The following is a 56,704-nucleotide window of genomic DNA, read 5'->3' on the forward strand; positions in this document are numbered from 1 at the left end:
GCCCAGTGCGGCTAACCCGGCGTCCTGCCGGGTTACCCACGGATTCAAGCCTGCGTTCGGCCAGCGTGGTTTAACGGGGCGCCTAAGATCAAGAGCGACTCGCTGCGCATCGTGGTTAGCGTTGGCCGCTGCGGCGTTGTGTCGATACTCATGGCTATCGGGAGCAAGCCCCCGCCGCCCTCTGTAGGAGCGAGCTTGCTCGCGAAAAACTCACAGGCACCGCGTTCATTCAGAAAGCACGCGTTATTGTTGACGTTTTTCGCGAGCAAGCTCGCTCCTACAAAATTAGGGCAAGCCCGTCTCACATTAGATCCGCTTCGCAGCGTGGAATTAAGGCGCGTCGGCCTTGATTTCCTGATAACGCCTTTCCAGTTCCTGGCGAATCTGCCGACGCTGCTGGGCCTGCACGAAGCGGCGTTTGTCTTCGCTGTTCTGCGGCTGCAAGGGGGGGACGGCGGCCGGTTTGCGCTGGTCGTCCACCGCCACCATGGTGAAGAAGCAACTGTTGGTATGACGCACCGAGCGCTCGCGAATGTTCTCGGTCACCACCTTGATGCCCACTTCCATCGAGGTGTTGCCGGTGTAGTTGACCGACGCGAGAAAGGTCACCAGTTCGCCGACATGGATCGGCTCGCGGAAAATCACCTGGTCCACCGACAGCGTGACCACATAACGACCGGCATAACGGCTGGCGCATGCGTACGCCACTTCGTCGAGGTACTTGAGCAGGGTGCCGCCGTGGACATTGCCTGAGAAGTTGGCCATGTCAGGGGTCATCAATACCGTCATCGACAGCTGGGCGTTTCCGGGTTCCATAGCACACTCACGGGTTTAGGCATTGGTTGGGTTGGGCACCTCTGCGGGTGCTGGGAGCTTTGCAGCCATCCCTAACGGGACGCCGGTGGGCGGCTTGCCGTCACGCCCGGGCCGATCTGTTTCCATATATTGCACCGGCTTTCCGGCGGAAGTCGCGGTGTTAACCTTCAAACGCGCCTGCACGGGCATTTCTTACGGTCACGGCAGACTTTTCTTTCAGCGGCTGCGCGCGCGGGAAGTGAGAAACCGCCAGCAATTCCAGGGAGCCCCACGCCATGCATGCCATCAGCTTTATCCAGGACTTGGCCGTGATCATGCTGGTGGCGGGGGTCGTCACCATCCTGTTTCATCGCCTCAAGCAGCCGGTGGTGCTGGGCTACATCGTCGCAGGCTTCATCATCGGCCCCCACACGCCGCCGTTCGGCCTGATTCACGATGAAGACACGATCAAGACGCTGGCCGAACTCGGGGTGATCTTCCTGATGTTCTGCCTGGGCCTGGAGTTCAGCCTGCGCAAGCTGTTCAAGGTGGGTGCCACGGCGTTTATCGCGGCGTTCCTGGAAATCATCCTGATGATCTGGATCGGCTACGAAATCGGTCAATGGTTCGACTGGAACACCATGGACTCGTTGTTTCTCGGCGCGATCCTGGCGATTTCCTCCACCACCATCATCGTCAAGGCGCTCAATGACCTGAAGATGAAGAACCAGCGTTTTGCCCAGCTGATATTCGGCGTGCTGATCGTCGAGGACATCCTGGGGATCGGCATCATTGCCTTGCTGTCGAGCATCGCCGTCAGCGGCACGGTCAGCTCCGGCGAGGTGTTTTCCACCGTGGGCAAGCTCTCGCTGTTCATGATTGTCGCGCTGGTGATCGGTATTCTGCTGGTGCCGCGCCTGCTGGCCTACGTCGCCAGGTTCGAAAGCAACGAGATGCTGCTGATCACGGTACTGGGTCTGTGTTTCGGCTTCTGCCTGCTGGTGGTCAAGCTTGAATACAGCATGGTGCTGGGGGCCTTCCTGATCGGCGCGATCATGGCCGAGTCACGCCAACTGATTAAAATCGAGCGCCTGATCGAACCGGTTCGCGACATGTTCAGTGCGATTTTCTTTGTCGCCATCGGCTTGATGATCGACCCGCAAATCCTGCTGCAGTACGCGTGGCCGATTGCGGTCATTACCGTGGCCGTGGTGCTGGGCAAGATGCTGTCGTGCGGGCTGGGCGCGTTTATCGCCGGCAACGATGGCCGCACCTCGCTGCGGGTGGGCATGGGCCTGTCACAGATTGGCGAATTTTCTTTCATCATCGCGGCGCTGGGGATGACCCTGCAGGTCACCAGCGACTTTCTGTACCCGGTGGCGGTGGCGGTTTCGGCGATAACGACGTTGCTCACCCCGTACCTGATCCGCGGCGCCGACCCGCTGTCACTGAAAATTGCCGCCGTGATGCCCCAGCGCATGAGCCGGGTATTCGGCATGTATGGCGAATGGCTGCGCAGTATTCAGCCGCAAGGCGAGGGCGCCATGCTGGCGTCGATGATCCGCAAGATCGTGCTGCAAGTGGGGGTGAACCTGGCGCTGGTGATCGCGATCTTCTTCGCCGGCAGCTTTTTCGCGGCGCGCATCGGCGGGTATCTGGAAGGCTGGGTCAGCGATCAAAGCTGGCAGAAGGCGTTGATCTGGGGTGGCGCATTGCTGTTGTCGCTGCCGTTTCTGATCGCGGCGTACCGCAAGCTCAAGGCATTGTCGATGTTGCTGGCGGAGATGAGCGTGAAGCCGGAAATGGCCGGGCGGCATACCCAACGTGTGCGACGGGTGATCGCGGAGCTGATCCCCATTCTGTCGCTGCTGGTGATCTTCCTGCTCCTGGCAGCCTTGTCGGCCAGTATCCTGCCGACCAACAAGTTGCTGGTACTGATTGCGGTGGTCACGGCGGCGGTGGCGGCCGTGCTCTGGCGCTGGTTCATCCGCGTGCATACGCGGATGCAGGTGGCCTTGCTGGAGACGCTGGATAACCACAAGGATACGCCGGAACACTAGAAGGCCAGGTGTGGGCCTCAGCTTTCCAGCCAGACATCCCGTGCCCAGTGCCACACCGATTCCCAGGTTTCTTCCTGGACCAGTTCTTCCTCGGCGGACCACAGCACCACGGTGCCGTCTTCTTCGACGCAGTAGTAGTCGTCGCCGTCCTGGCAAATCGGGATCAGGCTGCGGTCAACACCGGCGTCCCAGGCGTTGGCGGCAACGTCCGGCAGATAGGTGTGGGACTGCGGGTCGGTGACGGTCACCGGCTCGAGGCTGCCGTAGACCACGTCGCTGACGGTCAGCAGGAATTCGCGGAATACAAAGGGGATGTCGATGAACAGTTGTTCTTCGATTTCCACCAGTTGGTCTTCGTCAGGCAGCTCCAAGGGAACCGGGACCGGTTCGTTGGCTTCACGCAGTTGTTCGATGATTTCTTCCACGGCCGGGATCCTCTTGCTGATGGCGCGTTTTATAGGGGCGTTTTATACAGTAGCTCGCTATAAGTGCAACCGTGAAATAGAAAACCCCGGAACAGGTCCGGGGTTTTTGTTACCAGTTGCTCACGCGTGCGGGTATCAGCCGTTCTGGCGGATACCGGCGACCAGCCATGGCTGGTTTTCGCCCTGCGGACGTTCCATGTTCCAGCTTTCGCTGAACACTTCGCCCTGGTCGAAACGCGAGGTCTTCGACACGCCGCTGAAGGTCAGGGTGGCGATGGTCTTGTCGGCACGATCATCCACACCGTCCAGCTGTACGCGCAGGTCGTCGATATAGGTCGACTGGAAGCCGTCACCCAGGTCGGCGCGTTCGCGCTTGAGGAACTCCAGCAGTTGCGGGGTCACGAACTCGGCGATCTTGTCCATTTCGTTGGCGTCCCAGTGCTGCTGCATGGACTGGAAGTGGCTGCGGGCCGCTTCAATGAAACGCTCTTCGTTGAACCAGGCCGGCGCGTTGATCACCGGACGGGCGGCCGCAGGGGCTGCCGAACCGCCGAAGATCGAACCCATGGCGGGTTTTTGCTCGAACACTTCACGCTGCATCGGCGCGCCGGCCGGGGCCAGGTGCTCCTGCTGCTTGCGGCGACGGGCGGCGATAAAGCGGAAGATCACGAAGGCAATGACCGCCAGGATCAGGATGTCGAAGATCTGCATGCCCTGGAAGCCGCCGCCCATGAACATGGACGCGAGCAGGCCACCGGCGGCGATGCCGGCCAATGGGCCCAACCAGCGCGACGCACCGCCGGCCTTGGCCGCGGCGCCAGCGGCACCGGCTGCGCCTGCGGTAGCTGCAGCACCGCCGGCACCGGCGGCACCGGCGGATGGAGCCATCTGGCTGGTCTGGTGGGTCGGCGCCGAGCCCATGCTCTTGCCGCCACCGAAGCGTTTGGCGTTGGCGTCGAGGCTCATCGTCAAGCCGATGCACAACGCCATGGCGATGCTAAGAAAACGTTTCATAAAGGGAATTCCCATTTGTGGATTGCACGCGCGCCATGTTGCACAGGTGTAGTGACAGTGGCTAGCGACATAATGTTTCGGGCTTTTGCGTAGGACTGATTCGGAATGGTCTGTAGGACTTATTACAGATATTGGCCCGCCCTTATTAAAAACAAGGGTGGGCCAAAAACCTTCATGTTGAACGGTTCTCTGTAGGAGCGAGCTCGCTCGCGAAAATCGTCAACGATAACGCGGGCATTCTGGATGAACGCGTTATCTGGACGTTCTTCGCGAGCAAGCTCGCTCCTACAGGAGGGAAGACTTCAGACAGCCTCAAGTTTGGCGTAGCCCATCATCAGCCACTTGCTGCCCTCGGCGAAATTCACCTGCACCCGTGCCTGGGCGCCGGCGCCTTCGAAGTTGAGGATCACGCCTTCGCCGAAGATCGCGTGCCTGACCTGCTGGCCCAGGCTGAACGGTGTTTCCGGAATCTCGGAACCGGCAAACATGGTGCTGGAGTTCTGCTGCTGGCCGCCGCCGAACGGGCGGCTGACGCTGTTGGACAGGCGCACTTCCTGGATCAGTCCCTTCGGCACTTCACGTACGAAGCGCGACACCTTGTTGTAGGTCTCGCTGCCGTACAGGCGTCGGGTTTCGGCGTAGGTCATCACCAGGTTCTGCATGGCCCGGGTAATGCCCACATAAGCCAGGCGACGTTCTTCTTCAAGACGGCCCGGCTCTTCCAGGCTCATCTTGTGCGGGAACAGGCCTTCTTCCATGCCCACCAGGAACACATACGGGAATTCCAGGCCCTTGGCACTGTGCAGGGTCATCAGCTGGATGCTGTCTTCATGTTCGTCAGCCTGGGCGTCCCCCGCCTCCAGCGAAGCATGGCCAAGGAAGGCGGCGAGCGGCGTAAGGTCTTCTTCGTTCTCGGCGTTTTCGAATGCGCGGGCGGCGCTGACCAGTTCCTCAAGGTTTTCTACCCGGGCCTGGCCTTTTTCGCCCTTTTCCGCCTCGTGGTAGGCGATCAGCCCGGACTGTTCGATCACGGTCTGGGTCATCAGATGCAGGGGCATTTCCGCGCATTTGGCCGCAAGGTTCTCGATCAGCTCGACAAACACACCCAAGGCGCCGGCTGCGCGGCCCGTCAGGCCTTTATTGGCGATGAGCAGGCGCATGGCCTCCCACATCGACACATCGGCATGGCGGGCGTGCTCGCGAATGGCCTCGACGGTTTTTTCGCCGATGCCACGGGCCGGGATATTGATTACCCGCTCCAGCGCCGCGTCGTTGCCCCGACCTTCCAGCAAGCGCAGGTAGGCCATGGCGTTCTTGATTTCCGCACGCTCGAAGAAGCGCTGGCCACCGTAGATGCGATACGGGATGCGCTCGCGCAGCAAGGCTTCTTCCAATACCCGCGATTGGGCGTTGGAGCGGTAAAGAATGGCGATATCGCTGCGCGAAAGGCCGGTTTTCAACGCACCTTCGATGGTTTCCACCACGTAGCGCGCTTCATCGTGTTCGTTGAAGGCGGCGTACAGGTTGATCGCTTCGCCTTCGCCGCCGTCGGTCCACAGCTCTTTGCCCAGGCGCCCGGTGTTGTTGGCGATCAAGGCGTTGGCGGCCTTGAGAATCCCGGCGGTGGAGCGGTAGTTCTGCTCAAGGCGGATGGTCACCGCGTCCGGGAAGTCCTCGGAGTACTGATAGATGTTCTCGATTTTCGCGCCGCGCCAGCCGTAGATCGACTGGTCGTCGTCACCCACCACCATCAGGCTGTCGCCACCCTTGGCCAGCAGGCGCAACCAGGCGTACTGCACGGCGTTGGTGTCCTGGAACTCGTCCACCAGAACGTGCCGGAAACGCTTCTGGTAATGGGCCAGCAAGCCGGGGTTGTCGCGCCACAGGTCCAGGGCCCGCAACAGCAGTTCGGAGAAGTCGATCACGCCGGCGCGTGCGCAGGCTGCCTCGTAGGCTTCATAGATGCTGCGCATGGTGGCCAGGAACAGATCGCCGCTGGCCTGGATATGCTGCGGACGCAGGCCTTCGTCTTTCTGGCCGTTGATAAACCACTGGGCCTGGCGTGCCGGCCAGCGTTGCTCGTCGAGGCCCAATTCGCGGATCACCCGCTTGACCAGGCGTTGCTGATCGTCGCTGTCGAGGATCTGGAACGTCTGGGCCAGCCCCGCTTCCTGCCAATGCGCCCGCAACAGGCGGTGTGCCAGGCCGTGGAAGGTACCCACCCACATGCCGGCCGGGCTGATGCCCATCAGTTGCTCGATGCGATGGCGCATCTCGGCGGCAGCCTTGTTGGTGAACGTCACCGACAGGATGGAATGGGGCGACGCGTTCTCGACCTGGATCAACCAGGCGATACGGTGCACCAGCACTCGGGTTTTACCGGAGCCAGCACCGGCCAGGACCAACTGACGGCCAACGGGGGCTGCTACGGCCTGGCGTTGGGCATCGTTGAGGGAGTTCAGCAGAAGGGAGAGATCATCGCGCATCGGCGCATTCTAGGGTGCCGGGGGAAGACGGGCAAACCCCAATGCCAGGCGCCCGACGGAAAACCGCCTGCGGGCCAACATTCTGCGGAGCGCGGATGACCGGTCGGTCATGCGCCACAGCCCGCGTGGCGTCTCGTTCAAGCTGTCTGGAACGACGCTTTGCGCCCAACAGCCGGGCGCTTTTTATGATCTGGAGCAGTTTGGCCCGAGCGTTTGCTTGTGTATGCTCCGTCGACGTTCAGGCTCACCATTATAAGAACACTGCCTATGACCTTTGACACTGACCTGTTCGGCCCTTCGGCGGCGCCTGCGCAGGTTATCCGCAAACATTACGCCACCCAGATGGCGGTGGAGCGGACACGCCTGTTGTATCAGGGCTCGTTGGTGCCAACCCTGCTGATGCTGGTCAATGGTTTGGTCTGCGCCTGGCTGTTGTGGAACCCCGCGCAATACCTGCTCGACAGCGCCTGGCTGGTCTGGTTGCTGGCGCTGGTGGCGATGCGGGTCATCCAGGTGGCGGCCTTTGAGTCGGCCATGCCCAGCCGCCAGGCCCAACCTGTCTGGCGCCGGATGTTCCTGCTCGGCTCGGCGGTCAGCGGCCTGACCCTGTCGATCGCCGCCATCGCCCTGGTGCCCACCGACAGCTTCATGCAACAGGCCTGGGTGTTCGGCCTGATCGGCGCGGCGATGCTGTCGGCCAGCGTGGCGTATGCCGTCAGCCTCTGGGCCTTTTTGTCCTTCGCCTTGCCGTGCCTGTTGCCGGTCATCGCGTACCTGTTCTGCAACGGCACCTCGCAGCAACAGGGCTGGGGCGTGCTCGGTGTGATCCTGCTGGCGTCGTTGAGCGTGGTGGCGTGGCAGGTCAACCGCCTGATCCAGCGCGGGCTGTTGCGACGTTTCCAGAACCAGGCCTTGATCGAACATTTGCAGCAGGCCCGGCGCCGCAGCGAGCAGTTGAACCAGGCGCTGATGCGCGAAGTCGAGCAGCGTCGCCAGGTCGAACAGGACTTGCGTGACGCCCAGGCCGGCCTGCAAGACCGTATGGCCCTGCGCGGCCAGGAGCTGGACGCCGCCAGCCTCGCCCTGAACAAAAGCGAGGCGCGCCTGGCCATGGCGCTGCAAGCCAGTGAACTGGGCCTGTGGGACTGGAATCTGCAAACCGATGAGGTGCACCACACCCACCTCAAGGAACTGTTCGGCCTGGAACCCGAGTACGTCACCGCGATGCTCAGTCATCTCAAGCCGCGCCTGCACCCCGACGACCTGCCGCTGCTCAAGCACGCGCTGGTGGAGCACCTCAAGGGCCGCAGCGAGGATTATCAGGTGGAATACCGGATACGCCATGGCGACGGGCACTGGGTGTGGATCGAGGACCGTGGGCGTGCGGTAGAGCGTTCGCCCGGTGGGCGAGTGATCCGCATGCTCGGCACGCGGCGCGACATCAGTGCCGGCAAGGCCCTGGAAGAACAGCAACGGCTTGCCTCGACGGTGTTCGAGGCGGCCAGCGAAGGCATCGTGATTCTCGACCCCAACTACGTGCTGATCGCGGTCAACCAGGCGTTCAGCCGCGTCACCGGTTTTGACATCGACGACATGCTCGGGCGCAATGTCGTGGAGTTACCCTGCAGTCGCGATGCCCGGCGGCACTTCCCGGTGATTCGCCAGGCACTGCTCAGCCACGGCACCTGGCAGGGCGAGCTGGTGGAGACGCGCAAGAACGGCGAGCTGTACCCGCAGTGGCTGCACCTGAGCGTGGTGCGCGATGCTCGCGGCAATGTCAGTCATATCGTCGGCTTTTTCGCCGATCTGTCCGCGCGGCGCGAGTCCGAGGAGCGCATGCGCTACCTCACCCATTACGATGAGTTGACGGGCCTGGCCAATCGTTCGCTGTTTCGCGAACGGCTGCGCGAAGCGCATCAGCGCGTGCGTCAGGGTGGGCGCAGCCTGGCGCTGCTGCACATCAACCTCGACCGTTTCAAGCTGCTCAATGACAGCCTGGGCCATGAAGTGGCCGACCAGCTATTGCAGAAGATGGCACGGCGGCTGATCAACGCACTGCCGGAAGCCGACACCATTGCCCGCCTGTCCGGTGACGAATTCGCGGTGCTGTTCGATGCCTATGGCAACTTGTCGAGCCTGGCGCGCGTGGCGACCCGGCTCTTGGCAAAGCTGCGCGTGCCGGTGACGGTGGAGGGCCATGAGCTGGTGGTCAGCGCCTCCATGGGCGTCAGCCTGCTGCCGGATAATGCGCGGGAAATTTCTGCGCTGGTCAGCCAATCGAATATGGCGATGCAGCACGCCAAGCACCTGGGCGGGAATAATTTCCAGTTCTACACCGACAGCCTGCAAGCCAGCACCCTGGAGCGCCTGCAGCTGGAAAACCATCTGCGCAAGGCCATCGACGAAGGCCAGCTCACGGTGTTCTACCAACCCAAACTGTGCCTGGCCACCGGCAAGCTCAATGCGGTGGAGGCCCTGGTGCGCTGGGAACATCCGCAATGGGGCCTGGTGCCGCCGGGGGACTTTATCGGTCTGGCCGAAGAAACCGGCCTGATCGTGCCGTTGGGCGAGTCAGTGTTGCGCAAGGCCTGTTGGCAGGCCTGTGAGTGGCAGCGTCAGGGGCTGGCGCCGATTCGCGTGTCGGTGAACCTGTCGGTGCATCAGTTGCGCCAGGGCAAGCTGGTCAGCCTGGTGCGCCAGGTGCTGGAAGAGACCGGGCTGGACCCGCAATACCTCGAGTTGGAACTGACCGAAAGTCAGCTGCTCGACAGTGTCGAGCACATCATCACGACCTTCCGGCAGTTGCGCGAGCTGGGTGTGAAGCTGGCTATCGACGATTTCGGTACCGGCTATTCCTCCCTCAGCTACCTCAAGCGTATTCCGGTGGACTACGTGAAGATCGACCAGACCTTTATCCGCGGGCTCGGCCAGGGGCGCGAGGACGCCGCCATTACCCGGGCGATCATCGCCATGGCCCACGGGTTGGCGCTCAAAGTGGTGGCCGAAGGCGTGGAAGATCAGCAGCAACTGGATTTCCTGCGGAGCGAGGGGTGCGACGAGGTGCAGGGCTATCTGATCAGCCGACCGATGCACCCCGAGGGGCTGGCAGATTTGTTACGGCAAAATCCGGAATTTCCTTAATGACTCGGGGGCAGCCCCTGTGGCTACAAAGCCTCTGCCCTTAATTTCAGTGGGGGGCAGGGCGATTTAGTGCTGCATCAGGCGGGCAAAACGGCAATTCTTGTAGTATAACTACAAGCTTGCTACATCCCTGGCGTCTGCCAATAACAAGAGTCCTGCCCTTTGAACCTGTTGCAACATATCGCCCAGTCGCGCCACCTGTTACGCAAATCGGAACTCAAGGTTGCCGATCACGTGCTGCTTGACCCTGCGGCTGTGATGCACAGTTCCATGGCTGATCTGGCCCACAGCGTGGGCATCAGCGAGCCGACCATCGTGCGTTTCTGCCGCGCCATCGGTTGCTCCGGGTTTCAGGATTTGAAACTCAAGTTGGCGCAAAGCCTGGCCGCCGGGGCGAGCTTCGGCCAGTTTGCGATCCATGAAGACGACTCCGTCGCCGACTACAGCCTGAAAATCTTCGACACCACGTTGCATACGCTGATGGAAGTGCGCGAGAAGCTCGACCCGGTGGAGCTGCAAAAGGCCGTGACCGCGATGTCCCAGGCCCAGCGCGTGGAGTTCTACGGCTTTGGTGCTTCCGGTGCGGTGGCGGCCGACGCCCAGCATAAGTTTTTCCGCCTGCTGCTCACGGCGGCGGCCTACAGCGACCCGCACATGCAGGCGATGTCGGCGGTGACCTTGAAGCCCACCGACGTGGCCATCTGTATTTCCCAGTCCGGTCGCTCCAAAGACCTGCTCATCACCGCCAACCTGGTGCGTGAAAGCGGCGCTTCGCTGATTACCCTGTGCCCGAGCCAGACGCCATTGGCGGAGCTGTCTACGGTGAACCTGGCGATCGACGTGCATGAAGACACCGAGATCTACACGCCGCTGACCTCGCGCATTGCTCACCTGGTGGTGATCGACGTTTTGGCGATGGGGGTTGCCATGGCTCGCGGGCCAAGCCTGGTCAACCACCTCAAGAGCGTGAAGCGCAGTTTGCGCAGCCTGCGGTTGTCGCCCAAGTCGGTCAAGGCCCTCGACGACTGAACTGTACACCGATCCAAAATGTGGGAGGGGGCTTGCCCTAATGCCGGTCTGTAGGAGCGAGCTTGCTCGCGAAAAACGTCAACGATAACGCGTGCTTTCTGAATGAACGCGGTGCCTGTGAATTTTTCGCGAGCAAGCTCGCTCCTACAGAGAGCACTCTTCCACATGTGCATCTTTTGTGTGTCCAGAATCTTCATCAGGTTGTCATCGCCCCGTCATCCCTCGCCCCCATCCTGTACTCCCCGCACTCGCATTGGGAGACTCCAAAATGGCCCGGACCTACGAAGACAGCAACAGCACCGTCAAGACCCGTCGTCAGCAGGAAGACCAGCGCCGCATGGCGTTCCGTCGCGCAATCGAAGACCGCTGTGACCAGCGCCAACTGCTCCAGAGCATCAGTGACTACCCGGAACTGCATTGGCAGGCGCCCTTGGCTGCCCAGCGAAGCGCTCAGCCAGGGCGCTGATCTGTACCCGTTCGCTGCGGATAAAGCCCAGGAACGCATGGGCCACCGGTGACAGCCGCTTGGCTTTGGCTTGCACCAGGCACCAACTGCGGTACAGCGGCAGTTCTTCCACCGCCAGTTCCTTGAGCCCGCCGGTGGCCAGTTCCAGGTTCAAGGCGTGGCGCGTCAGCAGGGCCACGCCCAAACCTGCGACCACGCACTCACGCTGCGCCTCGGCCGAGGCCACTTCCACGGTCTGGGTGAAGTGCACGCGTTTTTCCTTGAAGTACTCTTCGCACGCCAGGCGTGTGCCGGAACCCGGTTCACGGATGAGCAGGGTGTAGGGTTCCAGGTCCTGCAGGCGCAGCGGCCCTTTCAGGCTCAACGGATGATCCGGCAGCGCCACGGCAACGATCGGGTTATTCAGGAACGGCAGGAATTCCAGGCCCATGTCCTGGGGCACCATGGACATGATCACCAGGTCGTCGCGGTTGTCAGAGAGCCGGCGGATCACCTGGGCGCGATTGACCACGGTCAGGTGCAATTGCACCTCCGGGTGCTGGCGCTTGAAGGCGGCGAACAGGTGCGGCACGAAGTATTTGGCGCTGGACTCCACCGCCAGCTTCAATTGGCCCTGCAGTGAGCCCTGCATGTCCGAGAGCTGCATATCGAGGTTTTCCAGACGGCCGAAAATATCCCGGCTGGCCCGTTGCAGGGCTTCGGCGGCCTCGGTCATGTAGAGCTTTTTGCCGACATAGTCGAACAGCGGCTGGCCGATCAGCTCTTCGAGCTGGCGAATTTGCAGGCTGACGGCCGGTTGAGTCAGGGACATTTCCTCGGCTGCACGGCTGTAGGAACGCAAATCACACACTTCATTGAAAATCTGCAACTGACGCAATGTCATACGCATCAATGACTTACGCATTAAATAATTCCCCGCTCAGCAATCATCCCGGCAACTATAAGTCTTTACTTATATACAACCCAATAATTATTGATTTTTGTTAATCCCTCGGTGCGCATAGTGTGTGTCTCGCGACTGTCATGAAACATTTGGTCACGCGCTGACCTTGTTACTAAGGTCAAAGACGCAGCAATCGGCTCAAGGGAATTTCCAAGTGATAAAAAAGATCCTGATCGCCAACCGTGGTGAAATTGCCGTACGAATCGTGCGTGCCTGCGCCGAGATGGGCATTCGCTCGGTCGCGGTTTATTCGGACGCCGACCGCCACGCGTTGCACGTCAAGCGTGCCGACGAAGCCCACAGCATCGGGGCCGAGCCCCTGGCCGGTTACCTGAACCCGCGCAAGCTGGTGAACCTGGCCGTGGAAACCGGCTGCGATGCACTGCACCCCGGCTACGGTTTCCTGTCGGAAAACGCCGAGCTGGCGGACATCTGTGCCGAACGCGGGATCAAATTCATCGGCCCGTCCGCCGAAGTCATCCGCCGCATGGGCGACAAGACCGAAGCGCGGCGCAGCATGATCAAGGCCGGTGTGCCGGTCACGCCGGGCACCGAAGGCAACGTCGCCGACATCCATGAAGCCCTCACCGAAGGCGACCGTATCGGTTACCCGGTGATGCTCAAGGCCACTTCCGGTGGTGGCGGTCGCGGGATTCGTCGTTGCAACAGCCGCGAAGAACTCGAACAAGCCTTTCCCCGGGTGATTTCCGAAGCCACCAAGGCCTTTGGTTCGGCGGAAGTGTTCCTGGAAAAGTGCATCGTCAATCCCAAGCACATCGAGGCGCAGATCCTCGGTGACAGCTTTGGCAACGTGGTGCACCTGTTCGAGCGTGATTGCTCGATCCAGCGGCGCAACCAGAAGCTCATTGAAATTGCCCCCAGCCCGCAGTTGACCCCGGAACAGCGCGCCTACATCGGCGACCTGTCGGTGCGCGCGGCCAAGGCCGTGGGCTACGAGAACGCCGGCACCGTGGAGTTCCTGCTCGCCGAGGGCGAGGTGTACTTCATGGAGATGAACACCCGGGTGCAGGTGGAACACACCATCACCGAGGAAATCACCGGGATCGACATCGTCCGCGAGCAGATTCGTATCGCCTCGGGCCTGCCGCTGTCGGTGAAACAGGAAGATATCCAGCACCGTGGCTTCGCGTTGCAGTTCCGCATCAACGCCGAAGACCCGAAGAACAACTTCCTGCCCAGCTTCGGCAAGATCACCCGTTACTACGCCCCCGGCGGCCCCGGCGTGCGTACCGACACGGCGATCTACACCGGCTACACCATCCCGCCGTTCTACGACTCCATGTGCCTGAAACTGGTGGTGTGGGCGTTGACCTGGGAAGAAGCCATGGACCGCGGCCTGCGCGCCCTGGACGACATGCGTCTGCAAGGCGTGAAGACCACCGCCGCCTATTACCAGGAAATCCTGCGCAACCCGGAATTCCGCAGCGGCCAATTTAATACAAGCTTCGTGGAAAGCCACCCTGAGCTGACCAACTACTCGATCAAGCGCAAACCCGAAGAGCTGGCCCTGGCCATCGCCGCCGCCATCGCCGCCCACGCAGGCCTGTGAGGAATATAACAATGAGCAAAAAGATCTTCGTAACCGACACCATCCTGCGCGACGCTCACCAATCGTTGCTGGCGACCCGCATGCGCACCGATGACATGCTGCCGATCTGCGACAAGCTCGACAAAGTCGGCTACTGGTCCCTGGAAGTCTGGGGCGGCGCCACCTTCGACGCTTGCGTACGGTTCCTCAAAGAAGACCCGTGGGAGCGCCTGCGCCAACTGCGCGCGGCATTGCCCAACACACGCCTGCAAATGCTGCTGCGCGGCCAGAACCTGCTGGGCTACCGCCACTACAGCGACGATGTGGTCAAAGCCTTCGTCGCCAAGGCCGCGGTCAACGGGATCGATGTGTTCCGTATCTTCGATGCGATGAACGACGTACGAAACCTGCGCGTGGCCATTGAAGCGGTCAAGGCCGCCGGCAAGCACGCCCAGGGCACCATCGCCTACACCACCAGCCCGGTGCACACTGTCGACGCCTTCGTGGCCCAGGCCAAGCAGTTGGAGTCCATGGGCTGTGACTCGATCGCGATCAAGGACATGGCCGGCCTGCTGACCCCTTACGCCACCGGCGAACTGGTCAAGGCGCTCAAAGCCGAGCAGAACCTGCCGATCTTTATCCACTCCCACGACACCGCCGGCTTGGCCGCGATGTGCCAGCTCAAGGCCATCGAAAACGGTGCCGACCATATCGACACCGCCATCTCCAGCTTCGCCTGGGGCACCAGCCACCCGGGCACCGAGTCGATGGTCGCGGCCCTCAAAGGCAGCGAGTTCGACACCGGCCTCGACCTGGAACTGCTGCAGGAAATCGGCCTGTACTTCTACGCCGTGCGCAAGAAATACCACCAGTTTGAAAGCGAGTTCACTGCCGTCGACACCCGCGTGCAAGTCAACCAGGTACCGGGCGGGATGATTTCCAACCTGGCCAACCAGTTGAAAGAGCAGGGCGCCCTGAACCGTATGAGCGAAGTGCTGGCCGAAATCCCGCGCGTGCGTGAAGACCTCGGCTTCCCGCCGCTGGTCACGCCCACGTCGCAGATCGTCGGCACACAGGCGTTCTTCAACGTGCTCGCCGGTGAGCGCTACAAGACCATCACCAACGAAGTGAAGCTCTACCTGCAGGGTGGCTACGGCAAGGCTCCGGGCACGGTGAACGAAAAGCTGCGCCGTCAGGCCATCGGCAGCGAAGAGGTCATCGACGTTCGCCCGGCTGATTTGCTCAAGCCGGAAATGACCAAGCTGCGCGGTGAAATCGGCGCGTTGGCCAAGTCCGAAGAAGACGTGCTGACCTACGCCATGTTCCCGGATATCGGGCGCAAGTTCCTCGAAGAACGCGACGCCGGCACCCTGGCCCCTGAGGTGCTGCTGCCGATTCCGGAAGCCGGCGGTGTCGCCCGTGCCAGCGGCGAAGGCGTACCGACCGAGTTCGTCATCGACGTGCACGGCGAAAGCTACCGCGTGGATATCACCGGGGTGGGCGTGAAGGCCGAAGGCAAGCGCCACTTTTACCTGTCCATCGACGGCATGCCGGAAGAAGTGGTGTTCGAACCGCTCAACGAATTCGTCAGCAGCGGCGGCAGCAAGCGCAAGCACGCTACCGAACCGGGCCATGTCAGCACGGCGATGCCGGGCAATATCGTCGATGTGCTGGTCAAGGAGGGCGACGTGGTCAAGGCCGGCCAGGCCGTGTTGATCACTGAAGCCATGAAAATGGAAACCGAAGTCCAGGCCGCCATTGCCGGCAAGGTGACTGCCGTTCATGTGGCCAAGGGCGACCGGGTCAACCCGGGTGAGATCCTGATTGAGATCGAAGGCTGAATCCAGCCTTCGACGTGACCGCTTAATCCTCGGGGGGGCAGGTGCCCTCCTTTTTTTTGCCCGAGATTCAGGCCTCGGCGGCAGGCTTTTTGTGCTTGAAGCTGACAAAGACGCCGGTGGCTGTGTAGATCAGTTCCGGGGTCAGGGTTGCAAGGTGACTGGTGAGCCGCTCGAAACGGCCTTCAATCTGTGCGGCGTCGACGACACGTAGCTGGCGGTTGAGCAGTTCATCATGTTCATGCTCTATCTGGATATTCAGCGTCGCGCCCGCCAGGCTGGCACGGTTGCCGACTTTCAGGGTGCTGTGTGCTTCGCCCTGGCCCACCTTGAAAGCCAGGGTCGAGCCCGCTGTCATGTTCAGGTCGCGTTTGATTCGATCTTGGTTTTTCAAGATCGGGTCGAGTAACAGCGTACCGGCGACGTCAAGCTCGTTCACCGTGCCTCCGGCATAGGTAGCGCCCTGTTCAACCGTGACCGTGCCGCCGATGCGGTTCTGGTTGATCAAGGTGGCGCCGCTCCGAACCCGGCCGCGCTGGTTGGCCTCCAGTGCGCCGGTCAGGGTCCAGGTGCCTGCATTGACGTCCAGATGCTGAAACTGGCGGGCGCCGTTGAACGTGCCGCCCTCGATATCTTCCAGGATGACCTGGTTGGTACCGCTGCCGCCGTCCACCTCACCCCTGAATCGGGCCTGGCCGCGCACAATCAACACGTCGTTGCCCCCGCCCATGTCCAGGGCAATGCCGTTGCCCCCGCTGATCAGGCCGTTATTGACGACCCTGTCGTTGAAGTTGCCTAGCAGGTGCACCCCATAGCCGTCGCGACCTCTGATGGTGCCGTTGTTGACCAGCAACGTGCTGCCAACGTCAGGCCCCGCGCTCCCGTTATCGACCAGCACGCCATAATGCCTGCCGCTGATGAGGCCATGGTTATAGATGTCGTCGCCGACGATGGCGCTGCCGGCCTCCACCTGCACGGTCGCCGATACTGGATAGAACGCTGGAGAGGGATAGACTGCGGACTGGGTGGGTACTTGCGACATTGGATTTCGACCTCACGTGTGCTGGAGGTCGAAAACTAACGCAAGGAAAAGTCCGTCGCTGTCGGCGGTAGTACCGAGGATTGTGAGAGGGTTCGTTATTGAAGAGGACGCTTACGACGCTCGGTTAAAAGCTCATCGTCCACTGCCCCTTGACGCCTTGATTGCGGCTATGGGTACCCGCCTGGCCGCTGTAGCTCAGGCCCAGCGTGTGTTGGCTGGACAAGGCCAGGTCCACGCCGGCGTTCACGTCCAGGCTGTCGCGATCCAGTGACGTACCCGTGATGGTGAAGCCGTCCAGTGCCACTGGAGCGTTGCGATAGGATTGGCGCACCTGGCTGTCGACTGCGCCGTAGAGATGTTTCCAGCCGGTGCTGAGGTGGGGTGTCAGCCTGACCTGATTATCGAACCGGTACACCGTCGCCAGGTGCAGACCTACCGTGCTGTTGAAGTTCTGCTGGGTCTGCGCGCCGACGTTGAGTGCGGTCAGGCCACCGCTTTCCTTGAAACTGTCGCGGTGATAACGCTGGTAGCCAAGGCCGACGAAGGGCTCGACGCGCAAGTCCTGGCTGCCCAATTGATAGCCCAGTTCCGAGAACAGCGTCTGGCTTTGGGCGTCGTAGTGAGACTTGAGCTGATCCTTGTAATCGAGCAGATTGACGTTGCGCCGGTTGGTGCCGGCGTGGCTGCTGTAGATCGCACCCAGGCGCAGGGCCAGCGGTCCGTCCTGGCGCACGGCGTAGGCACCCAGATGCAAGCTGTCCAGCTCGGCGGAAAAGCGCTGGGCGTCAAGATTGCTCGTGGATTTGGCACCCATCACCCCCACACGCCAGGCGTGGTCGACCGCCCAGTCGGCGCCCAGCAACAGTCCACGGGTGCGGTGCTGCAGGCCGGCGCTGCCGCTGCGTGAATCGAGGTGGCCGTCGTTGCCCAGGCCCTGCACCCAAACGTGATTGTTCTCGTCGGCAGGCAAGGCGCGCAGGGTCGACAGTAATTGGTTGCTGATCTGGCCGGTGACGGTGTGGCTGGCGGTGGCCAGGTTAGCGTTTTGGCTGCCGGCCAATTGTTCAAGGGCTGCGCCGATCCCGCCGGGCTGTGCGGCGAGTGCTTCATTTGCTTTCTGCAGGTCCTTTATCTCTTCCGAGGTCAGCTCCCCGGAGGTCAGCAAATCAAGCAGTGCGGGCTCCAGCACCTTGGCGACCTGCACGCCGTTGTAGGAAGTGGCTTGTCCAATGAGGTAACCGGCGTAGGGCGGCGGGGAAGGCGGCGTATTGAGCTTGGGTTCGAAGGCCCACTCAGTCTCGGCCGAATCGTAAGGCTGATGGAAAAACGGCCTGTATTCAATATCGCCGCGTGCTTGCGCGGGTTGAACAGTGATGGCCACTGCAAGGCTGATCAACGCAGCGATTCTGGAGGGTATAAAAGACATGAATTCCCGACCTCTGATGAATGAGGCCGGGAATGTAGCGAGGTCGTCGAGGGATAACTGTCAGGCCACTGACCGCTGGTTTGCGGGAGTTGTCCTTAGTGGGGTGCGATTAAAAGCTCATCCGCCATTGGCTGGGCGTACCGTGTCAAAGTGCTACGCAAGGGGTTCTAAGCGTCAACCGCGGCGCACATACCCTTTGCCGAAATGCCGCTCCATGCGCGCCTGGATCAGCTCCAGCCCGAGGGACATTACCCAGTAAATAATCGCCGCCGTGGTAAGCATCTCGATGTAGCGGTAGCTGGAGCGGCCGTAGGACTGCGCCAGGAACATCACTTCCCACACGCCCATCACCGAGATCAGCGACGAGTCCTTGAGCATCGAGATGAACTGGTTGGTGGCCGGCGGGATGATGGTGCGCATGGCCTGGGGCAGGGTGACATGCCAGAAGATCGCCCGGTCACGCATGCCCAGGGCCAACGCCGCTTCCCGTTGGCCATGGGGCACGCCGAGGATACCGGCGCGGAAAATCTCGCTCAGGTAGGCGCCGTAGTTCAGCGACAAGGCGATGATGCCGGCGACGATCGCGCCCGGCACCAGGCCCAGCTGCGGCAAGCCCAGGTAAATCAGCAGGATCTGGATCAGCAACGGCGTGCCGCGAAAGAACGAGGCGTAGAAACTGGCAATGCCAAACGCCACCGCGCTTTTCGACAGGCGCCCCAGGGCGGTGACAAACCCCAATATCGACGACGCAACGATGGCGCACAGGCACAAAAACAGCGTCAGCGCCGCGCCTTGCAGGAAGCCGTTGGGCGCCAGGTGCAGGCCGACCAGGTTGGGCAGCTTGTCGAGGATGATCGAGAACTTCAGGTCAAAGCTCAGGAAGAAACTCGCAAACAAGGCCAACAGCGCCGCCCAGGTCAGGTAAAGCCGTATACGAAAGCTCATCGGCTGATATCGGCGCCGATCCATTTTTGCGACAGCTTGCTCAAGGTGCCGTCCTGTTTGAGCTGGGCGAAGACCTCACGCACTTTGCTGTCCCACTGCGCGTCGCCTTTCTCGATGGCCACCGAGTTGGGCTCCGAATACAGCGGCTCGCCTGCCAGCTTGAAGCGCTTGTCCTGGGTCAGGCGCGGCTGCGCGGTGACCAGGTTGGTGAGGATCGCATCCAGGCGCACGCCCGCGCCCAGGCCGAGGTCCTGGAATGCCACGTTGTCGGTGTCGTACGGGGCAATCTGCACGTCCTCGAACGGGTACTGCAACTGGGTGTCCTCGGCGCCTTCGATCACCAGGTTCTTGTTCAGGTAGCTTTCATAGCTGGAGGCGCTGGTGAGGCCGACTTTCTTGCCGCTCAGGTCTTTGGCTGCATGGATGCGATCATCCTTGGCATTGACCACGATGACGGCGGGCGAGGCGTAGTACTCCACCGGGAAATCGAACACCTCGGCGCGTGCCTTGCTCGGGGTCATGGAGCAGATGCAAATGTCGTAGCGCCCGCTCCAGCGGCCGGCGGCAATGACGTCCCATGAAGGCGTTTCCAGGCGCAGCTTGACCCCAAGCTTTTGCGCCACGGCCTTGGCCACATCCACGTCGAAGCCGTCGAGCTGGTTCTGCTCGTTGAGGAATGAAAACGGCGGATAGCTTTCCATCAGCACCCCGACCAGCTCTTTCTTCTGCTCGATACGGTCCAGGGTGGCACCGCCAAAGGCTTGGGTTGAAGCGGCCAACATCGTCAGGCCCAGGGCCAACAGCGGTCGTAATTTCAAAATCGAGCACCTGAATAAAAAAGAGGTTGTTATTAACCGAACGGTACGCATTAAATAGTTATAAGAACGACTCTCATAGTGAGTTATTTTCATAAGCATATGAGTAAAAAGCATATGGGTACAACAAACACCGTAATTCTCGATGGCGGCATGGGCCGTGAACTGCAACGCCGTGGCGCGCCGTTCCGCCAGCCGGAATGGTCGGCGCTGGCCCTGAGTGAGGCGCCGCAAGCGGTAGAGGCGGTGCACGCGGCCTATATCGACAGTGGTGCCGACGTGATTACCAGCAACAGCTATGCGGTGGTGCCGTTTCATATCGGCGAAGCGCGGTTCGCGCAGGAGGGCCAGGCGCTGGCCGCATTGGCCGGTGAGTTGGCGCGACGGGCGGTGAAGGCCTCCGGCAAGTCGGTGCGCGTCGCCGGTTCATTGCCGCCGTTGTTTGGCTCCTATCGGCCCGACCTGTTCCTGCCTGAGCGGGTCAGCGAATTACTGACACCGCTGGTGCAGGGCCTGGCGCCTCACGTTGACCTGTGGCTGGCGGAAACCCAAAGCTCCATCGTTGAAGCGCAAGCGATTCATGCCGGCCTGCCGCAGGATGGCAAGCCGTTCTGGCTGTCGTTTACCTTGAAAGATGAAGATACCGATGAGGTGCCGCGCCTGCGTTCCGGCGAGCCGGTGGCGGAGGCGGCCGAGGCGGCGGCGCAGTTGGGCGTGCAGGTGTTGCTGTTCAACTGCAGCCAGCCCGAAGTGATCGGCGCGGCGATCGACGCGGCGCGGGCAACCTTCGAGCGATTGGGCGTTGCCATTCAGATCGGCGCCTACGCCAATGCCTTCCCGCCGCAACCCAAGGAAGCCACGGCCAACGATGGCCTGGACCCGTTGCGCGACGATCTCGACCCGCCGGGTTACCTGCACTGGGCGGCGGATTGGCAGGCGCGTGGCGCCAGTCATCTGGGCGGTTGCTGCGGGATCGGGCCGGAGCATATTGCGGTGTTGGCCGAGCGCCTTTCCAACTGATTCACCGCAGATCAAAACTGTGGGAGGGGGCTTGCCCCCGATGGCCATGGGTATCTACACAACTCTGTAGCGCCCAACCGTAACCACGATGCGAAGCGAGTCGCTCTGGCTCTGGCTTTTGATCTTAGGCGCCCCGTTAAACCACGCTGGCCGAACGCAGGCTTGAATCCGTGGGTAACCCGGCAGGACGCCGGGTTAGCCGCACTGGGCCATGGATGGCCCATTGCGGCGGCCCACGGATTCAAGCCGGAGAGAGGGCACACCGAGCATTAGCGAGGTGCCGAGTGGTGGGGCAAGAGCGTTTTGCTTACTTTTGCGCTTTTCAAAAGTGAGCCGCTGTAAAAGCGGAACCCATAGCAGCCGTTACCGCAGAAACGGATATGTACTCAACCCAATCCAACATCCTGCAGCCCTGAGGCCGCCATCGGGGGCAAGCCCCCTCCCACATGGGTTTTGTGTTGCGGGTGAGGTTCAGGTTCGGCATTCGGCCAGTGTTCTGAGCTGACCGGAACCGGCCTGGTTCTTCTCTGACAACCACGCCTCAAACCCCGCGCCAATCTTCGGCCATTCCGAATCCAGCATCGAATACCACGCCGTATCCCGGTTCTGCCCCTTGACCACCATATGCTGGCGGAACACGCCCTCAAAACTGAACCCCAATCGCTCGGCCGCGTACCTGGAGCGCGCATTGCCGTTGTTGCACTTCCATTCCAGGCGGCGGTAGCCCTGCTCGAACGCGTACCTGGCCAGCAGGTACACCGCTTCGGTACTTTTTGGCGAACGCTGCATCGGTGCGCCAAAGGTGACGTGGCCGATTTCAATACGCCCGTGAGCGGGGACGATGGACATCAGGCTGAGGATGCCCTGGACCTGGCCGCTTGCGCGGTCGACCACGCTGAAGAAATACGGGTCGCTGCCGGCGGCATGGTTGTTCAGCCAGGCATCGAAGGCGCTGCGCTCGGGAAAAGGGCCGTAGGGCAAATAGTCCCACAACGTCGGGTCGGCACCGGGGCCTTCGAGGGCTTGCCACAGTTGTTCGGCGTGATGCGCCGGGTCGAGCTTTTCCAGGCGAATGAAGCGCCCTTCAAGCAGTTGCGCGGCAGGCGCGGGGGCGCCTTTCCAGTCGGCGGGGGAAGTGACCATGCTGCGCTCCTTAAAGACCCTTGCGAAATTGGATGAAACCTGGGCGTTCAGCGATGCGTTCGTACAGTTGAATCGCGGTGGCGTTGGTCTCGTGGGTCAACCAGTGCACCTTGCAGCAGCCATCGGCCTTGGCGGTGGCGTAGACGAATTCGATCAGCTTGCGGCCCACGCCAGTGCCACGTTGGGCTGGGTCCACCAGCAAGTCCTGCAGGTAGCAGGAGTTCTCGATGCTCCAGTTGGAACGATGGTAGATGAAGTTGACCATGCCCACTGCCTTGCCGTCCTGCCAGGCGAGTGCCGAATGAGTCGGCTCGCGGGCGTCGATCAGGCGTTGCCAGGTGCTTTGGCTGACGGCGTCCGGCAGTTCAGTGTTGTAGAACTTCAGATACGCCTGCCACAACGGGAGCCAGGCGGTGTGGTCGGCGACGGTGACTTGGCGAATGTCGATCTGGCTCATTGTGCAACTCCTTGGGGAATAAAGCGGGCGAGGGCCTGGTCACGCACATCGGTACTGGCGGCCAGGCCTTCGCGCACGCCGGCCACGTCGGCGGCGCTGCGGTTCTGGCTGAGCTTGCGCTTGCCGATCACGCGTTCGATGGGCAAGGCGAAACCGACGATGGCCTTGAGCATGCCGTCAATGTAGTCCGCCGGTGCGTCACTGACCGCCCAGGGTTGGGCGCGGCCACGTTCATGGCGCTCAGTGAGGGCGCTGACCAGCTTGAGCAAGCGCTCGGCGTCGTTGAACACCTGCGCCTTGCCATAGACGTGCACGGCCATGTAGTTCCAGGTCGGCACCACTTTGCCGTGTTCGGCCTTGGCCGGGTAAAACGCCGGACTGACATAGGCGTCGGCCCCCGCGAAGATCACCAGCGCCTCATGGCCATTTTGCAGCTCGCGCCATTGCGGGTTGGCCTTGGCCAAGTGCCCGTAAAGCGTGCCGTTGGGACCTTCATCGGGGTTGAGCAGCAGTGGCAGGTGGCTGGCTTGCAGGCCGTTTTCTCCCACGGTCACCAACTGCGCCAGACGGGTGTGCTGGATCAATTGCTGGATTTGGGGCAAATCATCGATGGCAAAGGCGCGGGGGGTGTACATGGGAAATTTTCCTTGGCGAATGCCTGCATCCTAGGCAGGCTATTGGTTCGTTGTAAGAGCCATCTAGCGCTATTTTCATAGGTCCAATATGCCGTCCATCGCGCCGCCGTTATCCTTCAACCCTGCCGGTATCGAACTGGACCGCCGCCAGGGCCTGACGCGCCAACTGTATGAGGCCCTGCGCCAGCGCGTGCTGGATGGACGCTTGGTCAGTGGTACACGGTTACCCGCTACCCGTGATCTGGCGGCGGCATTGTCGATCTCTCGAAACAGCGTCGTGCGCGCCTACGATCAGTTGTATGCGGAAGGGTTTATCGAAAGTCGGGTGGGAGATGGCACCTATGTCGCCCAATTGCCGATGCCGAAAAAACTATCCACACAAGTATCCACAGGGTTTTCAACAGGCTTATCCCCAGGGTTATCCACAAAATGGGCGGATTTACCGGAACATCTTGACGATGAAGTTATCCACAGCACGGGTTTGGCGCGGGTAAAAAATCATCACCTGCCTCAACCGCCTTCAGGTCCACCTCGTGCTTTTCGCGTGGGCGTGCCGGCCTTCGACCTGTTCCCGTTTGAAGTATGGGCCAAGCTGAATGGGGCGTTCTGGCGCAAACCGGACCTGGAACAGCTGTGCTATGGCGACCCGGCAGGTGACGGCCGCCTGCGTGGCTTGATTGCCGCGTACCTGCGCAGCTCACGGGGTATGCAGTGCACGGCTGAACAAATTGTGATCACCAGTGGTGCACAGCAGGCAATCAGCCTTTGTGCACAGCTGCTGGTTGAGCCGGGTGATGGGGTAGCGGTGGAAAATCCGGGTTACCGTGCGGCCGGCCATGCATTCGCCCTGGCCGGTGGGCGATTGCAGGGTGTGCCGGTAGACAGCGAGGGCCTGGATTGCCAGGTGCTCAATGCTCTGCATGACTGCCGTGTGGCCTATGTCACACCTTCCCATCAATATCCGTTGGGGGTGGTGATGAGCCTGGCCCGGCGTCTGGAGTTGCTGGCCTGGGCCGAGCGTACGGGTGGCTGGATCGTCGAGGATGACTACGACGGAGAGTACCGCTACAGCGGTGCGCCGCTGTCGCCCCTGGCGGCGCTGGATCGCAGTGGCCGCGTGTTATACGTCGGCACGTTCGGCAAAGTGGCATTCCCCGCGTTGCGCCTGGGCTACCTGGTGTTGCCTGCGGCCCTTGTGCAAGCGTTTACCCGGCGGCGCGCCGTGGACATGCGCCATTCCGAAGTCAGCACCCAGGCGGTGATGGCAGAGTTCATGGCGGCGGGACACTTCCAACGCCACATTCGCCGAATGCGTCGCGCTGCATTGAACCGACGCAACGCCTTGCTGGCCGGTTGGCCCGATGGGTTGCCCGGCGTCGGCGCCTTGCCCAGCGTTGCGGCCGGGCTGCACTTGACCGTGCGAGTGGACAGCCTGGCCCGCGAGCAGGCGTTGCTCGCGCAGGCCCGTGCGGTAGAGGTTGAGATCACCGGTTTAAGTAGCTATTGGCTGGCTGGCACAAGCCCACCAGCGGACCAGCACGCAGGCCTGGTGATGGGGTTTGCCGCCGTGCCCGAGGCGGCCATCGCGCAGGCGCTGGCACGTTTGCGCCAGGTATGGCAGGCATGAAAAGGTACCCGCCTACCAGCGAGTGCGTCAGGACCATTTGGCAAATCAAGGTATTTCAGGTGCCGGATTTGATCCTGGTCCAGGCCCTGGTCCTGGCGCGTTCGGCTTTGCTGTCCAGGGGCTTGAGGGTATAGAGCGTCGTCATGGCCGCGTCGGTCGGGTACAGGTTGGGGTTGTTGCGTATCGCCGGGTCGACCCACTCGGTGGCGTCCTTGTTCGGGTTGGGATAACCGACGAAGTCGCTGACCGGTGCGATGACCTTGGGTTGCAACAAATAGTTGATGAAGGTGTAGGCGTCGCCCGGATTTTTAGCACCCTTGGGGATGGCGAGCATGTCGAACCAGATCGGCGCGCCTTCCCTGGGCAGGCGCATGTCCACGGTCACGCCGTTCTTGGCTTCCTTGGCGCGGTTGGCGGCCTGGGAAAAACTGCCGGAATAGCCCACGGCCACACAGATGTCGCCGTTGGCGATATCGGCCATGTATTTGGAGGAGTGAAAGTAGGTGATGTACGGGCGGATTTTCATCAGCAGCGCTTCGGCCTTGATGTAGTCCTTGGGGTTGCTGCTGTTGGGGTCCAGGCCCAGATGCTGCAGGGCCAGCGGCAGGATCTCCGAGGGCGAATCGAGCAGCGCGACCCCGCACTGCTTGAGCTTGCTGATGTTTTCTTCCTTGAAGATCAGGTCCCAGCTGTCCACTGGCGCGTCGTCGCCCAGGGCCGCCTTGACCTTGGCCGGGTTGAAGCCGATCAGGATGGTGCCGTACATGTAGGGCACGGCGTACTGATTGCCGGGGTCGTTGGCTTCGATCAGCTTCATCAGCTTGGGATCCAGATGCTTCCAGTTGGGCAACTGGCTACGGTCCAGGGGCTGGAATACCCCGGCTTCGATCTGCTTGGCCAGGAACACGTTGGACGGCACCACCACGTCATAGCCGGAATTGCCGGTGAGCAGCTTGGCTTCCAGCGCCTCGTTGGTGTCGAAGATGTCGTACACCAGTTTGATCGACGGGTTCTGCGCCTTGAAATCCTCCAGGGCCTTGGGGGTGATGTAGTCGAACCAGTTGTAGACCTTCAGGGTTTTCTCTTCGGCCTGTGCCGCGCCGCTGGCCACCGCGACGCACAGGACGAGCGATTTGAGTATGTTCATCGGGCTGCTTCCTCGAAACCTTCAAGCACGTTGACGGCGTTGATACCGATTTCTTCCACGGCGTAGCCGCCTTCCATCACAAACAGCGTTGGCGTGTCGAGTTGCGCGATGCGTCGACCCATGGCCAGGTAGTCCGGGCTGTCGAGCTTGAATTGCGAAATGGGGTCGTCCTTGAAGGTGTCCACGCCCAGGGAGACAACGATGACATCGGCACCGTAGCGTGCGATCTCGACACAGGCTTGTTCAAGCGCGGCGCTCCAGGTTTCCCAGGCGGCGCCGGCCGGTAACGGATAGTTGAAGTTGAACCCTTCTCCCGGACCCTCTCCCAGCTCATCGGCATACCCGAGGAAGAATGGGAACTCCGCCTCCGGATGGCCGTGGATCGAGGTGAAGAGCACATCGCTGCGCGGGTAGAAAATCGATTGCGTGCCGTTGCCGTGGTGGTAGTCCACATCGAGGATGGCGACCTTTTTGCAACCCTGGTCGAGAAACGCCTGGGCGGCGATGGCCGCGTTATTGAGGTAGCAATAACCGCCCATCAAGTCGCTGGCGGCGTGATGCCCGGGCGGGCGGCACAGCGCAAAGGCACTGTGGGCGCCTTGCGTGATGGCGGCCTGGGCGGTGAGGGCGACTTGCGCCGCGCTGTAGGCCGCTTGCCAGGTGCCGGCGGTGATCGGCGCGCCTCCATCGAAACTGTAATAGCCCAACTGACCGTGCAGGCTGGCGGGCATCACGCGGCGCAACGTGCGCGCGGGCCAGGTGTAGGGCAACAGGTCGCCATCCTGGCCGTACTCGGTCCAGCGTTGCCAGGCGCCTTTGAAGAAGTCGAGATAGTCGCGGCTGTGAATACGTTGCAGCGGTGCCAGACCGAAGTCCTGCGGCGCCTGCACCGGGCCCAGGTCACGGTCTTTGACGCGTTGCAGCACGTGGTCGGCGCGTGAGGGCATTTCAAAGCAGGGCATCAGTTGCCCGTCCATCAATTCACAGCGGCCGTGGTGCAGGTGGTGATCGTCCGAGTAGATCGTCAGCATGTGTTGTTCTCCGCAGGCTCTGTCGGTGCATGCAGTCTTGCGGCGCGGGCGGTCTATGAGAATGGCAGGAGCGGCCAAAAGGGGATAAATGTGGCCAACCTGTGTGTCCGCAATGGGCCCCTGAACGGGGCGTCATGCGCGAAATTGGCTTGGCGCGACGCCACTCCAGCGTACGAACGCATGCCTGAAGCTGGCCGTTTCGCTGAACCCCAGCGTTTCGGCTATCCGGTGGATCGGCCACAGGTCGTCAGCCAATAACTGTTTGGCGCGTTCAAAGCGCAACTCATCGAGCAGTTCCTGATAGCTGCAGCCCAAGTGGTGCAAGTGTCGACGCAGGGTGCGTGCGGAACAGTTCATTTGCCGGGCCAGGCCCTCCAGCCCGGGTGCGGCGTGCAGTTGCGCGGCCAGCAACTGACGGATTCGCCCCAGCCATGCCTCGCGTCCGGTGAATTCGGTGTTCTGTTTCCGGCAGCGCTCGACCATGGCCTGGTGGGTCACGGCGTCGGCCAGTGGCAGGGCTTGGGCAAGCCAGCGTTTATCGAAGGCGAATGCATTGGCCGTGGCCTGGAACTGCAGCGGGCAATCGAAGCTCTCGACGTAACGCGCTTGATAATCCGGCGCGTCGTGCTCGAAACGAGCGCCCAACAGGGGCAGTGGATGGCCGAGCAGGTCGTCGCAGATAATTTTCAACGAACCCAGGCACAACTCGACATTGAAGGCCGTCAGTGCGGGGCTCTCGCGGTAATCGCCGGCGGTGAACCAGATACGTTCGTCGTCTTCCTCCAGGCTCAGTTCGAAGAGTGTTCCCAACAGCGCCGGATAGCGCAGGGCCAGGCGCAAAGCGTCACCGAAAGTGGCACTGGTGAGCAGGGCATAGCCGAGCATGCCGTAGGAGGAAACATGCATACGCCGCCCCACGATCAGGCCGATATCGCGCTGCAGGGCCACGGCGTTGGCGCACACCTGCATCTCCTGGTGCGTGGCGATACGCGTGTCGGCGCGGCGCAAGTCCGCTGCGCAGATGCCGCTGCCGGCCAATAACGCGGCATGGGGCAAGCCTTCGGCCTCGAAGGTACTGAGCACCAGGGACACGGCATTGAGGGTGGTGAGATGGGAGTGCAGCATGGGGACTTCCAGCCATGGGGTGGCTGGAAGTGGAGCAAGTTACATGCCGCTCAGTTCAGTTCCCCGCACAGGTCCAGTTCCACCAGGCGACGGATTTCGCGGGTCGGCAACCCGGCCCCGAGCAGGGCGTTGAGCTTGCCGAAGGCCGCCTCGCGGGTCATGCCGCCACCGGACAGCACGCCCACACCGCGCAGGCGGCTGCCGGCTTCGTAGACGTCCAGTTCCACGCCGCCTTCATGGCATTGGGTGATCGCAACCACTACTACACCCTGATCCTGCGCACGTTGCAGGCTGGCCAGGAAGGCCGGGTTGTCACTTGGGCCGGTGCCGCTGCCGAAGCATTCGAGCACCAGCGCCTGGAGGCCGCTGTCGACCAGCGCATCCAACAGGTCGGCGGCGATGCCCGGCACCAACGGCAGGACGCCGACCCTGGCTTCAGACTTGGGCTGGCGGTAATGCAGGGCCGCGGGGATCAGGTCGGCTTGGGAGACGCCGCCGTTACGCTGCAAGGCGGCAAACGGATGGCGACCAAAGCTGCGGATCTTCGCGCACCGGGTGGGCGCCATGAGCGCGCCGTGGAAATACAACTGCACGCCGGGTGCCAGGCCTTCCCCGAGTGCCGTCAGCGCACCGCTGACGTTTTCCCAGGCATCACTGTCGGGCACGCCTGCCGGCAACATCGAGCCGGTGAACAGTACGGGTGCCGGCAGACCGAGGAGTTGAAAACTCATGGCCGCCGCGCTGTACGCCAGGGTGTCGGTGCCGTGCAGGATCAGCACGGCGTCGCAGCCGTCGTCCACGGCCTCGACAACGGCGCTGCGCAGGCGCTGCCAGTAGGCAGGGGTCATATTGGCGCTGTCGATCAGCGGTGACATCTCCCGAAAGCGCCACGTGGGCACGGGTGCGTCGGCCAGTTGCTCGCGCATACGCGCCTCAAAACCGGAAGCGGGTGCCAGGCCATTGGCACTGGCCTGCATGCCGATGGTGCCGCCGGTGTAGAGCACCATGACGTTATTGGCTGCTTGCATGAAAAATCTCCTGAACGAAAAACGCCGCCGGGCCCAGAGCATGCCCAAGGCCGGGCGGCGTGTCATCTGGCGGTGATTAACGTTGCGCCTGGGCGCTCAGTTCAGCCGACGCTGCGGGTTCGGGTTTTACCGGGTTGGCCGGCCAGGCCTTGCGGTCCAGATCCAGGTCGGGGAACTGGCTGGAATCGAACACCGGGGTCTTGATGCCTGCTGCGCGCTGGCCGTCGTAGTCGTTGAGGATGCGCATGGCGATCTTGAACAGGAACGCCAGGGCGAACAGGTTGACGAACGCGAGCATGGTCATGGTGATGTCGGCGAAGGCGAACACGGTGCTCAGGTTCTCGATCGAACCCCAGAAAATCAGCACCAGCACCAAGGCGCGATAGCCCATCAGTACCTTGCGGTTGTTGCCGACCAGGAAGCGCAGGTTGCTCTCGCCCAGGTAGTAGTTGTACATGATCGAGGTGAACACGAACAACGCCAGGGCGACCGAGATGAACATGCGGCCCCAGTCACCGACCACGGCGGCCAGGGAGTTCTGGGTCAGGGCAATGCCGTCGCCTTCAAAGCCCGGGGTGTAGAAGCCGGACAGCAGGATCAGCAACGCGGTGCAGGTGCAGATCACGAAGGTGTCGAGGAACACGCTGAACGCTTGCACCACACCTTGGGCGATCGGGTGTTCCACGGAGGCCACCGCCGCCACGTTGGGCGCACTGCCTAAACCGGCTTCGTTGGCGAACACGCCGCGTTTGACGCCCATGATGATCGCGCTGCCCACCAGGCCGCCGAAGGCCTGGTCGAGGCCGAAGGCGCTCTTGACGATGGTCGCAAGCATGGCCGGCACGTGGTCGAACTGCAGCACGATCACGTACAGGGTCACGGCGATGTAGACCAGCGTCTTGACCGGTACCAGCAGGTCGGCGATCGAGGCGATACGCTTGATCCCGCCAATGAACACCAGGCCGAGCAACACCGCCAGCGCGAGGCCGGTGTAAGTGGTGTCGAGACCGAAGGCATTATTCAGCGAGTGGGTAACCGCGTGGGCTTGCAGGCCGTTGAAGGCAAAGCCGAAAGTCACCAGCAGCAGGAACGCCATGACCATCCCCAGCCAGCGTTTGTGCAGGCCGTGCTGGATGTAATAGGCCGGGCCGCCACGGTAGGCACCTTCTGCATCGGTGCGCTTGTACAGCTGACCCAGGGAGCACTCGATAAAGCTCGAGGACATGCCCACCAACGCGGTGACCCACATCCAGAACACGGCGCCCGGGCCACCCAGGGTCACGGCAATGCCGACGCCTGCGATGTTACCGGCGCCCACACGGCCGGCCAGGCTGAGCATCAGCGCCTGGAACGAGCTGAGTTGACCGGAGCTGCTTTTCAGGCTGTCTTTAAACACCGAGAACATGTGGAAAAAGTGACGCAATTGAACGAAACGCGAGCGGATCGTGAAATAACCGCCGAGCCCGACAATGAGCACGATCAGTACTTTCCCTGAGAGGAAGTCGTTGATGACTTCGAGCATGGAGTGTTCCTCGCTGATTTTTCTAATGGCAAACGCAGGACGGTGCGACGCATCGCTCGGCACCAGGCAGTGCGCGACGTTCGACCCCAATCCTTTTGCGGGTGTTGTTATTCATGCGGTTTCGCGCTGTACAGGACCTCGTTACCGACGATCTCTGACACGAAGAGGGGCGGCACTATACCTAGCAGCATTCAATCCGTCTGCATGCGGTGACTAAAGGTCTGTAGGAGCGAGCTTGCTCGCGAAGGTCTTTAACGATGATGAGTCCCTCCTGGATTAACGCGGCGCCTTGAGGTTTTTCGCGAGCAAGCTCGCTCCTACAAGAGGCGCGTGGGGTATTTCGAGCAAAAAAAAGGGCCTGAAGAACGAGCCTTCAGGCCCTCAAAAGGTGAGAGGTGTCTAGTCTCTCAACCTGGTGAGCGGTGCAACAAACACTTAGGCCTTCAGCGGGACCAAGCGCGGAGCGATCATGTTTTCGGGGCGCAGGATGTCGTCGAGCATGGCGTCGTCGAGCAAGCCTTCTTCACGCACCAGTTCCAGCACACCGCGACCGCTTTCAAGGGCGATTCGCGCAATGCGGGTGGCGTTTTCATAGCCGATGTAGGGGTTCAGCGCGGTGACCAGGCCGATGGAGTGTTCCACCAGCTCGCGGCAGCGCGCTTCGTTGGCAGTGATGCCGACGATGCAGTGTTCGCGCAGCATGTCCATGGCGCGTTGCAGCAGGCGGATCGAGTCGAAGATCTTGTAGGCGATCAGCGGCTCCATCACGTTCAGTTGCAGCTGGCCGCCTTCGGCCGCGATGGTCAGGGCCAAATCGTTACCGATGATTTGGAACGCCACCTGGTTCACGGCTTCCGGGATCACCGGGTTGACCTTGCCGGGCATGATCGAGCTGCCTGGCTGGCGCGCCGGCAGGTTGATTTCGTTGATGCCGGTGCGTGGGCCGCTGGACAGCAGGCGCAGGTCGTTGCAGATCTTCGACAGCTTCACCGCGGTACGCTTGAGCATGCCGGAGAACAGCACGAAGGCGCCCATGTCGGAGGTGGCTTCGATCAGGTCGGCCGCCGGTACCAGCGGCTGGCCGCTGATGGTGGCCAGGCGTTGTACGGCCAGGGCCTGGTAGCGTGGGTCGGCGTTGATGCCGGTGCCGATGGCGGTGCCGCCCAGGTTCACTTCGGTGAGCAGCTCCGGCGCCAGGGTTTTCAGGCGGGCCAGGTCTTCGCTCAGGGTGGTGGCGAAGGCGCGGAATTCCTGGCCGAGGGTCATCGGCACGGCGTCCTGCAGTTGGGTGCGACCCATTTTCAACACATGCCCGAACTCGACACCTTTGGCGGCGAAGGCCTGGATCAGGCTGTCGAGGCTGGCCAGCAGCGCGTCATGGCCCAGCAGCAGACCCAGACGGATCGCGGTCGGGTAGGCGTCGTTGGTCGACTGCGCCATGTTCACATCGTTATTGGGGTGCAGGTACTGGTACTCACCCTTCTGATGGCCCATGGCCTCCAGCGCGATGTTGGCGATCACTTCGTTGGCATTCATGTTGGTGGAAGTGCCGGCGCCGCCTTGAATCATGTCCACCACGAACTCTTCGTGGAAATCGCCGCGAATCAGGCGGGCGCAGGCTTCGCTGATGGCCGCGTGCTTGGCTTCGCTGAGCTGGCCCAGTTCGCGGTTGGCGTCCGCTGCTGCTTGCTTGACCATTGCCAGACCGACCACCAATTTCGGGTAATGCGAAATCGGAACGCCCGAGAGGCGGAAGTTGTTCACCGCTCGCAGGGTCTGGATGCCGTAATACGCTTGGGCAGGTACTTCGAGTACGCCAAGCAGGTCTTTTTCGGTACGGAAAGATGCAGCAGAGGACATGACGGAAATCATCTCGATAGGGACCCGGAACTGGCCGGAACGCTGTGAATGCTAGGCTTTTGAGAGTTTTTGGGCCAATGCTGTTAAACACTGGCCTATGCACAAACGGCATAATGTCGATGTGACCCGGTTACCATGACGGGCGTGTGTGCCAAAATGGTGCATTCCCCGTGGGAGGCAGTGATGAACCTTGAGAGCAAATGGCTGGAAGACTTCAGCGCCCTGGCGGCGACGCGCAGCTTTTCCCAGGCGGCGGAGCGGCGCTTTGTCACCCAGCCGGCGTTCAGTCGACGTATTCGCAGCCTGGAAGCGGCGCTGGGGCTGACCCTGGTCAATCGCTCACGCACGCCGGTGGAGCTGACGGCGGCGGGGCAATTGTTCCTGGTCACCGCGCGCACGGTGGTCGAACAACTCGGTGAAGTGCTGCGCCATTTGCATCATCTGGAAGGCGGCCAGGGGGAGGTCATGCAGGTGGCGGCGGCTCACTCCCTGGCATTGGGTTTTTTCCCGCGCTGGATCGCCCAGTTGCGCAACGAAGGTTTGAACATCGCCACGCGGCTGGTCGCCACCAACGTCGGCGATGCCGTGCACGCCCTGCGCGAAGGCGGCTGCGACCTGATGCTGGCGTTCTACGACCCGGATGCCGCCATGCAGATGGACGCCGAGATCTTTCCCTCGCTGCACCTGGGCAACACCGAAATGCTCCCGGTGTGCGCCGCCGATGCCGACGGCAAGCCGCTGTTCGATCTGGAAGGCGAGGGTAGCGTGCCGTTGCTGGCCTACAGTGCCGGCGCCTTTCTCGGACGCTCGGTGAACCTGCTGCTGCGCCAGCGTGCGCTGCGTTTTACCACCATCTATGAAACCGCCATGGCCGACAGCCTCAAGAGCATGGCGCTGGAAGGTCTGGGTATCGCCTGGGTACCGCAGTTGAGCGTGCGGGCGGAACTGGCCCGCGGCGAGTTGGTGGTGTGTGGCGGGGCGCAATGGCATGTGCCGCTGGAGATTCGGCTGTATCGCTGCGCGCTGGTGCGCAAGGCGAATGTGCGGTTGTTGTGGCGCAAGCTGGAAGGTGGCGCGGCGCAAAATACCTGAGCCCAGTCTCGCGCCCAATCTCAGGCCCAATGCAGAGCAAATGTGGGAGGGGGCTTGCCCCGATTGCGGTGTGTCAGGCACTGAATATGTCACTGACCGACCGCTATCGGGAGCAAGCCCCCTCCCACAGGGTTTTGCGGTGTATTGGACTGACTCTTGAGTCAATAAAACCGCCGGTTTGGGCGGCAAGACAGATGGTCATCCCAGGGGCTGTTTATCTGGATTATTACGGTATACTGCGCGGCCTTCGGCCGGTCCAACCGGCCTTAATTCGTACACCAAGCCACGCCGGATTTCCCGCGTGGCTTGTTGTTTTTTGACGCGCCTGCGGGCGCCCAGAGAGAAGAGGCACGACGATGAGTGCATTGGTTGGCGTGATCATGGGCTCCAAGTCCGATTGGTCCACCCTTAGCCACACCGCCGATATGCTGGAAAAACTCGGCATTCCGTACGAAGTGAAGGTGGTCTCCGCCCACCGCACCCCGGACTTGCTGTTCCAGTATGCCGATGAAGCAGAATCCCGTGGCATCGAGGTGATCATCGCCGGTGCCGGCGGTGCGGCGCATTTGCCGGGCATGTGTGCAGCCAAGACTCACCTGCCCGTGCTCGGTGTACCGGTGCAGTCGTCGATGCTCTCGGGCGTGGATTCGCTGTTGTCCATCGTGCAGATGCCCGCCGGCATTCCGGTGGCAACCCTGGCGATCGGCAAGGCCGGCGCGATCAACGCCGCGTTGCTGTCCGCCAGTATCCTGGGCGCCAAGCACCCGCAGTTCCATGCGGTGTTGAAAAAATTCCGTGCTGAGCAGACAGACAGCGTGCTGGACAATCCAGACCCACGCATCGCCTGAGGGTGTTGATTGATGAAAATCGGTGTAATCGGTGGCGGCCAACTGGGCCGCATGCTGGCTCTGGCGGGAACCCCGCTGGGGATGAACTTCGCTTTCCTGGACCCGGCGCCGGACGCTTGCGCGGCAGCCCTGGGTGAACACCTGCGCGCGGACTACAGCGACCCGGATCACCTGCGTCAACTGGCCGACGAAGTTGACCTGGTGACCTTCGAGTTCGAAAGCGTCCCGGCCGAAACCGTGGCGTTCCTGTCGCAGTTCGTCCCGGTGTACCCGAGCGCCGAAGCCCTGCGCATCGCGCGCGACCGCTGGTTCGAGAAGAGCATGTTCAAGGACCTGGGCATCCCGACCCCGGCCTTTGCCGACATCCAGTCCCAGGCGGACCTGGACGCCGCCGTCGCCAGCATCGGCCTGCCGGCCGTATTGAAAACCCGCACCCTGGGGTATGACGGCAAGGGCCAGAAAGTCCTGCGCACTGCGGCCGATGTGGTCGGCACCTTTGCCGAACTGGGCAGCGTCGCCTGCCTGCTGGAAGGCTTCGTGCCGTTCACCGGTGAAGTCTCGCTGATCGCCGTGCGTGCCCGTGACGGCGAAACCCGCTTCTATCCGTTGGTGCACAACACCCACGACAGCGGCATTCTCAAGCTGTCCGTCGCCAGCACCGACCACCCGCTGCAGGCCCTGGCCGAGGATTACTCCAGCCGCGTGCTCAAGCAGCTGGATTACGTTGGCGTGATGGCGTTCGAGTTCTTCGAAGTCGATGGCGGTCTCAAGGCCAACGAAATCGCCCCGCGCGTGCACAACTCCGGGCACTGGACCACTGAAGGCGCCGAGTGCAGCCAGTTCGAGAACCACCTGCGCGCGGTGGCGGGCTTGCCGTTGGGCTCCACGGCCAAGGTTGGCGAGAGCGCCATGCTCAACTTCATCGGCGTGGTGCCGCCGGTTGAGCGAGTCATGGCGATCGACGATTGCCATGTGCATCACTACGGCAAGGCGTTCAAGGCAGGGCGCAAGGTGGGTCATGCCAACCTGCGCTGCAAGGACCGCGCGACCCTGCAGGCGCAGATCCTCAAGGTCGAAGCGCTGATTGCCGAACAATAAGCTGCATCGTCGCGGGAACCATTAAGGCTCGGCGTCCCTCTGATTGCAGGATGCCAAAGTCTGACTAGGCTTTGGCATGACACACACCAATCAGAGGGAAATGCCATGGGTATCATTGGAACCATCTTTATCGGCTTGATCGTCGGCCTGCTGGCGCGTTTCCTCAAGCCTGGCGACGACAGCATGGGCTGGATCATGACCATTCTGCTGGGTATCGCCGGCTCCCTGGCTGCAACCTACGGTGGCCAGGCGCTGGGGATCTACCAGGCCGGTCAAGGCGCAGGCTTTATCGGTGCGCTGATCGGTGCGATCGTGCTGCTGGTCATCTACGGTCTGATCAAAAGAAAGTAATCAGCCGACAAAGTCCTCTGCGCTGCGCAGGCGCAGAGGGCTAGAATGCTCGGCACTTGTACTTGCCGAGCCTCTCCATGCGCCGTCTCCTGTTCACTCTCCTCTTGCTGGGCTCAGGCCTGGCCCACGCCGGCGAACTGCCGGAAACCGACTGGCTCGAGCTGATGCCGCTGTCGGATCAGAAAGCCCTCGAAGCCATGCCCGAGATCGATCACAACTCGCCCGAAGCCCAAGGCACCTTTACCGACAAGGGCGGCCTGAAGCAGAGCAAAGGCTTGCCGGCGGTGATGTATTCCACCAAGACCGTGGCGGCCATGAACGGCAAGCACATCCGTATCGGCGGCTACCCGGTACCGTTGGAAACCGATGCCAAGGGCCGCAGCACCCTGTTCTTTCTCGTGCCGTACCCCGGCGCGTGCATCCATGTGCCGCCACCGCCGCCCAACCAACTGGTGCTGGTGCGCTATCCCAAGGGCTTGAAGCTGGATGATATCTACACGCCTCTGTGGGTTACGGGAACCTTGAAGGTGGAGAAGGTGAATAACGACCTGGCGGATGCAGCGTATGCGCTGGATGCAGGGAAGGTGCGGGCAGTGAAGGAGTCCGATCTCTAACAGCCAACACATAACAATGTGGGAGGGGGCTTGCCCCCGATTGCGGTATGTCAGGCAAAAATGTTCTGACTGAACCACCGCTATCGGGGGCAAGCCCCCTCCCACATTTCGAACTTCGTCTACAGGGCGACAGCGGCGATGCTCACGCCCAGCGTATGGCTTTCGCCGGGTGCCAACGCCACCACGTCGTCCAGCACATTCGCCGTCTCGATGCACAACATCCCCTGCCAGCCATCGTCGGCCATGTCATCGAAGGCCTTGGCGCGTTCGGTCCATGGGTTCCAGATCACGGTCGATTTCGACCCTTCGCTGGTGAGCTGGATGCGACGCTGCCAGTCCTTGTCGAGGATGCTCAGGCGGGCCGGTGTATCGAGGTAGATACGGTCAGTCTCGGCACTGAAGTGCAGTAGGCCGGACTGGGTTTTCTCGGTCCAGCCATCGGCGGTATCGATATAGGTTGACCCCTCCACGCCTTCGACCTGCACGTTGCGCACATCGCTGACGGCGAAGTAGGTGTGCAATGCCTGGCTGAAGGTCACGGTGTCAGTGCCGCGGTTATGGCTGGTGAGGTGGATATGCAGCTGGTCGTCCAGCACCAGGCTCAACCTCAAGTCGACCTGATGAGGCCAGCCAGGAAAGCCGCCTGCCGGTACGGGCAGCGCAAGGTCCACCCGCAACGCCTGGCCTTCAAGCCTGGTTGCGGCTAATTCCCACAACGCCGTCCGCACAAAACCGTGGGCGCCGGCCGGCTGATCGCTTTGGCGCATCGCCTTGACGCTCTGCGGGTTGCGCTCGAATACACCAAACCACGGCCAGCACACCGGGACGCCGGTACGAATGCCTTTGCCCTGCTTGAACACCGCCTCGGGGTTCGGCCAGATCAGCGGCTGCTCGCCATCGCGCTGATAACTGAAGAGATGCGCGCCCTGTTGGGCCACCATCAATTCGGCGCCATTGTGGCGGATGCGCCAGCAGTCCAGCTCGTCGATTTTCACGGTTTCAACGTGGGGCGTCGGCATAACAAAGCTCTCTCAATGGCAGGCAATGGGGCAATTGACCGTGAAACCCCGATGAGGTTTAACGCGCGCGCGACGGAACCGAGCGCGTGCGGCCGCTGCCGTCGATGGCGACGAACACGAATACCGCCTCGGTGACCTTGCGCCATTCGCTGGACAGCGGGTCGTCGCTCCACACTTCGACCATCATCTGGATCGAGCTGCGGCCGATTTCCAGGGCCTGGGTATAGAAGGACAACTGCGCGCCCACCGCGACCGGGACCAGGAATGCCATGCGATCAATGGCCACGGTGGCTACACGCCCGCCGGCCACCTTGCTGGCCATTGCCGTGCCGGCCAGGTCCATCTGCGCGACCAGCCAGCCACCGAAGATATCGCCAAAACCGTTGGTTTCACGTGGAAGTGCAGTGATTTGCAGGGCGAGATCGCCTTGCGGGATAGGATCTTCTTGTTCGAGTTCGATCATGCCGAGGGCCTCTGACCCGTGACGCTTCATGGGTATTTCAAGTGGATAGCCGTCTTCTGGAAAAACGTTTCAGCACCAACATACACCGCTCGATGCGTTTCTCGTAAGGCGAACTAAAGGGAAACTCTGCCAAATCGGCTGGATGGCGCCCAACAACGTTTTGGCACAGCAGCCCGTCAAGACTGGGGTTCCTGCGCTTGCACGGGCGAGTATATCGGGACGCTGGCGCGACGACGACCACCTGAGGCTCATTTGGTCGGTAAATAGACGCTGTATCGGGGCTTTTGCGCGCAACTGTTTTCATAGCGCTGTGCTTTTTCAGGCGATTTGCTATCTTGCCAGACCCGCCGCAAGTCACGGGCGTGCAGTCCTTTACGCTGATTACTATAAGAGAAGCCTTGCCATGTCCTCCGTGCCCGCAAGCAGTGCGCAACCGTCGCGCCCGCTGACCCGCAACGACTACAAAACCCTGTCGCTGTCTGCCTTGGGCGGGGCGCTGGAATTTTACGACTTCATCATTTTCGTATTTTTCGCCACCGTGGTCGGGAAACTGTTCTTCCCCGTCGACATGCCCGAATGGCTGCGCATGATGCAGACCTTCGGCATCTTCGCCGCCGGCTACCTGGCTCGCCCGCTGGGCGGCATCATCATGGCGCACTTCGGCGACCTGCTGGGCCGCAAGAAGATGTTCACCCTGAGCATCTTCATGATGGCCGTGCCGACCTTGATCATGGGGCTGCTGCCGACCTACGCGCAGATCGGCCTGTGGGCACCGCTCCTGCTGTTGCTGATGCGCGTGATCCAGGGCGCTGCGATTGGCGGCGAGGTACCCGGCGCCTGGGTATTCGTCTCCGAACACGTCCCCCCACGTCATATCGGCTACGCCTGCGGCACCCTGACCAGCGGCCTCACCGCCGGTATTCTGCTGGGCTCGCTGGTAGCCACCGCGATTAATACGGCCTATACCCCGGAGCAGGTTTCCGATTACGCCTGGCGGATCCCCTTCCTGCTCGGCGGTGTCTTCGGCCTGCTGTCGGTGTACCTGCGCCGCTGGCTGCATGAAACACCGATCTTCGCCGAGATGCAGCAACGCAAGACCCTGGCTGCCGAGCTGCCGTTGCGCGCGGTACTGCGTGACCACCGTGGCGCCATCGTGCTGTCGATGCTGCTGACCTGGCTGCTGTCGGCCGGCGTCGTGGTGGTCATCCTGATGACCCCGACCGTGCTGCAGACCGTCTACCACTTCAGCCCTACGGTCGCGTTGCAGGCCAACAGCCTGGCCATCGTGACCCTGAGCCTGGGTTGCATTGCCTCGGGTGCCCTGGCCGACCGTTTTGGTGCCGGGCGTGTGCTGGTCACCGGTTGCGCGTTGTTGCTGGCCACTTCCTGGACGCTGTACCACAGCCTCATGGCCCACCCGGACTGGCTTTTCCCGCTGTACGCGTTGACCGGCCTGTTTGTCGGCACCATCGGTGTGGTGCCCTACGTGATGGTCAAAGCCTTCCCGCCCGTGGTGCGTTTCAGCGGGCTGTCGTTCTCCTACAACGTGGCCTATGCCGTATTTGGCGGGCTGACGCCATTGGCGGTGTCACTGCTGATGAAGGAAAGCCCGATGGGCCCGTCCTACTATGTCGCCGCCCTGTGTGTGATGGGGATGGTGGTGGGCGGGTATCTGTGGAAGCGTTCCCGCTAAGCTTGATCGTTCCCACGCTCCCGCGTGGGAATGCCGCCTGGGACGCTCTGCGTCCCCCCGCTGCCGCAATACGCGAGCGTTGTGCAAATCCTCCCCCCAATAGTGGCCTTTCATCTAACTGTCACATTGTAGACATAGAGTGTTCACACGGCCTCTCGATACTTGGCCCCGATCCAACTATCCCTATCTGCTAGGAGCAAGGCATGAAACTGAAACGTTTGATGGCGGCAATGACATTTGTCGCTGCTGGCGTCGCGACCGCCAACGCGGTGGCTGCTGGCGTTGACCCGGCGATCCCGGCTTACGTCAAGACCACTGGTGTGTCGGGCAACCTGTCCAGCGTCGGTTCCGATACCCTGGCAAACCTGATGACCCTGTGGGCCGAGGGTTATAAAAAGGAATACCCGAACGTCAACATCCAGATTCAAGCTGCCGGCTCTGCCACCGCGCCACCTGCGCTGACTGAAGGCACCTCCAACCTGGGCCCGATGAGCCGCAAGATGAAGGACACCGAACTGGCGGCCTTCGAGCAGAAGTACGGCTACAAGCCAACCGCTATCCCGGTAGCCGTGGATGCCCTGGCGGTATTTGTGCACAAGGACAACCCGATCCAGCACCTGACCATGGAACAGGTCGACGCGATCTTCTCCTCGACGCGCTTGTGCGGCGCCAAAGCCGACGTGAAAACCTGGGGTGACCTGGGCGTGACCGGCGACCTGGCCAACAAGCCGGTTCAACTGTTCGGCCGTAACTCGGTATCCGGCACCTACGGCTACTTCAAGGAAGAAGCCCTGTGCAAAGGCGACTACAAGCCTAACGTGAACGAACAACCTGGCTCGGCCTCGGTCGTGCAGTCGATCAGCTCCTCGCTGAACGGCATCGGTTACTCGGGCATCGGCTACAAGACCGCCAGCGTGAAAACCGTGGCCCTGGCCAAGAAAGGCAGCACTGAGTTCATCGAGGACAGCGAAGAAAACGCCCTGAACGGCAAATACCCGCTGTCGCGTTTCCTCTACGTTTACGTCAACAAAGCCCCGAACAAGCCTCTGGCACCGCTGGAAGCCGAGTTCGTGAAACTGGTGCTGTCCAAACAGGGCCAGGAAGTTGTCGTGAAAGACGGTTACATCCCGCTGCCAGCCAAAGTTGCCGCCAAGGCCCTGGCTGACCTGGGTCTGAAAGAAGGCAACTAAGTAGCTGGGCTGGGTAAAACCGGCCTTTCTGTAGGAGCGAGCTTGCTCGCGAAAGACGATAGGGCAACGTGGTTATTCAGAAACGACGCGTTATCGTTGACGATCTTCGCGAGCAAGCTCGCTCCTACAGAAACTTCTAATTTTTTATCCGCTGCCAGCCCTGCTTCGCGGCGGATTTGTTGCGTCACTGCACTGTCATCTTTCTGTCATACAGGATCGCTAGGGTGTGCGCATGAATGATCTGGCCAATTCCACCATGACGACAACTTCTCCCCCCAAGCGCATTGATTTCAATACGCCTGAGCTGCAACGCAAGCGCCGCATTCGCGCGCTCAAAGACCGTTTGACTCGTTGGTATGTGCTGGTCGGCGGCCTCGCCGTTCTCGGCGCAATCACCCTGATTTTCTTCTTCCTCGCCTACGTGGTCGCGCCGTTGTTCCAGGGTGCTTCGCTGACCAAGGAAGAAGCGCTCACACCGGCCTGGATCCAGGACGCCGGCAAGCCGCTGATGATTTCTCTGGAAGAACAGAACCAGGTCGCCATGCGGGTTTCCGACAAGGGCCAGGCGCTGTTCTTCGATGTCACTACCGGTGCCGAACTCAAGCGTGTCGACCTGGCGCTGCCGGCAGGCGCGAGCGTAGTGTCGATTGGTGAAGACCAGCCGGGCAGCCCGCTGGTGATCCTCGGTTTGTCCAATGGTCAGTCCCTGGTGTTCCGTCACACCTATAAGGTGTCGTACCCGGACGGCAAGAAAACCATCACCCCGGCGATTGAATACCCTTACGGTGAAACGCCGATTGTTCTTGATGAACAGGGCCGCGCGCTGGAGCACGTCGCGCTTAACGCCACCGATTCGTCGCTCGTGGTCGCAGGTTCCGCCGGTTCGTACTTGAACGTACTGAATCTGAGCCGCGAAGAAAACATGATGACCGGCGAAGTTACCAGCGAGCAGAAGCGTATCGAGCTTCCGCAGATGACCGAACCAGTCAAAGCGATTTTCATCGACCCCCGCCAGCAGTGGTTGTACGTGATCAACGGCCGTGCGCTGGCCGATGTATTCAGCCTGCGCGACAAAAGCCTCAACGGTCGATACAAATTATTGGAAGACGGCAATGCCGAAGTCACCGCCAGTACCCAGCTGGTGGGCGGCATCTCGCTGATCATCGGTAACTCCAAGGGTGGGCTGGCCCAGTGGTTCATGGCCCGCGATCCGGATGGCGAGCAACGCCTCAAGCAGATCCGTACCTTCCAGATGGGCACTGCGCCCATCGTGGAAATTACCGCCGAAGAGCGTCGCAAAGGCTTCACCGCCCTCGACGCTTCCGGCCAGTTCGGCGTGTTCCATAGCACTGCGCACCGTACCTTGCTGGTCGATCCAGTGGTCGACGGCCAAGGCGTGTTCGGCCTGTCGCCACGGGCCAATCGCGTCATCGTCGAAGCCGGTGGCACGCTGCAACCGTTGCTGCTCGACAACCCGCACCCGGAAGTGTCGTGGAGCGCGCTGTGGAGCAAGGTCTGGTACGAGAACTACGACGAACCCAAGTACGTCTGGCAATCGACCGCCGCCAACACCGACTTCGAACCCAAGATGAGCCTGGCGCCGCTGACTTTCGGTACGCTGAAAGCCGCGTTCTACGCGATGCTGCTCGCCGCACCGCTGGCTGTAGCCGCCGCGATCTACACCGCTTACTTCATGGCCCCGAGCCTGCGCCGCAAGGTCAAGCCGGTGATCGAATTGATGGAAGCGATGCCGACCGTGATCCTCGGCTTCTTCGCCGGCCTTTTCCTGGCGCCTTATGTGGAAGGGCATCTGCCGGGGATTTTCAGCCTGCTGATGCTGTTGCCGATTGGCATCCTGGTGGCCGGCTTTGTGTTCAGCCGTTTGCCTGAATCGATCCGCCTGCGGGTGCCGGATGGCTGGGAAAGCGCGATCCTGATCCCGGTGATCCTGTTCGTGGGCTGGCTGTCGCTGTACATGAGCCCGTACCTGGAAACCTGGTTCTTCGGCGGCGACATGCGCATGTGGATTTCCCATGACCTGGGCATCACCTACGACCAGCGCAACGCCCTGGTGGTCGGCCTGGCCATGGGTTTTGCGGTCATCCCGAACATCTACTCCATCGCCGAAGACGCGGTGTTCAGTGTGCCGCGCGGGCTGACCCTGGGTTCCCTGGCCCTGGGTGCCACGCCCTGGCAGACCATGACCCGCGTAGTGATCCTGACCGCCAGCCCGGGTATTTTCTCCGCGCTGATGATCGGCATGGGCCGCGCGGTGGGCGAGACCATGATCGTGCTGATGGCCACCGGTAACACGCCGGTGATGGAGATGAACCTGTTCGAAGGCCTGCGCACCCTGGCGGCCAACGTCGCGGTGGAAATGCCCGAGTCGGAAGTGGGCGGCAGTCACTACCGCGTGCTGTTCCTCTCGGCGCTGGTGCTGCTGCTGTTCACGTTCATCATGAATACCCTCGCCGAGCTGATCCGTCAGCGTCTGCGCAAGAAATATTCGTCGCTTTAAGAAAGGTAGAAGTCTGTGAAACAGAACTCCCTGAATGGATGGTTCAAGAGCGGCGCCCCCGGCGTCTGGATCAGCGGTGGCGCAGTGTCCATCGCGGTCATCATGACCATTGGTTTGCTGGCGGTGATTGCGGTGCGCGGCCTGGGCCATTTCTGGCCGGCCGACCTGATCCAGGCCAACTACAGCGTACCGGGCCAGGCCAACCATATCGTCATCGGCGAAGTGGTGCAGAAGGAAGAAGTGCCGCGCGAGCGGCTGAAAAGCGCCGGCCTGCCGGTGCCCGACGAGGGCCCGGAGTTCATGACCCGCGAGCTGATCAAGGTCGGCAATCGCGACTTGAACGGTAATGACTTCACCTGGATCGTCGGCGAATGGTTGAAGGACCAGACCAAGCCGGTGCAGTTGATGACCATCGAGCGGCGTGAATGGGGCAACTTCTACGGCACCCTGGTCAACGTCAAGCAGGATGGCAAGATCATCGCCGAAGGCGAGGCCGCGTGGCCGGAGTTGCAAGCCCGTGTGGAGCGCGTCAACAAGCTCGCCGCCCAGCTCAAGAGCCTGGAAAAAACCGATATCGGCGCGATCAACGCCGGGCTGGAGCGCGTTCGCCTGCACGGTCGCAAGCTGGAGCTGGAAGGCAAGCTTGACGCCGCCGCCCAGGCTGACATGGACGCCGACCGCGCCGAGCTGAATGCCCGCTACCAGGACATCGAAGCGCGCCTGGCCGACCTGCACGCCCAATTCAACCGCGACGCGCTGACGGCCCGGGACGGCAACGGCAAGGAAATCGAAATCGGTATCGGCAAGGTGGTGCACGCCTATCAGCCGAACGCCATGGGCACCCTGACCAAGATCGGCTTCTACTTCAGCAAGGTCTGGGAGTTCCTGAGCGACGATCCACGGGAAGCCAACACCGAAGGCGGGATCTTCCCGGCGATCTTCGGCACCGTGATGATGACCCTGATCATGGCGATGATCGTCACGCCGTTCGGCGTGCTGGCGGCGGTGTACTTGCGTGAGTACGCCAAGCAGAACACCCTGACGCGGATCATCCGCATCGCGGTCAACAACCTGGCGGGCGTACCGGCCATTGTCTACGGCGTGTTCGGCCTGGGCTTCTTCGTGTACGTACTGGGTGGCTCGGTGGACCGGCTGTTCTTCGCCGAAGCCCTGCCGGCGCCGACCTTCGGCACGCCGGGCCTGCTCTGGGCCTCGCTGACCCTGGCGCTGCTGGCGGTGCCGGTGGTGATCGTGGCCACCGAAGAAGGCCTGGCGCGGATTCCTCGCACCGTGCGTGAAGGGTCCCTGGCGCTCGGCGCGACCAAGGCGGAAACGCTGTGGAAGATCGTGCTGCCGATGGCCAGCCCGGCGATGATGACCGGCATGATCCTCGCCGTGGCCCGTGCCGCCGGTGAAGTGGCGCCGCTGATGCTGGTCGGCGTGGTGAAGCTCGCCCCGTCGCTGCCGCTGGACGGCAACTACCCGTACCTGCACCTAGACCAGAAGATCATGCACCTGGGCTTCCATATCTATGACGTCGGCTTCCAGAGCCCCAACGTCGAGGCGGCGCGACCGCTGGTCTACGCCACCGCCCTGCTGCTGGTGATGGTGATCGCCACGCTTAACCTGTCGGCGGTGTGGATTCGTAACCACCTGCGCGAGAAATACAAAGCGCTGGACAGCTGACACGATCCAATGTGGGAGGGGGCTTGCCCCCGATAGCGGTGTATCAGAAACACATGTGCAAGCTGACACACCGCCATCGGGGGCAAGCCCCCTCCCACACTGGACCGCGCCATACACAGAATTTGAGTAAGCCGCCCCCGGCGGTTCAATGAAATGAATTGGTAGCACAGGGAGCATCCCATGCAACACGAAACCCATTCCCACGGCATCAACATGTCGGCCCTGGGACGCGACAAGCAAAGCCTGAGCCTGGCCCAGGAAACCGTGGCCATCGAAGTGCCGGGCCTGAGTCTCTACTACGGCGACAAGCAGGCGCTGTTCGACGTCAGCATGAACATCCCCAAGCAGCGCGTGACCGCCTTCATCGGCCCGTCCGGCTGCGGCAAGTCCACGTTGCTGCGCACGTTCAACCGCATGAACGACCTGGTGGACGGTTGCCGCGTGGAAGGTGCCATCAACCTCTACGGCACCAACATCTACCGCAAGGGCGAAGACGTGGCCGAGCTGCGCCGCCGCGTGGGCATGGTGTTCCAGAAGCCCAACCCGTTCCCCAAGACCATCTATGAAAACGTGGTCTACGGCCTGCGCATCCAGGGCATCAACAAAAAACGCATCCTCGACGAAGCGGTCGAGTGGGCGCTCAAGGGCGCAGCGCTGTGGGACGAGGTCAAGGATCGCCTGCACGAGTCGGCCCTTGGTTTGTCCGGTGGTCAGCAACAGCGTCTGGTCATCGCCCGTACCATCGCCGTGGAACCTGAAGTGCTGCTGCTCGACGAACCGTGCTCGGCCCTCGACCCGATCTCCACGCTCAAGGTCGAAGAGCTGATCTACGAACTCAAGTCCAAGTTCACCATCGTCATCGTGACCCACAACATGCAGCAGGCCGCGCGGGTGTCCGATTACACCGCGTTCATGTACATGGGCAAGCTGGTGGAGTTCGGCGATACCGATACCCTGTTCACCAATCCGGCGAAAAAGCAGACCGAAGACTACATCACCGGTCGCTACGGCTAGGAAGCCGTGGTTCTGATTGCACTGACGCTGCGGTTCTCCGCACCTTACCGGACGCTCCAAGGACGCCAACATGATTAGCAAAGAAGGCCTTACCCACCACATCTCCGCGCAGTTCAACGCCGAGCTCGAGGAAGTGCGCAGCCACCTCCTGGCGATGGGCGGCCTGGTGGAGAAGCAAGTCAACGATGCGGTCACCGCGCTGATCGAGGCCGACTCGGGCCTGGCCCAGCAGGTGCGTGAGATTGATGACCAGATCAATCAGATGGAACGCAACATCGACGAAGAATGCCTGCGCATCCTGGCCCGCCGCCAGCCCGCGGCTTCCGACCTGCGTTTGATCATCAGCATCTCCAAATCGGTGATCGACCTCGAGCGTATCGGCGACGAAGCCACCAAGATCGCCCGCCGCGCCATCCAGCTGTGCGAAGAAGGCGAAGCGCCGCGTGGTTACGTGGAAGTGCGCCACATCGGCGACCAGGTGCGCAACATGGTGCGCGATGCCCTCGACGCGTTTGCGCGGTTCGATGCGGACCTGGCGCTGTCGGTGGCCCAGTACGACAAAGTCATCGATCGCGAATACAAGACCGCCTTGCGTGAGCTGGCCACCTACATGATGGAAGACCCACGCTCTATCTCGCGCGTCCTGAGCATCATCTGGGTGCTGCGCTCGCTGGAGCGCATCGGCGACCACGCGCGCAATATCTCGGAATTGGTGATTTACCTGGTACGCGGCACCGACGTTCGGCACATGGGCCTCAAGCGCATGAAAGCCGAAGTTGAAGGCAGCGCTGATCTTATCCCTAATGTTCCGGGCGAATCTGACGATAAGTAAGGTTGCCCGAGAAATTAACGCCCGGCCATTGGTCGGGCGTTTTCGTTTGTGGCGAGCGGAATTGATTGCGGACGGGGCGTAATAAGTCCTAACGTGACTGCAGAGTTTTGGCAAAATGCCATCATGGGCATGCTGCCAGCCAAGGTTTTATAGGATGAAGGGTCGATGAGTAAAGTCAGTGTGTTGGTGGTGGATGACGCCTCGTTTATTCGCGACCTGGTGAAGAAGTGCCTGCGCAACTACTTCCCGGGGATCAAGATCGAAGATGCGGTGAACGGCAAGAAGGCGCAATCCATTCTGATGCGCGAGACCTTCGACCTGGTGCTGTGCGACTGGGAAATGCCGGAGATGTCCGGGCTTGAGCTGTTGACCTGGTGCCGCGAGCAAGCCCACCTGAAGGCCATGCCGTTCGTGATGGTGACCAGCCGCGGTGACAAGGAAAACGTGGTGCAGGCCATCCAGGCCGGCGTGTCCGGTTACGTCAGCAAGCCATTCACCAACGAACAGTTGCTGAACAAGGTCAAGCAGGCCCTGCACAAGATCGGCCGCCTCGACGCGTTGATCGCCAGCGCGCCGACCAAGATGAGCTCGGCGTTCGGCAACGACTCCCTGAGCGCACTGACCGGTGGCAGGCCCGAAGCCGTCAAGCCGGCGCCGGTGGCGGCAGCCCCGAATAAAGGCCTGCTCAACAGCGCGCCTGTTGCCGCTGTCCCGGCCGCATCGCCCGCCAGCGGCCGTGGCCAGGGCCAGTTGCGCCTGTCCAGCGGCACCCAGCAATGCGTGATCAAGGCGCTGAGCATCAAGGAGGCGTTGTTGGTGGTGCGTCGCGGTGAGGTCCTGCCCCAAGTACTGGAAAGCGCCGTGCTCGACCTCGAGCAGGGCGAGAATGCTGAAGTGGCACGCCTCAATGGCTACCTGCACGCCATCGTTGCCTACGAGCCCAGGCCCGACAGCGACTGGCTGCAACTGACCTTCCGGTTTATCGACCAGGATGCGCAGAAGCTGGACTACATCTCCCGCCTGATCGCCCGTGGCACCGCGCAGAAGCACTTTGTGCCGGGTGCGTGATCTACAGAGCACCGCCTGACCAATGTGGGAGGGGGCTTGCCCCCTCCCACATTGGTAGTCAATCCAGCATCAGCACCTTGGCCAGCACGATCTTCGGCCCTTTCATCTTCTTGATGATGATCCGCAAGCCTTCAACCTCCAGCACTTCTTCCTCTTCCGGCACCCGTTTCAAGGTGTCGTAGATCAGGCCGGCCAGGGTTTCGGCTTCGATGTGGTCCAGGTCGATGCCGAGCAGGCGTTCGACCTTGAACAGCGGCGTGTCGCCACGCACCAGCAGTTTGCCCGGCTGGTAGGCGAGGATGCCGCGTTCGGCTTTGCGGTGTTCATCCTGGATATCGCCGACCAGCACTTCCAGCACGTCTTCCATGGTCAGGTAGCCAATGATCTTGCCATCGGCTTCTTCCACCAGGGCGAAGTGCGCGCCGCCTTTGCGGAACTGCTCCAGCAACTGCGACAACGGCATGTGCCGCGACACGCGCTCCAGCGGGCGGGTCAGTTCGGCCAGGTTGAACGACTCGGGGATATGGTCCAGGGCCGCCAGTTCCAGCAGCAGGTCCTTGATATGCAACAGGCCCACGAACTCGTTGCGCACGGCGTCATACACCGGGTAACGGCTGAATTTGTGGCGACGGAACAGCGCCAGGATTTCCTTGAGTGGGGCGTTGAAATCCAGGGTGACCAGGTCTTCCCGGGAGTTGGCCCAGTCCACCACTTCCAGTTCGCCCATTTCCACGGCGGAGGCGAGTACGCGCATGCCTTGGTCGCTCGGGTCCTGGCCACGGCTGGAGTGCAGGATCAGCTTGAGCTCTTCGCGGCTGTAATGGTGTTCGTGATGCGGGCCGGGCTCGCCCTGGCCGGCGATGCGCAGGATCGCGTTGGCGCTGGCGTTGAGCAGGTAGATCGCCGGGTACATCGCCCAGTAGAACAGGTACAGCGGCACGGCGGTCCACAGCGACAGCAATTCGGGTTTGCGGATGGCCCAGGATTTGGGGGCCAGCTCGCCGACCACAATGTGCAGGTAGGAAATCACGAAGAAGGCGGCAAAGAACGACACGCCCTTGATCACCTCCGGCGACTCGACGCCTGCGGCGCCCAGCAACGGCTCGAGGATGTGCGCAAACGCCGGTTCACCGACCCAGCCCAGGCCCAGGGAGGCGAGGGTGATACCCAGCTGGCAGGCCGACAGGTAGGCGTCGAGCTGGCTGTGTACGGTGCGCAGGATCTGCCCGCGCCAGCCGTTGGTGTGGGCGATGGCCTCGACCCGGGTCGAGCGCAGTTTGACCATGGCAAATTCCGCCGCAACGAAGAAGCCGTTGAGCAGTACCAGGACCAGTGCAAAAAGAATCATGCCGAAATCGGCGAAAAGTGTCGCGAGGGTGATGCCAGGGGAAGGGTCCATGATGGGGTTTTGCAGGTTCCGTATGTTCAATAGGGGGAAAGCAGGCCTGAAAGGCAGGCGCAAGTCGGCCAATGTAGCGGCTGACGGGGCGCTTGCCTAGTGGCTGCTGCCGGGCGGGGCCTGGAATACATTGCCCAAATTCATGCAAAACCAATGTGGGAGGGGGCTTGCCCCCGATAGCAGCGTGTCAGTCAACACATCTGCTACTGATACACCGCTATCGGGAGCAAGCCCCCTCTCACATTTAAATTAGTGCCATGGCTGAGTTATTCGTCATTCCCGACGAGCTGCGAGCGCGTCACCTGCGTCGGCGGAAAGTGGCAGGTAAAGGTACTGCCATGCCCCAGCACGCTGCTGATTTCCAGGCGTGCCCGATGGCGCAGCAGCACATGCTTGACGATCGCCAGGCCCAGCCCGGTGCCGCCGGTATTGGAGTTGCGGCTGGAATCGACGCGGTAGAAGCGTTCGGTCAGGCGTGGCAGATGCTTGGCGTCGATACCGATGCCGGAGTCCTGCACGCTCAGGTGTGCCCCCTGTTCGTCGGCCCACCAGCGGATGCGGATGTTGCCCTTGTCCTGGGTGTACTTCACCGCGTTGAACACCAAATTGGAAAACGCACTGCGCAGCTCGCCTTCGCTGCCCTTGAGCAGCACCGTCGGGTCGGCGTCCAGCGTGATCTGCTGGCCGCGTTCGCCGGAGAGCGCCTGGGCGTCGTTCTTGATGGTTTTCAACAGGCTTTGCACCGCCACCGGGTGGTTATCGGAGGGGTAATCGGTGGCCTCAAGCTTGGCCAGCAGCAGCAAGTCATTGAGCAGGGTTTGCATGCGCGAGCCTTGCTGCTGCATCTGCTGCAGGGCGCGGCTCCAGCGCGGGTTGATCTCGTCGACATTGTCCAGCAGCGTCTCCAGGTAGCCGCAGATCACCGTCAACGGCGTGCGCAGCTCGTGGGAGACGTTGGCGACGAAGTCCTTGCGCATCTGTTCCAGCTGATGGATGCGGGTCACGTCACGGACCAGCATCAGGTGCTCGTTGTTGCCGTAGCGCGTCAGGTACAGCTGGATACGCACGCGGTCGTTGGTGGGCGAGGGGATTTCCAGGGCTTCTTCGTAGTTGTCCTGCTCGAAGTATTCCTTGAAGCGCGGGTGGCGCACCAGGTTGGTCACCGGCTGGCCGCTGTCCTGGGGCGTCTTGAGGCCCAGCAGGGTCTCGGCGGCGCGGTTCCACCATTCCAGGTTGCCGTCGCTGTCGAGCATGATCACCGCGTCCTTGAGCGCGGCGGTGGACTCCTGTACCCGGTCGATCACCGCCTGCAGGCGCCCGCGCACCCGTTGGTCGCGGCGCTGCAAGTGGTAAATGCTGTCGAACACTTCGCCCCACAGGCCGTAGCCGTCGGGCGGTGCTTCGTCGGGTTTGTGCTGGCGCAGCCATTCATGCAGGCGCAGCAGTTGCTTGAGGGTCCAGCCCAGGTACAGCGCGATGCCGATGGCCAGGCTCCAGCCGTAATAACCACTGATCAACCCGACCAGCAGGCAACCGGTGACGAGCAGGAGCATGTGGCGAATCAGGGTGCCATGCCAGTTTTGGTTCACTTGAACATGCGTCCTTGTCAGCTGTTAAGTCAGGCTCTTGAGTCTACAATCAGCTGGCTCAGCCCTTGGTGGAAAACCGGTAGCCCGTGCCGCGCACGGTTTGTACCAGATTCTCATAGGCATCGCCCAAGGCTTTGCGCAGGCGGCGGATATGCACGTCCACGGTGCGCTCCTCCACGTACACATTGCCGCCCCACACCTGGTCCAGCAGTTGGCCGCGGGTGTAGGCGCGCTCCTGATGGGTCATGAAAAACTGCAACAGACGGTATTCGGTCGGGCCCATCTCAGCCGGCTTGCCGTCGATGGTCACGCGGTGGCTGATCGGGTCCAGGATCAGGCCGTCGACTTCGATGGGGGCTTCGCCGTCGGTCGGGCCGGCTCGGCGCAGCACGGCTTTGAGGCGCGCTACCAGCTCTCGCGGGGAGAAAGGCTTGGTGATGTAGTCATCGGCGCCGACTTCCAGGCCCTGGATCTTGTTGTCCTCTTCGCCCTTGGCGGTGAGCATGATGATCGGGATATCCCCGGTCAGCTCGTCACGCTTGAGGCGCCGGGCCAGCTCGATACCGGAAGTGCCGGGCAGCATCCAGTCGAGCAGGATCAGATCCGGCTTGCGGTCGACGATAATGGCATGGGCCTGCTGGGAGTTCTCCGCCTCCAGGCAGTCGTAGCCGGCCATTTCCAACGCAACGGCGATCATCTCGCGAATGGGCGCTTCGTCGTCAACAATCAGAATGCTCCTGCCAACCATGCTCAAAAATCCTCTTTGTCATTTAACTGTCTTGCGCCGCATTAGATAACGGAATTATTGCAGTCGTGTGACAGTAATTTAGTCCCTTGGGCAATTCACGGCACTCTGGACTACCCTTTGGGTCCGAATCCTGACAACCACAAAAGGAAGGTTCCGATGACTTACAGCACGATTTCCTGGAAAGCCATGCTGGTAACGGCTGCGTTGACGCTGCCGGGCCTGGCGTTTGCCGCAGAACCTGCGATGACGAAAGACGGGATGCTGGTGGATCACAAAGGCCTGACGCTCTACACCTTCGACAAGGACGCCGACGGCAAGTCCGCGTGCAAGGACCAGTGCGCGACCAACTGGCCGCCGCTGAAGGCGGAGTCTACGGATACCAAGGCTGGCGACTGGACAGTGATTACTCGCGACGATCAGACCAGTCAATGGGCCTACAAAGGCAAGCCGGTCTACACCTACAAGGATGACAAGAAAGCCGGTGACAAGACCGGGGATGGCAAGGGTGGGGCTTGGCATATCATCAAGCCTTGACTGCGCGGCGCTGCTGAAATCATCGGGGGCAAGCCCCCTCCCACAGTTGATGGGTGAACACCTTAAAATGTGGGAGGGGGCTTGCCCCCGATGGCGTCGCTACAGCCACCGCAACCCTCTCAGCGAACCGCGTAATCCACCACAATCCCCACAAAAATCGCCAACCCGGCCCAGTGGTTGTGCAAAAACGCCTTGAAGCACTTCATGCGGTCCCGGTCCCGGGTGTACCAGAACTCCCAGGCAAAACAGCCTGCCGCCGCCAGCAGCCCCAAGTGAAACCAGCCGCCCAGCTCGAACCGAGCCCCGGCGAGCAACAGGCACACCAGCGCCATGCCCTGCAGGGTGAGAATGATCACACGGTCAGCATCACCGAACAGAATCGCGGTGGATTTCACGCCGATCCTCAAGTCGTCGTCGCGGTCGGTCATCGCGTAATAGGTGTCGTAACCCACCGTCCACAACAGGTTGGCGATGTACAGCAGCCACGCCTCGGCCGGCAGATGCCCGGTTTCGGCCGTGAACGCCATCGGCATGCCCCAGGAGAACGCCGCGCCCAACACCACCTGCGGGTAATAGGTGTAGCGCTTCATGAACGGATAGCTTGCCGCCAGCGCCAGCCCGCCAAGGGACAGCAGGATAGTGCTGGCGTTGGTCAGCAGCACCAGCAGGAAACTGATGCCCATCAGCAGCGCAAAAAACACCAGCGCCTCTTTCGAACTGATCTTGCCGCTGACCAGCGGACGTTGCTCGGTGCGCTTCACATGCCCGTCGACCTTGCGGTCGGCCCAGTCGTTGATCACGCAGCCACCGGCACGGGTCAGTACCACACCCAGCACGAAAATCACGATATTGAGCAGCGACGGCGAGCCCTTGCCGGCGATCCACAGCGCCCATAGCGTCGGCCACAGCAGCAGGTAGATACCGATGGGCTTGTCCATGCGCGTCAGTTGAATGAAATCCCAGGCCCTGGGGTTCAGGCGATTCAAGGATTTGAGCACACGTTGGTACATCAGCGGTTCTCCGGATGGTCATGCAGCACCTGCCACACACTCGGCAGGAAGACTTCCGCCACCAGCACGCTCAGCGCCCCGCGATCGAAGCGCGAGCGGCGCGCCCACAGCCCGTCGGCCTGGTCCGCAGCGGGTAGCCAATGTGCCGGGTAATGGCACACCTCGATCGGCTGACGGGTAAAGGCGCGGTCGCAGAACAACAACTCGCCCAGCGACCGGCTGCCCAGCTCATCCATATGCAAGCCGTCGCCCTGCAATGCCCCGCGAGACGCGACACTGCGGGCAAACACCCAGGGTTGGCCATGCCCGCGCAAATACACCTCGCGTACCCAGCCGACAGTGGCAGGCGGCAGGGCCAGCGCCGCGCATTCATCGTCGCGCAACGGTTGCCAGCCTTCGAGCAGCGGCGTCACGCTGAAATTGCCGGCGGACAGCCCTGTCAGCCGCCGCGTCAGCGAGCCTTCATCGAACAGCCAATCGAGGGTCAAGGGCGCAGGCATCGGGCTCAGAAGGCTCTGGGGCAGCCATCGGCAAGCATCGGAAGGGGCGATTGAGTGCGGCACGGCAAGTCAATATTGGCAGCAAAAGAGGCGGCGAGCTTACCATGGCGTCCTGAACTTTTGCCGGGCTGAACCCGCCGTTTAAGCCAATCCTACTTGCATCTGCCGGCTGCGATCAGTACAAACGCCCTGAGCCGAGCGGCAGCGCTGGTCTATCGACCGTCGGCCAAGATGCCTGGACCCTGAGGAAGTACGTAATGAAAAAGTGGCAATGTATCGTCTGTGGCCTGATCTATGACGAAAAAGATGGCTGGCCGGATGACGGAATCGCTCCGGGCACCCTGTGGCAGGACGTCCCGGAAGACTGGCTGTGCCCGGACTGCGGCGTAGGCAAAATGGATTTCGAAATGATCGAAATCGGCTAATTTGAAGTTTACGAAACTTACTGCAAGGAGAAAGGAATGAACTCACCTGTCGTGATCATCGGCACAGGATTGGCCGGTTACAACGTGGCCCGGGAGTTTCGCAAGCTCGACAGCGACACCCCATTGCTGCTGATCACCGCGGATGACGGGCGCTCCTACTCCAAGCCCATGCTCTCCACCGGTTTTGGCAAGAACAAGGAAGCCGATGGCCTGAGCATGGCCGAACCTGGCGCCATGGCCGAGCAACTCAAGGCCCAGGTACGCACCCACACCCGTATCAGCGGCATTGACCCGGGCCACAAGCGCTTGTGGATCGGTGAGGAATCGGTGACCTACCGCGACCTGATCCTCGCCTGGGGTGCCGAGACCGTGCGTGTTCCGGTCGAGGGTGATGCTGCCGAGCTGGTTTTCCCGATCAACGATCTTGAAGACTATGCGCGCTTTCGCGCCGCCGCTGCCGGCAAACGTCGCGTGCTGTTGCTCGGCGCCGGCCTGATCGGCTGCGAATTTGCCAACGACCTGATCCTTGGCGGCTATGAAGTCGACCTGGTCGCGCCGTGCGAGCAAGTCATGCCGACCCTGCTGCATCCGGCGGCTGCGGCTGCGGTGCAGGCCGGGCTGGAAGGCATTGGCGCGCGTTTCCACCTGGGGCCGGTGCTCAATCGTCTGCAACGCAACGCCGATGGCCTCGAAGCCCATCTGTCGGACGGCGAAGTGATCCAGTGCGACCTGGTGGTCTCCGCCATCGGCCTGCGCCCGCGCACAGACCTGGCGGCGGCGGCCGGCCTGCAGATCAACCGTGGCATCCTGGTGGACCGCCACCTCAAAACCTCCCACGCCAATATCTACGCCCTGGGCGACTGTGCCGAGGTCGATGGCTTGAACCTGCTGTACGTCATGCCCCTGATGACCTGCGCCCGTGCCTTGGCCCAGACCCTGGCCGGCAACGCGACCGCCGTGAGCTACGGGCCGATGCCGATCACCGTGAAGACCCCGGTCTGCCCGCTGGTGGTTTCACCGCCTCCACGCGGTAGCGAAGGCGTATGGAGTGTCGAAGGCGAGGGCGCCGACATCAAGGCCCTGTGCCGCGACGCCAGCGGTCGCTTGCTGGGCTACGCGCTGACCGGCAACGCCGTCATGGAAAAACTGGCATTGAATAAGGAACTTCCGCCGCTGCTGGCGTAAATGTCGGTCGTTCTGTCGGAATCAGCCTCTTCTTACCCGTAGAAAGGTCGCGGCGAGGCTGGCGGAGCGTGCGAGGGCATGCCATCCTCACTCCCGTCTGCCGCAGAGTAGAGCCTGCGGCGCCTTGGCGCTGCTCCACCAGAGAGCAGCACGGACATAACAACAAAAAACCGTCAAAGAGGCTTCACATATGCGTAAACCAGAACTCGCCGCCGCCATCGCTGAAAAGGCCGATCTCACCAAGGAACAGGCCAACCGCGTCCTCAACGCCGTTCTCGAAGAAATCACCGGCGCCCTGCACCGCAAGGACAGCGTCACCCTGGTTGGCTTCGGCACTTTCCTGCAACGCCACCGCGGCGCCCGCACCGGCAAGAACCCGCAAACCGGTGAGCCGGTGAAGATCAAAGCCAGCAATACCGTTGCGTTCAAGCCGGGCAAGTCGCTTAAAGACAGCGTCAACCCATAAGTTAAGCGGTACCGTCTCGAAGGGAGGCGGGGCGGTAAAGAAGATGGGCACGCCGACTGGGTTGGGTGCCCATTTTTTAATCGCGACGGTAATGCCGGTGACCGCGACCACTGCGCCAGTCGCTTGATCAGTCGCGGATCCTCAAGACAGTGGACAGGTCGCACGTTGCCGGGAAGTGGCGTGATCAGAACCCTTCCTTTGGCAGAACCTTCTTAGCCGTAGAAGTAATCGAAGAAGCGTTCGAAGTTCTCTTCACCCAGCAACGGGCTGACTTCTTTGGTCAACAATTTTACAAATTTGGGGGAAAGCTCGTCGTCATCGTTGTAAATGTCAAAAATGTCGAATTTTCCATGAACAATTTCTATAGTTTTGGCGAACGCCAAGAGGAAATCAGCCAGGGAGTCGGCAATCTTGAACGGCTCGACGACATCGTAGCTCGCCCACACCGAAGTGCCGGGAGTATCCGTGACGGCGATAACCGGTTTACCGCCGCCAATATCGTCCATGAAAACCAGATACTGGGCGGGCCAATTCCCGTTTGCCTGGGTCTTGTTCGAGTCGCCAGTCCATTTATAGCCAACTTGGCCGTCTTCCAAGCTGCTCAAGTTGAAGAAGCATATCGGCGTCAAACCGGTTTCAACTTCAACATCAACTGGCTCGCAGTTATCGTAGAAATAATCGGTCTCTGCCGAGCGCGGCAACGTCTGCGGCCATTTTGCATTGGCTTGACTGCGCTTTTCGAAGCGGCCTTCGATATCGAATATTTTGTGGACGCGGCGCAGTTCTTTAAATG

50 protein-coding genes (1 of these 50 running past the window's edge) are annotated in these 56,704 nt (G+C 61.5%); 24 read left to right on the plus strand and 26 right to left on the minus strand.

Annotated elements, in window-relative coordinates; all coding sequences use genetic code 11:
• Positions 1-330 precede the first annotated feature (330 nt).
• Positions 331-816 carry an acyl-CoA thioesterase gene (locus BFQ00_RS12320; protein WP_065885124.1) on the minus strand — a complete coding sequence of 162 codons (486 nt, stop codon included), beginning with the start codon at positions 814-816 and terminating at the stop codon, positions 331-333.
• 275 nt (positions 817-1,091) lie between these two features.
• On the opposite strand from BFQ00_RS12320, the gene BFQ00_RS12325 reads away from it, so the two are divergent.
• Complete coding sequence (locus BFQ00_RS12325; RefSeq protein ID WP_065885125.1) at positions 1,092-2,855, plus strand: cation:proton antiporter; 1,764 nt, start codon at positions 1,092-1,094, stop codon at positions 2,853-2,855.
• Positions 2,856-2,872: 17 nt separating this feature from the next.
• Here BFQ00_RS12325 and BFQ00_RS12330 read toward each other — a convergent pair whose 3' ends face one another.
• The 3 genes from BFQ00_RS12330 to uvrD all read right to left on the minus strand — a co-directional run bounded on the left by BFQ00_RS12330 (position 2,873) and on the right by uvrD (position 6,780).
• Positions 2,873-3,280: an SMI1/KNR4 family protein gene (locus BFQ00_RS12330; protein ID WP_003195742.1), complete on the minus strand. Its 408-nt coding sequence runs from the start codon at positions 3,278-3,280 to the stop codon at positions 2,873-2,875.
• A gap of 135 nt (positions 3,281-3,415) precedes the next feature.
• On the minus strand, positions 3,416-4,294 hold the full coding sequence (locus BFQ00_RS12335; RefSeq protein ID WP_065933672.1) for a Tim44 domain-containing protein: 879 nt from the start codon (positions 4,292-4,294) through the stop codon (positions 3,416-3,418).
• A 302-nt stretch (positions 4,295-4,596) separates the two neighbouring features.
• Positions 4,597-6,780 (minus strand): DNA helicase II, encoded by a 2,184-nt coding sequence (gene uvrD, locus BFQ00_RS12340; protein ID WP_065883846.1) that lies wholly within the window; start codon positions 6,778-6,780, stop codon positions 4,597-4,599.
• A 267-nt stretch (positions 6,781-7,047) separates the two neighbouring features.
• On the opposite strand from uvrD, the gene BFQ00_RS12345 reads away from it, so the two are divergent.
• From BFQ00_RS12345 to BFQ00_RS28125, 3 genes are all read left to right on the plus strand, one after another.
• Positions 7,048-9,921: a GGDEF domain-containing phosphodiesterase gene (locus tag BFQ00_RS12345; protein ID WP_065933673.1), complete on the plus strand. Its 2,874-nt coding sequence runs from the start codon at positions 7,048-7,050 to the stop codon at positions 9,919-9,921.
• A gap of 162 nt (positions 9,922-10,083) precedes the next feature.
• Positions 10,084-10,950 (plus strand): transcriptional regulator HexR, encoded by an 867-nt coding sequence (hexR, locus tag BFQ00_RS12350; RefSeq protein WP_003177007.1) that lies wholly within the window; start codon positions 10,084-10,086, stop codon positions 10,948-10,950.
• 268 nt (positions 10,951-11,218) lie between these two features.
• Positions 11,219-11,416: a PA3496 family putative envelope integrity protein gene (locus BFQ00_RS28125; protein WP_083203275.1), complete on the plus strand. Its 198-nt coding sequence runs from the start codon at positions 11,219-11,221 to the stop codon at positions 11,414-11,416.
• Here the strand turns inward: BFQ00_RS28125 and BFQ00_RS12360 are convergent.
• A complete protein-coding gene (locus tag BFQ00_RS12360) occupies positions 11,346-12,320 on the minus strand; it encodes a LysR family transcriptional regulator (RefSeq protein ID WP_065883843.1) in 975 nt (324 codons plus the stop codon). The two genes, BFQ00_RS28125 and BFQ00_RS12360, sit on opposite strands and share 71 nt — an antisense overlap.
• Positions 12,321-12,513: 193 nt before the next feature.
• On the opposite strand from BFQ00_RS12360, the gene BFQ00_RS12365 reads away from it, so the two are divergent.
• Complete coding sequence (locus tag BFQ00_RS12365) at positions 12,514-13,929, plus strand: acetyl-CoA carboxylase biotin carboxylase subunit (RefSeq protein WP_003195732.1); 1,416 nt, start codon at positions 12,514-12,516, stop codon at positions 13,927-13,929.
• Positions 13,930-13,940: 11 nt separating this feature from the next.
• A complete protein-coding gene (oadA, locus tag BFQ00_RS12370) occupies positions 13,941-15,749 on the plus strand; it encodes a sodium-extruding oxaloacetate decarboxylase subunit alpha (RefSeq protein ID WP_065933674.1) in 1,809 nt (602 codons plus the stop codon).
• 67 nt (positions 15,750-15,816) lie between these two features.
• Here the strand turns inward: oadA and BFQ00_RS12375 are convergent, their stop codons facing one another.
• The 4 genes from BFQ00_RS12375 to BFQ00_RS12390 form a co-directional block, all read right to left on the minus strand.
• Complete coding sequence (locus BFQ00_RS12375; RefSeq protein ID WP_130184165.1) at positions 15,817-16,788, minus strand: hypothetical protein; 972 nt, start codon at positions 16,786-16,788, stop codon at positions 15,817-15,819.
• A gap of 124 nt (positions 16,789-16,912) precedes the next feature.
• Positions 16,913-18,214, minus strand: coding sequence for an autotransporter outer membrane beta-barrel domain-containing protein (locus tag BFQ00_RS12380; RefSeq protein WP_065933676.1), 1,302 nt, complete (start codon positions 18,212-18,214; stop codon positions 16,913-16,915).
• Between the two features lie 174 nt (positions 18,215-18,388).
• On the minus strand, positions 18,389-19,159 hold the full coding sequence (locus BFQ00_RS12385) for an amino acid ABC transporter permease (RefSeq protein WP_065893012.1): 771 nt from the start codon (positions 19,157-19,159) through the stop codon (positions 18,389-18,391).
• A complete protein-coding gene (locus BFQ00_RS12390; RefSeq protein WP_065883831.1) occupies positions 19,156-19,977 on the minus strand; it encodes an ABC transporter substrate-binding protein in 822 nt (273 codons plus the stop codon). Before BFQ00_RS12390 ends, BFQ00_RS12385 begins: the two co-directional genes overlap by 4 nt.
• Positions 19,978-20,091: 114 nt before the next feature.
• Between BFQ00_RS12390 and BFQ00_RS12395 the strand changes: the two genes are divergently transcribed.
• The gene (locus BFQ00_RS12395; protein WP_065883830.1) at positions 20,092-20,994 is read left to right on the plus strand and encodes a homocysteine S-methyltransferase family protein; all 903 of its coding nucleotides are present in this window, start codon (positions 20,092-20,094) and stop codon (positions 20,992-20,994) included.
• A gap of 471 nt (positions 20,995-21,465) precedes the next feature.
• Here the strand turns inward: BFQ00_RS12395 and BFQ00_RS12400 are convergent, their stop codons facing one another.
• The 3 genes from BFQ00_RS12400 to BFQ00_RS12410 are packed head-to-tail and all read right to left on the minus strand — an operon-like array spanning position 21,466 to position 23,229.
• Positions 21,466-22,137 carry a GNAT family N-acetyltransferase gene (locus BFQ00_RS12400; RefSeq protein ID WP_065933677.1) on the minus strand — a complete coding sequence of 224 codons (672 nt, stop codon included), beginning with the start codon at positions 22,135-22,137 and terminating at the stop codon, positions 21,466-21,468.
• A 10-nt stretch (positions 22,138-22,147) separates the two neighbouring features.
• Positions 22,148-22,594, minus strand: a complete 447-nt coding sequence (locus BFQ00_RS12405) for a GNAT family N-acetyltransferase (protein WP_065933678.1) — start codon at positions 22,592-22,594, stop codon at positions 22,148-22,150.
• Complete coding sequence (locus BFQ00_RS12410) at positions 22,591-23,229, minus strand: FMN-binding negative transcriptional regulator (RefSeq protein ID WP_065933679.1); 639 nt, start codon at positions 23,227-23,229, stop codon at positions 22,591-22,593. Before BFQ00_RS12410 ends, BFQ00_RS12405 begins: the two co-directional genes overlap by 4 nt.
• 88 nt (positions 23,230-23,317) lie before the next feature.
• Here BFQ00_RS12410 and BFQ00_RS12415 point away from each other — a divergent pair, with 88 nt between their 5' ends.
• Complete coding sequence (locus tag BFQ00_RS12415; protein ID WP_065933680.1) at positions 23,318-24,856, plus strand: MocR-like pyridoxine biosynthesis transcription factor PdxR; 1,539 nt, start codon at positions 23,318-23,320, stop codon at positions 24,854-24,856.
• A gap of 55 nt (positions 24,857-24,911) precedes the next feature.
• On the opposite strand, the gene BFQ00_RS12420 is transcribed toward BFQ00_RS12415, so the two are convergent.
• From BFQ00_RS12420 to aspA, 6 genes are all read right to left on the minus strand, one after another.
• Positions 24,912-26,003, minus strand: a complete 1,092-nt coding sequence (locus BFQ00_RS12420; protein ID WP_065933681.1) for a polyamine ABC transporter substrate-binding protein — start codon at positions 26,001-26,003, stop codon at positions 24,912-24,914.
• A complete protein-coding gene (locus tag BFQ00_RS12425; protein WP_065933682.1) occupies positions 26,000-27,034 on the minus strand; it encodes a histone deacetylase family protein in 1,035 nt (344 codons plus the stop codon). Before BFQ00_RS12425 ends, BFQ00_RS12420 begins: the two co-directional genes overlap by 4 nt.
• A 132-nt stretch (positions 27,035-27,166) precedes the next feature.
• Positions 27,167-28,159, minus strand: a complete 993-nt coding sequence (locus BFQ00_RS12430; RefSeq protein WP_065933683.1) for an AraC family transcriptional regulator — start codon at positions 28,157-28,159, stop codon at positions 27,167-27,169.
• Between the two features lie 50 nt (positions 28,160-28,209).
• Complete coding sequence (locus BFQ00_RS12435) at positions 28,210-29,187, minus strand: asparaginase (RefSeq protein ID WP_065933684.1); 978 nt, start codon at positions 29,185-29,187, stop codon at positions 28,210-28,212.
• A 76-nt stretch (positions 29,188-29,263) separates the two neighbouring features.
• A complete protein-coding gene (locus BFQ00_RS12440; protein ID WP_065933685.1) occupies positions 29,264-30,709 on the minus strand; it encodes an alanine/glycine:cation symporter family protein in 1,446 nt (481 codons plus the stop codon).
• A 435-nt stretch (positions 30,710-31,144) separates the two neighbouring features.
• On the minus strand, positions 31,145-32,569 hold the full coding sequence (gene aspA / locus BFQ00_RS12445; protein ID WP_065883807.1) for an aspartate ammonia-lyase: 1,425 nt from the start codon (positions 32,567-32,569) through the stop codon (positions 31,145-31,147).
• Positions 32,570-32,752: 183 nt separating this feature from the next.
• On the opposite strand from aspA, the gene BFQ00_RS12450 reads away from it, so the two are divergent.
• The 5 genes from BFQ00_RS12450 to BFQ00_RS12470 all read left to right on the plus strand — a co-directional run bounded on the left by BFQ00_RS12450 (position 32,753) and on the right by BFQ00_RS12470 (position 36,572).
• Positions 32,753-33,661: a LysR substrate-binding domain-containing protein gene (locus BFQ00_RS12450; protein WP_065883805.1), complete on the plus strand. Its 909-nt coding sequence runs from the start codon at positions 32,753-32,755 to the stop codon at positions 33,659-33,661.
• A 356-nt stretch (positions 33,662-34,017) separates the two neighbouring features.
• Positions 34,018-34,509: a 5-(carboxyamino)imidazole ribonucleotide mutase gene (gene purE / locus BFQ00_RS12455; RefSeq protein WP_003195648.1), complete on the plus strand. Its 492-nt coding sequence runs from the start codon at positions 34,018-34,020 to the stop codon at positions 34,507-34,509.
• Positions 34,510-34,521: 12 nt separating this feature from the next.
• Positions 34,522-35,607: a 5-(carboxyamino)imidazole ribonucleotide synthase gene (locus BFQ00_RS12460; protein ID WP_065933686.1), complete on the plus strand. Its 1,086-nt coding sequence runs from the start codon at positions 34,522-34,524 to the stop codon at positions 35,605-35,607.
• Between the two features lie 105 nt (positions 35,608-35,712).
• On the plus strand, positions 35,713-35,958 hold the full coding sequence (locus BFQ00_RS12465) for a GlsB/YeaQ/YmgE family stress response membrane protein (RefSeq protein ID WP_065883801.1): 246 nt from the start codon (positions 35,713-35,715) through the stop codon (positions 35,956-35,958).
• A 77-nt stretch (positions 35,959-36,035) separates the two neighbouring features.
• Positions 36,036-36,572 (plus strand): DUF3299 domain-containing protein, encoded by a 537-nt coding sequence (locus BFQ00_RS12470; protein WP_065933687.1) that lies wholly within the window; start codon positions 36,036-36,038, stop codon positions 36,570-36,572.
• Between the two features lie 119 nt (positions 36,573-36,691).
• Here BFQ00_RS12470 and BFQ00_RS12475 read toward each other — a convergent pair whose 3' ends face one another.
• Together BFQ00_RS12475 and BFQ00_RS12480 are read right to left on the minus strand one after the other, a co-directional pair.
• On the minus strand, positions 36,692-37,591 hold the full coding sequence (locus BFQ00_RS12475; protein ID WP_065933688.1) for a D-hexose-6-phosphate mutarotase: 900 nt from the start codon (positions 37,589-37,591) through the stop codon (positions 36,692-36,694).
• A 58-nt stretch (positions 37,592-37,649) separates the two neighbouring features.
• Positions 37,650-38,054 (minus strand): acyl-CoA thioesterase, encoded by a 405-nt coding sequence (locus BFQ00_RS12480; protein ID WP_003176975.1) that lies wholly within the window; start codon positions 38,052-38,054, stop codon positions 37,650-37,652.
• A gap of 403 nt (positions 38,055-38,457) precedes the next feature.
• Between BFQ00_RS12480 and BFQ00_RS12485 the strand changes: the two genes are divergently transcribed.
• The 7 genes from BFQ00_RS12485 to BFQ00_RS12515 all read left to right on the plus strand — a co-directional run bounded on the left by BFQ00_RS12485 (position 38,458) and on the right by BFQ00_RS12515 (position 48,055).
• The gene (locus BFQ00_RS12485; protein ID WP_065893025.1) at positions 38,458-39,747 is read left to right on the plus strand and encodes an MFS transporter; all 1,290 of its coding nucleotides are present in this window, start codon (positions 38,458-38,460) and stop codon (positions 39,745-39,747) included.
• Positions 39,748-39,950: 203 nt separating this feature from the next.
• Positions 39,951-40,937 (plus strand): phosphate ABC transporter substrate-binding protein PstS, encoded by a 987-nt coding sequence (locus BFQ00_RS12490; protein ID WP_065883793.1) that lies wholly within the window; start codon positions 39,951-39,953, stop codon positions 40,935-40,937.
• A 484-nt stretch (positions 40,938-41,421) separates the two neighbouring features.
• Entirely contained in the window at positions 41,422-43,455 is a 2,034-nt protein-coding gene (locus BFQ00_RS12495) for an ABC transporter permease subunit (protein ID WP_170827554.1), read from the plus strand.
• 15 nt (positions 43,456-43,470) lie between these two features.
• Positions 43,471-45,141 carry a phosphate ABC transporter permease PstA gene (gene pstA, locus BFQ00_RS12500; RefSeq protein WP_065933690.1) on the plus strand — a complete coding sequence of 557 codons (1,671 nt, stop codon included), beginning with the start codon at positions 43,471-43,473 and terminating at the stop codon, positions 45,139-45,141.
• 180 nt (positions 45,142-45,321) lie between these two features.
• A complete protein-coding gene (gene pstB / locus BFQ00_RS12505) occupies positions 45,322-46,155 on the plus strand; it encodes a phosphate ABC transporter ATP-binding protein PstB (RefSeq protein WP_065883786.1) in 834 nt (277 codons plus the stop codon).
• Positions 46,156-46,225: 70 nt separating this feature from the next.
• Positions 46,226-46,987: a phosphate signaling complex protein PhoU gene (gene phoU, locus BFQ00_RS12510; RefSeq protein ID WP_057726096.1), complete on the plus strand. Its 762-nt coding sequence runs from the start codon at positions 46,226-46,228 to the stop codon at positions 46,985-46,987.
• A gap of 165 nt (positions 46,988-47,152) precedes the next feature.
• Positions 47,153-48,055: a response regulator gene (locus BFQ00_RS12515; protein ID WP_065883784.1), complete on the plus strand. Its 903-nt coding sequence runs from the start codon at positions 47,153-47,155 to the stop codon at positions 48,053-48,055.
• 58 nt (positions 48,056-48,113) lie between these two features.
• On the opposite strand, the gene BFQ00_RS12520 is transcribed toward BFQ00_RS12515, so the two are convergent.
• The 3 genes from BFQ00_RS12520 to phoB form a co-directional block, all read right to left on the minus strand.
• Positions 48,114-49,454 (minus strand): hemolysin family protein, encoded by a 1,341-nt coding sequence (locus BFQ00_RS12520; RefSeq protein WP_057726098.1) that lies wholly within the window; start codon positions 49,452-49,454, stop codon positions 48,114-48,116.
• Positions 49,455-49,720: 266 nt separating this feature from the next.
• The gene (gene phoR, locus BFQ00_RS12525) at positions 49,721-51,007 is read right to left on the minus strand and encodes a phosphate regulon sensor histidine kinase PhoR (RefSeq protein WP_242527087.1); all 1,287 of its coding nucleotides are present in this window, start codon (positions 51,005-51,007) and stop codon (positions 49,721-49,723) included.
• 94 nt (positions 51,008-51,101) lie between these two features.
• A complete protein-coding gene (phoB, locus tag BFQ00_RS12530; protein WP_003195617.1) occupies positions 51,102-51,791 on the minus strand; it encodes a phosphate regulon transcriptional regulator PhoB in 690 nt (229 codons plus the stop codon).
• A 156-nt stretch (positions 51,792-51,947) separates the two neighbouring features.
• On the opposite strand from phoB, the gene BFQ00_RS12535 reads away from it, so the two are divergent.
• Positions 51,948-52,325 (plus strand): COG4315 family predicted lipoprotein, encoded by a 378-nt coding sequence (locus BFQ00_RS12535; RefSeq protein WP_065933692.1) that lies wholly within the window; start codon positions 51,948-51,950, stop codon positions 52,323-52,325.
• 119 nt (positions 52,326-52,444) lie between these two features.
• Here the strand turns inward: BFQ00_RS12535 and ubiA are convergent, their stop codons facing one another.
• Together ubiA and BFQ00_RS12545 are read right to left on the minus strand one after the other, a co-directional pair.
• Complete coding sequence (gene ubiA / locus BFQ00_RS12540) at positions 52,445-53,335, minus strand: 4-hydroxybenzoate octaprenyltransferase (protein ID WP_065933693.1); 891 nt, start codon at positions 53,333-53,335, stop codon at positions 52,445-52,447.
• A complete protein-coding gene (locus BFQ00_RS12545; protein ID WP_065892302.1) occupies positions 53,335-53,898 on the minus strand; it encodes a chorismate--pyruvate lyase family protein in 564 nt (187 codons plus the stop codon). The genes ubiA and BFQ00_RS12545 overlap by 1 nt, the downstream gene beginning before the upstream one ends.
• 194 nt (positions 53,899-54,092) lie before the next feature.
• Between BFQ00_RS12545 and BFQ00_RS12550 the strand changes: the two genes are divergently transcribed.
• From BFQ00_RS12550 to BFQ00_RS12560, 3 genes are all read left to right on the plus strand, one after another.
• Positions 54,093-54,260, plus strand: a complete 168-nt coding sequence (locus tag BFQ00_RS12550; RefSeq protein WP_017476746.1) for a rubredoxin — start codon at positions 54,093-54,095, stop codon at positions 54,258-54,260.
• A 36-nt stretch (positions 54,261-54,296) separates the two neighbouring features.
• Positions 54,297-55,445: an NAD(P)/FAD-dependent oxidoreductase gene (locus BFQ00_RS12555; RefSeq protein WP_065933694.1), complete on the plus strand. Its 1,149-nt coding sequence runs from the start codon at positions 54,297-54,299 to the stop codon at positions 55,443-55,445.
• A 190-nt stretch (positions 55,446-55,635) separates the two neighbouring features.
• Entirely contained in the window at positions 55,636-55,911 is a 276-nt protein-coding gene (locus BFQ00_RS12560) for an HU family DNA-binding protein (RefSeq protein ID WP_003213368.1), read from the plus strand.
• Between the two features lie 212 nt (positions 55,912-56,123).
• Here the strand turns inward: BFQ00_RS12560 and BFQ00_RS12565 are convergent, their stop codons facing one another.
• Positions 56,124-56,704 carry the 3' portion of a hypothetical protein gene (locus BFQ00_RS12565; RefSeq protein WP_065933695.1) on the minus strand. The gene runs 19 nt beyond the window's last position, so 581 of the gene's 600 nt are visible here — the last part of the coding sequence; its start codon lies off the right edge, out of view; the stop codon is at positions 56,124-56,126.

Origin of the sequence: Pseudomonas sp. 28 E 9 (assembly GCF_900004785.1) — a bacterium.
GTDB lineage: Bacteria > Pseudomonadota > Gammaproteobacteria > Pseudomonadales > Pseudomonadaceae > Aquipseudomonas > Aquipseudomonas orientalis_A.

Excerpts from the sequence above, each read along its gene's own strand:
- BFQ00_RS12320 (WP_065885124.1), bottom strand. The coding sequence starts at position 816 with ATGGAACCCGGAAACGCCCAGCTGTCGATGACGGTATTGATGACCCCT.
- BFQ00_RS12325 (WP_065885125.1), top strand. The coding sequence starts at position 1,092 with ATGCATGCCATCAGCTTTATCCAGGACTTGGCCGTGATCATGCTGGTG.
- BFQ00_RS12335 (WP_065933672.1), bottom strand. The coding sequence starts at position 4,294 with ATGAAACGTTTTCTTAGCATCGCCATGGCGTTGTGCATCGGCTTGACG.
- uvrD (WP_065883846.1), bottom strand. The coding sequence starts at position 6,780 with ATGCGCGATGATCTCTCCCTTCTGCTGAACTCCCTCAACGATGCCCAA.
- BFQ00_RS12345 (WP_065933673.1), top strand. The coding sequence starts at position 7,048 with ATGACCTTTGACACTGACCTGTTCGGCCCTTCGGCGGCGCCTGCGCAG.
- BFQ00_RS28125 (WP_083203275.1), top strand. The coding sequence starts at position 11,219 with ATGGCCCGGACCTACGAAGACAGCAACAGCACCGTCAAGACCCGTCGT.
- BFQ00_RS12360 (WP_065883843.1), bottom strand. The coding sequence starts at position 12,320 with ATGCGTAAGTCATTGATGCGTATGACATTGCGTCAGTTGCAGATTTTC.
- oadA (WP_065933674.1), top strand. The coding sequence starts at position 13,941 with ATGAGCAAAAAGATCTTCGTAACCGACACCATCCTGCGCGACGCTCAC.
- BFQ00_RS12375 (WP_130184165.1), bottom strand. The coding sequence starts at position 16,788 with ATGTCGCAAGTACCCACCCAGTCCGCAGTCTATCCCTCTCCAGCGTTC.
- BFQ00_RS12380 (WP_065933676.1), bottom strand. The coding sequence starts at position 18,214 with ATGTCTTTTATACCCTCCAGAATCGCTGCGTTGATCAGCCTTGCAGTG.
- BFQ00_RS12385 (WP_065893012.1), bottom strand. The coding sequence starts at position 19,159 with ATGAGCTTTCGTATACGGCTTTACCTGACCTGGGCGGCGCTGTTGGCC.
- BFQ00_RS12395 (WP_065883830.1), top strand. The coding sequence starts at position 20,092 with ATGGGTACAACAAACACCGTAATTCTCGATGGCGGCATGGGCCGTGAA.
- BFQ00_RS12400 (WP_065933677.1), bottom strand. The coding sequence starts at position 22,137 with ATGGTCACTTCCCCCGCCGACTGGAAAGGCGCCCCCGCGCCTGCCGCG.
- BFQ00_RS12405 (WP_065933678.1), bottom strand. The coding sequence starts at position 22,594 with ATGAGCCAGATCGACATTCGCCAAGTCACCGTCGCCGACCACACCGCC.
- BFQ00_RS12410 (WP_065933679.1), bottom strand. The coding sequence starts at position 23,229 with ATGTACACCCCCCGCGCCTTTGCCATCGATGATTTGCCCCAAATCCAG.
- BFQ00_RS12415 (WP_065933680.1), top strand. The coding sequence starts at position 23,318 with ATGCCGTCCATCGCGCCGCCGTTATCCTTCAACCCTGCCGGTATCGAA.
- BFQ00_RS12420 (WP_065933681.1), bottom strand. The coding sequence starts at position 26,003 with ATGAACATACTCAAATCGCTCGTCCTGTGCGTCGCGGTGGCCAGCGGC.
- BFQ00_RS12425 (WP_065933682.1), bottom strand. The coding sequence starts at position 27,034 with ATGCTGACGATCTACTCGGACGATCACCACCTGCACCACGGCCGCTGT.
- BFQ00_RS12430 (WP_065933683.1), bottom strand. The coding sequence starts at position 28,159 with ATGCTGCACTCCCATCTCACCACCCTCAATGCCGTGTCCCTGGTGCTC.
- BFQ00_RS12435 (WP_065933684.1), bottom strand. The coding sequence starts at position 29,187 with ATGCAAGCAGCCAATAACGTCATGGTGCTCTACACCGGCGGCACCATC.
- BFQ00_RS12440 (WP_065933685.1), bottom strand. The coding sequence starts at position 30,709 with ATGCTCGAAGTCATCAACGACTTCCTCTCAGGGAAAGTACTGATCGTG.
- aspA (WP_065883807.1), bottom strand. The coding sequence starts at position 32,569 with ATGTCCTCTGCTGCATCTTTCCGTACCGAAAAAGACCTGCTTGGCGTA.
- BFQ00_RS12450 (WP_065883805.1), top strand. The coding sequence starts at position 32,753 with ATGAACCTTGAGAGCAAATGGCTGGAAGACTTCAGCGCCCTGGCGGCG.
- purE (WP_003195648.1), top strand. The coding sequence starts at position 34,018 with ATGAGTGCATTGGTTGGCGTGATCATGGGCTCCAAGTCCGATTGGTCC.
- BFQ00_RS12460 (WP_065933686.1), top strand. The coding sequence starts at position 34,522 with ATGAAAATCGGTGTAATCGGTGGCGGCCAACTGGGCCGCATGCTGGCT.
- BFQ00_RS12465 (WP_065883801.1), top strand. The coding sequence starts at position 35,713 with ATGGGTATCATTGGAACCATCTTTATCGGCTTGATCGTCGGCCTGCTG.
- BFQ00_RS12470 (WP_065933687.1), top strand. The coding sequence starts at position 36,036 with ATGCGCCGTCTCCTGTTCACTCTCCTCTTGCTGGGCTCAGGCCTGGCC.
- BFQ00_RS12475 (WP_065933688.1), bottom strand. The coding sequence starts at position 37,591 with ATGCCGACGCCCCACGTTGAAACCGTGAAAATCGACGAGCTGGACTGC.
- BFQ00_RS12480 (WP_003176975.1), bottom strand. The coding sequence starts at position 38,054 with ATGATCGAACTCGAACAAGAAGATCCTATCCCGCAAGGCGATCTCGCC.
- BFQ00_RS12485 (WP_065893025.1), top strand. The coding sequence starts at position 38,458 with ATGTCCTCCGTGCCCGCAAGCAGTGCGCAACCGTCGCGCCCGCTGACC.
- BFQ00_RS12490 (WP_065883793.1), top strand. The coding sequence starts at position 39,951 with ATGAAACTGAAACGTTTGATGGCGGCAATGACATTTGTCGCTGCTGGC.
- pstB (WP_065883786.1), top strand. The coding sequence starts at position 45,322 with ATGCAACACGAAACCCATTCCCACGGCATCAACATGTCGGCCCTGGGA.
- phoU (WP_057726096.1), top strand. The coding sequence starts at position 46,226 with ATGATTAGCAAAGAAGGCCTTACCCACCACATCTCCGCGCAGTTCAAC.
- BFQ00_RS12515 (WP_065883784.1), top strand. The coding sequence starts at position 47,153 with ATGAGTAAAGTCAGTGTGTTGGTGGTGGATGACGCCTCGTTTATTCGC.
- BFQ00_RS12520 (WP_057726098.1), bottom strand. The coding sequence starts at position 49,454 with ATGGACCCTTCCCCTGGCATCACCCTCGCGACACTTTTCGCCGATTTC.
- phoR (WP_242527087.1), bottom strand. The coding sequence starts at position 51,007 with ATGCTCCTGCTCGTCACCGGTTGCCTGCTGGTCGGGTTGATCAGTGGT.
- phoB (WP_003195617.1), bottom strand. The coding sequence starts at position 51,791 with ATGGTTGGCAGGAGCATTCTGATTGTTGACGACGAAGCGCCCATTCGC.
- BFQ00_RS12535 (WP_065933692.1), top strand. The coding sequence starts at position 51,948 with ATGACTTACAGCACGATTTCCTGGAAAGCCATGCTGGTAACGGCTGCG.
- ubiA (WP_065933693.1), bottom strand. The coding sequence starts at position 53,335 with ATGTACCAACGTGTGCTCAAATCCTTGAATCGCCTGAACCCCAGGGCC.
- BFQ00_RS12550 (WP_017476746.1), top strand. The coding sequence starts at position 54,093 with ATGAAAAAGTGGCAATGTATCGTCTGTGGCCTGATCTATGACGAAAAA.
- BFQ00_RS12555 (WP_065933694.1), top strand. The coding sequence starts at position 54,297 with ATGAACTCACCTGTCGTGATCATCGGCACAGGATTGGCCGGTTACAAC.
- BFQ00_RS12560 (WP_003213368.1), top strand. The coding sequence starts at position 55,636 with ATGCGTAAACCAGAACTCGCCGCCGCCATCGCTGAAAAGGCCGATCTC.